Source organism: Bacillota bacterium (genome assembly GCA_040754315.1).
Taxonomy (GTDB): domain Bacteria; phylum Bacillota; class Sulfobacillia; order DUSP01; family JBFMCS01; genus JBFMCS01.
This window is the reverse complement of the sequence record JBFMCS010000045.1, coordinates 1-55,308: the sequence shown is the minus strand read 5'-3', so window position 1 is coordinate 55,308 and position 55,308 is coordinate 1. Positions and strand designations below refer to the sequence as shown.

49 protein-coding genes and 1 pseudogene are annotated in these 55,308 nt (G+C 60.0%); 36 read left to right on the top strand and 14 right to left on the bottom strand.

Annotated features, from left to right (window positions below):
* Window positions 1-132 precede the first annotated feature (132 nt).
* The 3 genes from AB1576_09585 to AB1576_09575 all read right to left on the bottom strand — a co-directional run bounded on the left by AB1576_09585 (window position 133) and on the right by AB1576_09575 (window position 1,288).
* On the bottom strand, window positions 133-312 hold the full coding sequence (locus tag AB1576_09585) for a hypothetical protein (protein ID MEW6082006.1): 180 nt from the start codon (window positions 310-312) through the stop codon (window positions 133-135).
* A gap of 149 nt (window positions 313-461) precedes the next feature.
* On the bottom strand, window positions 462-854 hold the full coding sequence (locus tag AB1576_09580; GenBank protein ID MEW6082005.1) for a DUF5668 domain-containing protein: 393 nt from the start codon (window positions 852-854) through the stop codon (window positions 462-464).
* Window positions 851-1,288: a PspC domain-containing protein gene (locus AB1576_09575; protein ID MEW6082004.1), complete on the bottom strand. Its 438-nt coding sequence runs from the start codon at window positions 1,286-1,288 to the stop codon at window positions 851-853. Before AB1576_09575 ends, AB1576_09580 begins: the two co-directional genes overlap by 4 nt.
* Window positions 1,289-1,651: 363 nt before the next feature.
* Here AB1576_09575 and AB1576_09570 point away from each other — a divergent pair, with 363 nt between their 5' ends.
* Complete coding sequence (locus tag AB1576_09570; GenBank protein ID MEW6082003.1) at window positions 1,652-2,104, top strand: NUDIX hydrolase; 453 nt, start codon at window positions 1,652-1,654, stop codon at window positions 2,102-2,104.
* A gap of 629 nt (window positions 2,105-2,733) precedes the next feature.
* On the opposite strand, the gene AB1576_09565 is transcribed toward AB1576_09570, so the two are convergent.
* From AB1576_09565 to AB1576_09540, 6 genes are all read right to left on the bottom strand, one after another.
* The gene (locus tag AB1576_09565; GenBank protein MEW6082002.1) at window positions 2,734-3,444 is read right to left on the bottom strand and encodes an ABC transporter ATP-binding protein; all 711 of its coding nucleotides are present in this window, start codon (window positions 3,442-3,444) and stop codon (window positions 2,734-2,736) included.
* Complete coding sequence (locus AB1576_09560) at window positions 3,444-4,190, bottom strand: ABC transporter ATP-binding protein (GenBank protein ID MEW6082001.1); 747 nt, start codon at window positions 4,188-4,190, stop codon at window positions 3,444-3,446. Before AB1576_09560 ends, AB1576_09565 begins: the two co-directional genes overlap by 1 nt.
* Window positions 4,191-4,194: 4 nt before the next feature.
* Complete coding sequence (locus AB1576_09555; protein ID MEW6082000.1) at window positions 4,195-5,514, bottom strand: branched-chain amino acid ABC transporter permease; 1,320 nt, start codon at window positions 5,512-5,514, stop codon at window positions 4,195-4,197.
* A 44-nt stretch (window positions 5,515-5,558) separates the two neighbouring features.
* Window positions 5,559-6,482 carry a branched-chain amino acid ABC transporter permease gene (locus AB1576_09550; GenBank protein MEW6081999.1) on the bottom strand — a complete coding sequence of 308 codons (924 nt, stop codon included), beginning with the start codon at window positions 6,480-6,482 and terminating at the stop codon, window positions 5,559-5,561.
* Between the two features lie 125 nt (window positions 6,483-6,607).
* Entirely contained in the window at window positions 6,608-7,783 is a 1,176-nt protein-coding gene (locus tag AB1576_09545; GenBank protein ID MEW6081998.1) for an ABC transporter substrate-binding protein, read from the bottom strand.
* Between the two features lie 354 nt (window positions 7,784-8,137).
* Entirely contained in the window at window positions 8,138-9,805 is a 1,668-nt protein-coding gene (locus AB1576_09540; protein MEW6081997.1) for a glycosyl hydrolase family 18 protein, read from the bottom strand.
* A 418-nt stretch (window positions 9,806-10,223) separates the two neighbouring features.
* On the opposite strand from AB1576_09540, the gene AB1576_09535 reads away from it, so the two are divergent.
* Window positions 10,224-10,889 carry a cobalamin-dependent protein gene (locus AB1576_09535; protein MEW6081996.1) on the top strand — a complete coding sequence of 222 codons (666 nt, stop codon included), beginning with the start codon at window positions 10,224-10,226 and terminating at the stop codon, window positions 10,887-10,889.
* Complete coding sequence (locus tag AB1576_09530) at window positions 10,886-12,358, top strand: trimethylamine methyltransferase family protein (GenBank protein MEW6081995.1); 1,473 nt, start codon at window positions 10,886-10,888, stop codon at window positions 12,356-12,358. Before AB1576_09535 ends, AB1576_09530 begins: the two co-directional genes overlap by 4 nt.
* Window positions 12,359-12,368: 10 nt before the next feature.
* On the opposite strand, the gene AB1576_09525 is transcribed toward AB1576_09530, so the two are convergent.
* On the bottom strand, window positions 12,369-13,964 hold the full coding sequence (locus tag AB1576_09525) for an MBL fold metallo-hydrolase (protein MEW6081994.1): 1,596 nt from the start codon (window positions 13,962-13,964) through the stop codon (window positions 12,369-12,371).
* A gap of 125 nt (window positions 13,965-14,089) precedes the next feature.
* On the opposite strand from AB1576_09525, the gene AB1576_09520 reads away from it, so the two are divergent.
* The 15 genes from AB1576_09520 to AB1576_09450 all read left to right on the top strand — a co-directional run bounded on the left by AB1576_09520 (window position 14,090) and on the right by AB1576_09450 (window position 27,850).
* The gene (locus AB1576_09520; GenBank protein ID MEW6081993.1) at window positions 14,090-16,432 is read left to right on the top strand and encodes an N-6 DNA methylase; all 2,343 of its coding nucleotides are present in this window, start codon (window positions 14,090-14,092) and stop codon (window positions 16,430-16,432) included.
* A 5-nt stretch (window positions 16,433-16,437) separates the two neighbouring features.
* On the top strand, window positions 16,438-18,054 hold the full coding sequence (locus AB1576_09515; GenBank protein ID MEW6081992.1) for an Ig-like domain-containing protein: 1,617 nt from the start codon (window positions 16,438-16,440) through the stop codon (window positions 18,052-18,054).
* Window positions 18,055-18,180: 126 nt separating this feature from the next.
* Complete coding sequence (locus tag AB1576_09510) at window positions 18,181-18,357, top strand: hypothetical protein (GenBank protein ID MEW6081991.1); 177 nt, start codon at window positions 18,181-18,183, stop codon at window positions 18,355-18,357.
* 312 nt (window positions 18,358-18,669) lie between these two features.
* Window positions 18,670-19,212, top strand: a complete 543-nt coding sequence (locus AB1576_09505) for a Na+/H+ antiporter subunit E (protein MEW6081990.1) — start codon at window positions 18,670-18,672, stop codon at window positions 19,210-19,212.
* The gene (locus tag AB1576_09500; GenBank protein ID MEW6081989.1) at window positions 19,205-19,489 is read left to right on the top strand and encodes a monovalent cation/H+ antiporter complex subunit F; all 285 of its coding nucleotides are present in this window, start codon (window positions 19,205-19,207) and stop codon (window positions 19,487-19,489) included. The genes AB1576_09505 and AB1576_09500 overlap by 8 nt, the downstream gene beginning before the upstream one ends.
* Entirely contained in the window at window positions 19,482-19,841 is a 360-nt protein-coding gene (gene mnhG / locus AB1576_09495) for a monovalent cation/H(+) antiporter subunit G (GenBank protein ID MEW6081988.1), read from the top strand. The genes AB1576_09500 and mnhG overlap by 8 nt, the downstream gene beginning before the upstream one ends.
* Window positions 19,838-20,089 (top strand): hydrogenase subunit MbhD domain-containing protein, encoded by a 252-nt coding sequence (locus AB1576_09490; GenBank protein ID MEW6081987.1) that lies wholly within the window; start codon window positions 19,838-19,840, stop codon window positions 20,087-20,089. Before mnhG ends, AB1576_09490 begins: the two co-directional genes overlap by 4 nt.
* A 1-nt stretch (window position 20,090) precedes the next feature.
* Window positions 20,091-20,369 (top strand): hydrogen gas-evolving membrane-bound hydrogenase subunit E, encoded by a 279-nt coding sequence (mbhE, locus tag AB1576_09485; GenBank protein ID MEW6081986.1) that lies wholly within the window; start codon window positions 20,091-20,093, stop codon window positions 20,367-20,369.
* Window positions 20,370-20,381: 12 nt separating this feature from the next.
* The gene (locus AB1576_09480) at window positions 20,382-20,795 is read left to right on the top strand and encodes an MnhB domain-containing protein (protein ID MEW6081985.1); all 414 of its coding nucleotides are present in this window, start codon (window positions 20,382-20,384) and stop codon (window positions 20,793-20,795) included.
* Window positions 20,792-21,193, top strand: a complete 402-nt coding sequence (locus AB1576_09475) for a cation:proton antiporter subunit C (protein ID MEW6081984.1) — start codon at window positions 20,792-20,794, stop codon at window positions 21,191-21,193. The genes AB1576_09480 and AB1576_09475 overlap by 4 nt, the downstream gene beginning before the upstream one ends.
* A complete protein-coding gene (locus AB1576_09470; GenBank protein MEW6081983.1) occupies window positions 21,168-22,670 on the top strand; it encodes a monovalent cation/H+ antiporter subunit D family protein in 1,503 nt (500 codons plus the stop codon). The genes AB1576_09475 and AB1576_09470 overlap by 26 nt, the downstream gene beginning before the upstream one ends.
* Window positions 22,671-22,688: 18 nt before the next feature.
* Complete coding sequence (locus AB1576_09465; GenBank protein MEW6081982.1) at window positions 22,689-24,197, top strand: proton-conducting transporter membrane subunit; 1,509 nt, start codon at window positions 22,689-22,691, stop codon at window positions 24,195-24,197.
* Window positions 24,198-24,219: 22 nt separating this feature from the next.
* Window positions 24,220-26,190 carry a complex I subunit 5 family protein gene (locus tag AB1576_09460; GenBank protein MEW6081981.1) on the top strand — a complete coding sequence of 657 codons (1,971 nt, stop codon included), beginning with the start codon at window positions 24,220-24,222 and terminating at the stop codon, window positions 26,188-26,190.
* 133 nt (window positions 26,191-26,323) lie between these two features.
* Complete coding sequence (locus tag AB1576_09455) at window positions 26,324-26,962, top strand: cyclodeaminase/cyclohydrolase family protein (protein MEW6081980.1); 639 nt, start codon at window positions 26,324-26,326, stop codon at window positions 26,960-26,962.
* 24 nt (window positions 26,963-26,986) lie between these two features.
* Complete coding sequence (locus tag AB1576_09450) at window positions 26,987-27,850, top strand: bifunctional 5,10-methylenetetrahydrofolate dehydrogenase/5,10-methenyltetrahydrofolate cyclohydrolase (protein MEW6081979.1); 864 nt, start codon at window positions 26,987-26,989, stop codon at window positions 27,848-27,850.
* A gap of 89 nt (window positions 27,851-27,939) precedes the next feature.
* Here the strand turns inward: AB1576_09450 and AB1576_09445 are convergent, their stop codons facing one another.
* On the bottom strand, window positions 27,940-28,719 hold the full coding sequence (locus tag AB1576_09445) for a polysaccharide deacetylase family protein (protein MEW6081978.1): 780 nt from the start codon (window positions 28,717-28,719) through the stop codon (window positions 27,940-27,942).
* A 360-nt stretch (window positions 28,720-29,079) separates the two neighbouring features.
* On the opposite strand from AB1576_09445, the gene AB1576_09440 reads away from it, so the two are divergent.
* On the top strand, window positions 29,080-29,613 hold the full coding sequence (locus AB1576_09440; GenBank protein MEW6081977.1) for a nitroreductase family protein: 534 nt from the start codon (window positions 29,080-29,082) through the stop codon (window positions 29,611-29,613).
* A gap of 26 nt (window positions 29,614-29,639) precedes the next feature.
* Here AB1576_09440 and AB1576_09435 read toward each other — a convergent pair whose 3' ends face one another.
* Both AB1576_09435 and AB1576_09430 read right to left on the bottom strand, forming a co-directional pair.
* Window positions 29,640-29,924 (bottom strand): DUF6092 family protein, encoded by a 285-nt coding sequence (locus AB1576_09435; protein ID MEW6081976.1) that lies wholly within the window; start codon window positions 29,922-29,924, stop codon window positions 29,640-29,642.
* Window positions 29,917-30,453, bottom strand: coding sequence for a nitroreductase family protein (locus tag AB1576_09430; GenBank protein ID MEW6081975.1), 537 nt, complete (start codon window positions 30,451-30,453; stop codon window positions 29,917-29,919). Before AB1576_09430 ends, AB1576_09435 begins: the two co-directional genes overlap by 8 nt.
* 461 nt (window positions 30,454-30,914) lie before the next feature.
* Here AB1576_09430 and AB1576_09425 point away from each other — a divergent pair, with 461 nt between their 5' ends.
* From AB1576_09425 to AB1576_09350, 16 genes are all read left to right on the top strand, one after another.
* On the top strand, window positions 30,915-31,232 hold the full coding sequence (locus AB1576_09425) for a cupin domain-containing protein (GenBank protein ID MEW6081974.1): 318 nt from the start codon (window positions 30,915-30,917) through the stop codon (window positions 31,230-31,232).
* Window positions 31,233-31,253: 21 nt separating this feature from the next.
* The gene (locus AB1576_09420) at window positions 31,254-32,909 is read left to right on the top strand and encodes a PucR family transcriptional regulator ligand-binding domain-containing protein (GenBank protein MEW6081973.1); all 1,656 of its coding nucleotides are present in this window, start codon (window positions 31,254-31,256) and stop codon (window positions 32,907-32,909) included.
* 298 nt (window positions 32,910-33,207) lie between these two features.
* Window positions 33,208-34,869, top strand: coding sequence for an ABC transporter substrate-binding protein (locus tag AB1576_09415; protein ID MEW6081972.1), 1,662 nt, complete (start codon window positions 33,208-33,210; stop codon window positions 34,867-34,869).
* 85 nt (window positions 34,870-34,954) lie between these two features.
* Window positions 34,955-35,989, top strand: coding sequence for an ABC transporter permease (locus tag AB1576_09410; protein ID MEW6081971.1), 1,035 nt, complete (start codon window positions 34,955-34,957; stop codon window positions 35,987-35,989).
* Between the two features lie 2 nt (window positions 35,990-35,991).
* Window positions 35,992-36,879, top strand: a complete 888-nt coding sequence (locus AB1576_09405; protein MEW6081970.1) for an ABC transporter permease — start codon at window positions 35,992-35,994, stop codon at window positions 36,877-36,879.
* A 1-nt stretch (window position 36,880) separates the two neighbouring features.
* The gene (locus AB1576_09400; protein ID MEW6081969.1) at window positions 36,881-37,864 is read left to right on the top strand and encodes an ABC transporter ATP-binding protein; all 984 of its coding nucleotides are present in this window, start codon (window positions 36,881-36,883) and stop codon (window positions 37,862-37,864) included.
* On the top strand, window positions 37,857-38,894 hold the full coding sequence (locus tag AB1576_09395) for an ABC transporter ATP-binding protein (protein ID MEW6081968.1): 1,038 nt from the start codon (window positions 37,857-37,859) through the stop codon (window positions 38,892-38,894). The genes AB1576_09400 and AB1576_09395 overlap by 8 nt, the downstream gene beginning before the upstream one ends.
* The gene (locus AB1576_09390; GenBank protein MEW6081967.1) at window positions 38,891-40,945 is read left to right on the top strand and encodes a hydantoinase/oxoprolinase family protein; all 2,055 of its coding nucleotides are present in this window, start codon (window positions 38,891-38,893) and stop codon (window positions 40,943-40,945) included. Before AB1576_09395 ends, AB1576_09390 begins: the two co-directional genes overlap by 4 nt.
* A gap of 2 nt (window positions 40,946-40,947) precedes the next feature.
* The gene (locus AB1576_09385; protein ID MEW6081966.1) at window positions 40,948-42,693 is read left to right on the top strand and encodes a hydantoinase B/oxoprolinase family protein; all 1,746 of its coding nucleotides are present in this window, start codon (window positions 40,948-40,950) and stop codon (window positions 42,691-42,693) included.
* Window positions 42,694-42,719: 26 nt separating this feature from the next.
* Complete coding sequence (locus tag AB1576_09380; GenBank protein ID MEW6081965.1) at window positions 42,720-43,913, top strand: Xaa-Pro peptidase family protein; 1,194 nt, start codon at window positions 42,720-42,722, stop codon at window positions 43,911-43,913.
* Window positions 43,840-44,613, top strand: a complete 774-nt coding sequence (locus AB1576_09375; GenBank protein ID MEW6081964.1) for an aspartate/glutamate racemase family protein — start codon at window positions 43,840-43,842, stop codon at window positions 44,611-44,613. The genes AB1576_09380 and AB1576_09375 overlap by 74 nt, the downstream gene beginning before the upstream one ends.
* Before the next feature lie 45 nt (window positions 44,614-44,658).
* Complete coding sequence (locus tag AB1576_09370) at window positions 44,659-46,251, top strand: hydantoinase/oxoprolinase family protein (GenBank protein ID MEW6081963.1); 1,593 nt, start codon at window positions 44,659-44,661, stop codon at window positions 46,249-46,251.
* 31 nt (window positions 46,252-46,282) lie between these two features.
* A complete protein-coding gene (locus tag AB1576_09365; protein ID MEW6081962.1) occupies window positions 46,283-47,440 on the top strand; it encodes a DUF917 domain-containing protein in 1,158 nt (385 codons plus the stop codon).
* 16 nt (window positions 47,441-47,456) lie between these two features.
* Window positions 47,457-47,723 (top strand): hypothetical protein, encoded by a 267-nt coding sequence (locus AB1576_09360; protein MEW6081961.1) that lies wholly within the window; start codon window positions 47,457-47,459, stop codon window positions 47,721-47,723.
* An 88-nt stretch (window positions 47,724-47,811) separates the two neighbouring features.
* Window positions 47,812-48,909, top strand: coding sequence for a Xaa-Pro peptidase family protein (locus tag AB1576_09355; GenBank protein MEW6081960.1), 1,098 nt, complete (start codon window positions 47,812-47,814; stop codon window positions 48,907-48,909).
* A gap of 19 nt (window positions 48,910-48,928) precedes the next feature.
* Window positions 48,929-50,089: a DUF917 domain-containing protein gene (locus AB1576_09350; protein MEW6081959.1), complete on the top strand. Its 1,161-nt coding sequence runs from the start codon at window positions 48,929-48,931 to the stop codon at window positions 50,087-50,089.
* A gap of 366 nt (window positions 50,090-50,455) precedes the next feature.
* On the opposite strand, the gene AB1576_09345 is transcribed toward AB1576_09350, so the two are convergent.
* On the bottom strand, window positions 50,456-52,357 hold the full coding sequence (locus AB1576_09345) for a cation-translocating P-type ATPase (GenBank protein ID MEW6081958.1): 1,902 nt from the start codon (window positions 52,355-52,357) through the stop codon (window positions 50,456-50,458).
* A gap of 866 nt (window positions 52,358-53,223) precedes the next feature.
* On the opposite strand from AB1576_09345, the pseudogene tnpA reads away from it, so the two are divergent.
* Window positions 53,224-53,617 (top strand): annotated as a pseudogene (gene tnpA, locus AB1576_09340) (IS200/IS605 family transposase).
* Window positions 53,618-55,308: the final 1,691 nt, after the last annotated feature.

The following is a 55,308-nucleotide window of genomic DNA, read 5'->3' as shown; positions in this document are numbered from 1 at the left end:
GGCAGCCTGGTCGCTGGAACCGGTAGAATCCCTGCCTTGAACCAGCGCCAGGCCGTCTGGTATCGTACGCCGTTTTGCTTTGCCCATTCTGACAGCTTCATGGGATTACTATAACATAGAAAAGCATCTGCACTATCGCCAGCAGTTAACAACCCTTACGCCGCTATCCTGTGGGAGGCTGATCCTGACCGAGGATACCTTGGCGTCTATGGAGACGCTAGGCCAGTCCAGGCGGTCCCCAAGCCTCAGCTCCACAGATGAGGCTGCCGAGTCCACCTCAAGGTTTCTAACCTGCAGGTTCCTGAGGTCCATTCCAGCGAGGAGGCGCCTCCCTGGACCGAAATGTCTAGGACCACGTCCTCATTGAGGCGCACCTTCCACTCGCCGCCCCCGGAGTGATCCAGCGTTATACCGGGTTTCCCTCCGGTCGTGATGCTGGTGAGTCTAGGCACCTGGCCCCGCTAGCGCGCTTCGGCCTCGAGGAGGTCTCTTGCCCCGCCGCGCAGGTCCATCCTGCTGGCTCCCATCCTCAAGACGACCCTGGCTTCATCCGCCGGCATAGGAACCTCGCCGGAGAAGGTGGACTCCGGCAGCGTCCACATGCACCCGAAAGGGAAGAACCCCCCGGGAGCCGCCGGCGCAAGGCTAGCCCATACCACCATTACCAGGAGAGCCAGGGGAACGAAGGCCTCCTTCCGCGTGGCGATACGCAGTCCCAGCCCTATGATGAAGACGGGCCAGAGGGACAGGAGGTTTCGCCACAGCGTCCAAGGGAGAACCCCCATTGTATTGGCGAGGAGAAGGATGCCCACGGCTATGAAGAGGAGCCCGTTAAAGAGCCTTGCCAGTCTCAAGCGGACCGCCCCCGATCAAAGAAGCCCAGTACCATGGCAACACCCAGGGCAATGAGGATGACAGGCCACCACTGCCCGAGGGAGAAGCCCCAGGATAGACTCCAGGGCATGGGAAACACGGCGCGAAGAAGAATGTAAAGGCCCAGGGCTACGAGGATGTAGCCCAGGGCTTTCTGGGACTTGTTCTTGGAGGGTATATCCGCCGGTTCAGCGTGGGTATCGCCCTCCACGGAGACATGGGTCCCGGGTGCCGCTGGCTCCTCTGGCACGATGATCCAGGCGATGATGTAGGCAATGATGCCCGGCCCCCCGGCCAGGGCAAAGATCACCCAGGCTAGACGGACGATAACCACGTCCACATTGAAGTACTGGGCTACGCCGCCACAGACTCCGGCCACCATCCTTTCTCTCCTCGAGCGGTAGAGGCGCTTCACTGGTCTCTCTCCCTTCCATCCTTCCATGGCCCAGCACTACTACTTCGAGGGTAATGAGGGCGGTTCCTCCCTGGAAGGGGGAACTATCCCCAGCGCCGATTACACCAAGGAGGCAGGGTGCCTGCGTTCATACTGCAGGGTTCCTGCCGTCACAACGCTTGCCTTCTTAGCCCGGTTCTCCTGGCGAGCCCCTAGGGCCTGGTCCTCCATGGGGTTCACCCTTCATTCGGCGCTGGTGTTCAACACCCTATGTGGCCTGCGCTAGGGGGACTTGGGCAAACCTACATAGGGGAGGGTTCACAGGTGTGTCCCTAGAAGAGTATGCCGGGGTGAGGGTTTAGGAGGATAGAAGGTGTGCAGCTGATGAGGCGTCGCTACCCTGAGGCCCCCCTTGTGGGGCTAGGGGCTATCCTGTTCAGGCAAGATGAGGTTCTCCTGGTCAAGAGGGGCAAGGACCCAGGAAGCGGCATCTGGACCCTGCCAGGAGGGCTTCTCGAGGTTGGAGAAACGGTGAGAGAGGGCACCGCCAGGGAGGTCATGGAGGAGTGCGGCCTCGATGTGGAGGTCTTGGATCTGGTGGAGACGGTGGAAAGGATCCTCATCGACCGGGCCGGGCAAGTGGAATACCACTATGTGATCCTTGACTTCCTGGCCCGTTGGAAGGCCGGTGAGGTGGTGCCTGCCAGCGATGTGACAGATGCGAGATGGGTCCAGGAGTCCGCCTTGGGTAACTACCGGGTATCCCTGGAGACCCAGAGGGTCATCAGCAAGGCCAGGGAGATGTGGAATGGGAGGCACGAGGGGAGCCCATCTTGACCGGCCACTCACATGGCGGGGCCCACCGGACCCTGACAGCACTTTCCTTCAAGCAAGGGGGCCCCGGGATAGTCCCCTGGGCGGTTCGTTCTCCAAAAAGATTGTGGTGCCCCTGGACGGCTCCAGAAGAACGCCTTTCTTAAATGATCCCTGGATGTGCTCTTGGCTATGGTGAGGAGCCACGGGGTTTCGCCGGGTATCCTGGAGATACCTGGCCGTCTTGACGAAGCTTCTTTGAGGATGCCCTCGGCACAGGATCTCGGGTCCCCAAGTCTCAGGAGGGGAGCTGAAGAGGGATGGGCAGTACTTCTCGATGATGATGGATACCACACCGGGTTCTTCACTCCCCAGATTCCCGGGGTTTTCTCACCGCCCCTTCCATGACCAGTCCTTTACAGCATATACGAGGGGGCGGACCATAGGCGCGTGACAGTGAGACCCGCAGGTGCCCGCGTACTGTATCCAAGGAATGGCAGGGGTTTTGCTGAGAGGTTCGTGCATCGCGGAGACAGCCTCTCGCGGGCTCGCCGCAGTTCGCGGATGAGGTCCCCAAGGCGTGATTCGCCTTGCTCAACAGGCCATACCGTGCCCCGGGGGCACGGTATGGCCCTACGAGCCTGGAAACCGGGTTATCCTCCCAGGTATGCCCTTTTTACCTCGGGGTCCTGCAGCAGTTCCTGGGTGGGTCCCTGGAGAACGAGCACGCCATTCTCCAGGACATAGCCCCTCTGGGCGAACTTCAGGGCCATCCGGGCGTTCTGTTCCACGAGGAGAATGGTGGTGCCCTCCCGGTTGATCTCCTTCAGCGCCTGGAAGACACCGGCCATCAGCAGGGGAGCCAGGCCCATGGACGGCTCGTCCAGGAGCATCATCTTTCTCCCGCTCACGAAGGCCCTTCCCACCGCCAGCATCTGCTGCTCCCCGCCGCTGAGGGTGCCTGCCTTCTGGGACGCCCTCTCCTTTAGCCTGGGGAAGATGGAGAACACCCTCTCCAGGTCGGTTTCCACAGCCCTGTGATCCCTCCTGGCGAAGGCCGCCAGCCTGAGGTTCTCCATGACGGTGAGGTTCTCGAAGATGCGCCTGCCCTCTGGCACGTGGGACATGCCCAGGATGCTTACCACCTTGTCTGGGGTATACTCCAGAAGGTTCTTCTGCATGTAGGTCATCCTGGTGCCGGGCTCCACAGGCACCAGCCGGGAGATGGCCCGGAGCGTGGTGCTCTTGCCCGCTCCATTGGCGCCGATTATGCACACTATCTCTCCCTCGTCCACCCGGAAGTCGACACCGTGCAGCGCCCTGATCCTGTCGTACGAAACCCTCAGGTTTTCCACTGCCAGCACTAGGTATCAACCTCCTTGCCCAGGTAGGCGTCGATGACATCAGGGTTCCCACGTATCTCGTCCGGGTTGCCCTCGGCTATGACCTCACCGAAGACCAGGGTCTGGAGGGATTCGCACAGGTCCATCACAACGCGCATGCGGTGCTCTATGAGGAAGATGGACAGCCCCAGTTCCTCGTGGATGTGCCTTATGGTACGCACCATCTCCACCATTTCCTCGGGGTTCATCCCGGCGGTAGGTTCATCAAGGAGGAGCACCTTGGGTTCGGTCGCCAACGCCCTGGCCACCTCGACCCGTCTCTGCGCCCCGTAGGGGAGTGCTGTTATGATCTGGTCGGCGAACCTGGCCACCCCAAGCATCTCCAGGAGGTGCCGGGACTTCTGCTCGATGGCGGCCTCCTCCCTGTACCGGTGGGGCGTGCCGAAGAAGGCGCCCTTCAAGCCATAGGTGAGCCTGGAATAGCAGGCCATCCTCACGTGGTCCAGGACAGACATGTGTCGCCAGAGCCTCATGTTCTGGAAGGTCCTGCAGATGCCCAGGGACGCAATGCGGTGGGGCTCCAGTCCCACGATGCTGGCATCTAAGAAGGAGATCGCACCTTGGGTCGGCCTGTAGATACCGGTGATCAGGTTGAATATGGTGGTCTTGCCAGCGCCGTTAGGTCCGATGAGCCCCTTGATCTGCCCCGGTTCTACGCGAAGGCTGTAGTTGTGGACGGCCCTTAGGCCACCGAAGTAGTGAGTCATGTTTTCAACCTGAAGCAACGGTCCTGCCCCCCCTTTCCCGAATGTCCCTGGGGCTCAGGGTCTTTCGCACGTCAAAGTCCCGGAAGCCCAGCAGCCCTGTGGGGCGAAACATCATGATCAGGATGAGAAGCACAGGGATGATGACCCACTTGTATATCTCCAGGGGGCGAAGGGCCTCGCTGAAGAGCGTGAAGCCAACTGCGCCCACCACGGAGCCTATCACCGAGTTCAAGCCGCCGAAGTAGAGCATGGCCAGGACCTCGGCCAGCTTCTGGACTCCGAAGGTAGCCGGGTTCACGTAGCGCATGATGTGGGCGAAGAGCCCGCCGGCTACCCCTGCCCAGAAGGCGGAGAACAGGAACGCCGTCATCTTTGTGTGACGGGTGTCCACGGTCATGGCGTTGGCGGCGGTCTCGTCATCCCTCACGGCATTCAGGGCCTTTCCCAAGGTGGAACGCACGTAGTTGTTGATTACTGCCATACAGATGACCGTCCAGGCGAATACCACGGGCAGGGATGCCAGGTCGGGCTGGCTCATGAACCCTCTGGGCCCCCCAATGATCTCCAAGTTCTCAATGAAGCTCTTGACTATGAAGGTGAAGGCTAGGGATATCACGGCCAGGTAGTCACCGCGGGTTCTGAAGGACGGTATTGCCACGGCCAGGGCGCCCGCCGCCGCCACCAACCCGCCGGCCAGCAGGGCCAAGGGGAACAAGAATGGGGCAAGGGCCGGGGGGAGGAGTGCCGCGCCGAACACGTCGTCGTCAACGAAGAAGAGCACGGTGAACACGGAGGACGAATAGGCTCCCAGGGCCATGAAGCCCGGGTGAGAGCAGCAGAACTCACCCATGTAGCCATTGACAATGTTCAGGCTGAGGGTGATCATCACGGCTACCAGCATTAGCTTGACGATGAGGAGGCGGTAGTCATTCAGGGCGCACCACAGGTCTAAAACGGTGTAGGCAATGGCCAGGTGCGTGATGATGGACAGCCACGTGGACATGCCCAGCAGCCTGCCGGCGACCCTGTTCAACGCTGGTGCTGTCACGGACGCTACGAGGGCTATGGGAAGAAGGTACACCAGGAGGACATACACAGATGTGCTAGGGATCATCAGGGGCTGCCTCAGGATGTCCGTGACTCCAAACAGGAGGGGGATGGAACCCAGGCCAAGGCGGAGTGCCAGCCCGCGGCCTAAGAGGTGTTCCACAATAACGGCGGCCAGCGCGCCGGAGAGCCAGCCCAGGAGGGATACCCTGCCCAGAAGCCTCCGGGTCTTCCAGGAGAGACCGGCACGATATCCCGTGGCGCTCGCGGATGTCATTTCCACGCTAATCCCTCGTCTACTTAAGTGTTTTGGATAGGCCCCTAGAGCCTCAGGCGGGCGCTGTAAGACTCCCCGAAGAAGCCGTGGGGTTTGAAGGTCAGGATAACCAGGATGATGGAATAGGCAATGAGATCACGCAGGGTGGAAGGAAATACCGCGGCCACGAAGATCTCAATGAAACCCAGCAAGAAGCCGGCTAGGGCCGCACCCATCACTGAGCCCCGGCCGCCTAGGATGGCGGCGACAAAGGCCTTCCAACCCACGAGCATCCCCATGTAGGGCTCCAGCACCGGGTAGGCAATGCCGAAGAGGATCCCGGCCACAGCTGCCAGCGCGGAGCCCAGCCCGAAGGCCAGCAGCGCTATGGTGTTAATGGGGACCCCCATCAGGGGTATGGCCGCGAAGTCATAGGCCATTGCCCTCATAGCCATGCCCCACTTCGTCCTTTTCACGAACTGGTGAAGTACCAGCATCATCAGCAGGGATACCAGTACTATCATGATCCGTGTGTTGGTGACGCTGGCAAGGCCTATCTGGAACGTCTCGGTCTCGATGAGCAAGGGGAATGTGCGCCGCCTCGCGCCGAGCAAGGCCAGGTTCAAGGTTTGCAGGATGATGCCCACCATCAGACCGGTAAGCGCAGCGGATGCCCTGGGTGCCCCGCGCAGGGGCCTGTAGGCGACCCTCTCCACGAGCATGCCCACCGTTGCGGTGAGAAACATCGCCAGGATGATGGTGAGGGGCAGGATTAGCCAGTGAGGCAGGACCACGTAGCCCAGGGAAGACAGGGCAAGAAGTCCTGTGGAAACGAAGAACCCTATGTAGGCCCCAGTCATGAAGATGTCGCCGTGGGCGAAGTTGAACAGCATCAGCACGCTGTACACCATGGAATAGCCCAGGGCGATGACGGCGTAGAAGCTGCCCCACTGGAGGGCGTTAACGATGTTCTGCATCACGAAGCCCATATGCTTTCACTCCCCGTTATTCCCGGAGGCCAAGCCTGGCTCGCGCCAAGACTTGGCCTCCGGTGCGGCCGTTCTTGCGTTTTCCAGGGTTACGAAGTTCTGGTATGGGATGGCACCACCCGGCCTCAGGGGCTCGCGTAGCCGTAGAACTCGAACTCGCCCTGGTCACTGATACGCACTATGACCGCGGCCTTGATTGGGTCGCCATCCTCGGTGAAGGTTAGCTTGCCGGTGATCCCTTCGAAGTCCTTTATCTGGGCCAAGGCATCACGGACGTTCTTTCTGTCCTTAGCCAGATCACCGGTGATCTCGCCGGTATCCTGGATGGCCTTCTGGACCAGGAGCATCGAGTCCCAGGTCAGCGCGGCCACGTCATCGGGGATATAGCCGTGCTTGGCCTCGTAGCGATCGATGAACTCCTTGGTGGCGCCAGTGGCCCCAGCTGCGGCGTAGTGTGTGGGGAAGAACAACCCGTAGCAGAGGTCACCTGCCAGGTTTACGAGTTCAGCGGAACCCCAGCTGTCGCTGCCGACTATGGGGTTATCCCAGCCCAACTCCCGCGCTTGCTTCAGTATGAGGGGCACCTCGTCGTAGTACTGTGGGGTGAAGAAGAACTCCGCGCCGGAGCCGATGATCTTTGTTATCTGGGCGCTGAAGTCCCTGTCCTTGGTGGTGAAACTCTCATATGCCACAACCGAGCCGGGCCCATGTAACTTCTCCCAGGCCTGCTTGAAGTATTCAGCAAGGCCCTTAGGGTAGTCGCTGGCCACGTCGTAGAGTACCGCAGCCTTGGTGAACCCATACTCCTCTGTGACGAAGTTGGCAATCACGGGGCCCTGGAAGGAGTCCAGGAAGCATGCCCTGAACACCCACGGCCTATCCAATGTGGTGCGGGGGTTCGTGGACCAGGGGCTGATCATGGGAGTCTCAAGGTTGTTGGCCACCTCACCCGCGGGTATAGCCTGTTTTGATGCCTGGGGGCCCACTATCACCAGGACCCTGTCCTGGCTTATCATCTTGGTCTGCACGGCCACGGCCGACTCAGCCTTTGACTCGTTATCCTCAATCACCAGTTCCACCTTGTACTTCTTGCCCCCCACCTCAAGGCCGCCCGCCGCCTCAATGTCCTCTAACCACATTTGAGCTGCGAATTTGGTGCCTTCTCCCACTTTGGGGATATCGCCGGTCATTTCAGCGTTAATGCCGATCTTTATAACGGGTTGTGTGGTAGAGGCTGGGGAGCCGCAGCCAGCGCAAATGAGGGCAACCAAACACAGGATCACCATAAATGTCCTGGACACCTTGGTCCGACCTCCTCACTGAATGATTGGGAGAGTTTTCCTGCCCCAAGAGGACTGGCTTGCGCCTTACCACCCCCTGTCCCATGCCTCTGGCGGCTTAATAGATTCCCAGGCACCACATTTCCTGCTATTCGTCGCCAGGGGCTGCAAGTCCTGCCTAATATTCCCTGGTTTTCCAGGGTCTTGGATGTAGGGCGCAGGTGAGTGACTACGGGGCGTCCGGGTAAGGGAGATGGGGCAATAGCCTGGGGGGGGGGGGCATTGAGGGCCAGGCCGGGCTGGCTGTGTAGCTGGGTCCTAGACCGGGTCACCCTTGGTGGCACCCATGCAAGCTGCAGCTGGGAGGGTCTTGGATCACCTGGGGCCCCTCAGCACATCGGCTATCACGGTCCAGGCCCATCCGGGCTCTAGGCCCCTGCGCCACGAGGCGACTCCAGCCAGCCTGTACTGGTTCACCAGTTCCACCCGCTGTCTCAAGGTGGCGGCGTCCTCCAGCCATGCCACGTAGCCTGACCCGCCCTCCTCATACTGGCCGAAGTGAAGCCCGGTTTCCTCATCCAGCACCACGCCGGCGCCCTTCTCGAGCATGATGGAGTGGGCCCTGCCGATGCCGTAGGCTGTAGAGGTGTGCTTCCCTCCCTCGTTCCTCCAGATACGGGTGTAGAAGGGGATGCCTAGGATAAGGCGTTCGGGAGGCACCTCTTCCAGTGTTCTGGTGATGGCCCACTCCGTCCAAGGGATGGAGGCGACAGGACCGGGGGAGGGGGAGCCAGCGGCATACTGGTCATAGGCCATGAGTACTACGTAGTCAGCCACTTGGCCAATGGCGGTCCTGTCGTAGCACAGGGACCAGTTGGGGTTGTTCGAACGAACCGTTACATCCACCGAAACCACCAAGCCCTGTTCATGGGCGGGGGGCACCAGCTCCCGGAGGAACTGCACGAACTGGGCCCTGTCCTCCATGTACATGTTCTCAAAGTCCACGTTGATGCCGTCAAGGCCGTAAAGGGCCGAGTAGGCCAGGAGTTGTCTTGTGAAGAAGTCCCTGGCTTCACTGTCTCCCAGGAACTCCGAGGTCATCCTGGGGTCAAAACCATTGGACACCAGGGCCCAGACCCTGTATCCCCTGGAGTGGGCCCACTGGACGTACGCCAGGTCAGCCTTGGAGGAGATGTGCCCGGAGGGGCTCGAAAGGGCAAACCACGTAGGGGACATCACGTTGGCCCCGGGCATATCCGGGATATCCTGGGGATCTGGGTTCCGGGTGGTCACGTGTTCCCACGTCAGGTTGATGGGCTGACCCAGGGGGCGCCAGGGTTCGGGCCTGGGGGGAGATGGTGGGGAGGGCATGATGATGGACCCCAGGGTCACACTGTCCTTGTCCAGGTAACCCAGGATCCCTTCATCCGACAGGACAAGGTAGTGACCACTATCCTCTCCGTGGATCCTGACAGTGCTTCCCACGGGAAGCCTGGATGTGAAGGGGGCTTTCATTGTGGGTGCCTCCCGGAGGAATCCCTCCAGGGAGCACACTCCGGTTTGCACAGGCTGGCCGGGAAGGTCCACCACTACTGCCCCGGACGGGTGGGTAGAGGCTGTGATCCCGTAGTACCTCTCGGCAAGGCCAAGGGGCAGGTAGAGTTGTCCATCGCGGTCAAGCACCGGGATCTCCAGATCCATGGGCTCCAGGTTCACCAGGGCGGTGAGGCGGTCTGTGGCCATCTTCACCACACTGGCGCCTGTGGTGATGACCACAAGGCCCTCCTCCTCGTCCCACCTTATCGTAGGGTCAAGGTGGGCCTTCACAACCTCGACTGGCAGGAACACCTCAGCCTCTTCCAGCCAGGGCGAAGACGCAAGGGTTTCTCCCCCAATGATAAGCCTGGGTGTGTCTGGGGGGGGCACCTGCTGCATGCTGGGGAGGAAGACGATGGACGCGCCCCAGGCGGCCACTCCAAGGCACACCAGGACAAAAAGCACAGCTGGCAGCCCGGAGCGGGCTGGACGCAACCTGGGTTCCATGGGACACCTCCGGTCTAACTGCACCTTTATCTCCAAGATTCGATAGGTCTTCCCATTACTCCTGCTAAAAGGCTAAAGGGGAAGAGACTGGGATGGGGGTTGGCATTCCTGCCTGGCGCCCGGGCGGGCGCCAGCGGCAAAGGGAGGGGTCTTTGCCCGGACTCCCGGGATAGATTCCCTTGGCCCGTGAACCAGGGCTTGCCCGGTGTCCCTGGTGGGCGAAGGCCTGCGGGCACGGAGCCTTGTGCAAGGGTATCCCCTTGAGGGTTCGTAGCGCTCCTCAATCCTGCGAACAAGGCTCCCTGCCACAAAATGGATGGGAGCGGTGTGGGAAGGAGAAGGGCCAGGACCTAGAGAATTGGCTGGGTAGAACGTAGCGGTGCTCTGCGCCAGGCTGGCCGTATGGAGGGGGTTTTGCATGAGGGACGTCTTGAGGAGCCTCAAGGAGGGTGTGGTTCAGGGAGACCAGGAACGGGTTTTGAAGGCAGCCCGCACTGCTGTGGAACGCAGGCTGGACCTCCCTTTAATGGCTTCACAGGGCTTGGGCGCCGGGATGGAGGATGTCGGGAAGAGATGGAACCGGGGGGAGATGTTCCTGCCCGAGGTGATGTTATCTGCCCAGATCTTCAAGGAGGCCATGGCTATTCTGGAGCCGGCCATCCGTGCCGGGGGCAAGACCGTGGGGGCCCTCGGGGATTTCGTCATCGGCACTGTCAGCGGAGACCTTCATGACCTTGGCAAGAACCTGGTTGCCGTCATGCTTGAGACTACGGGCTTTCGCGTTCACGACCTGGGCAGGGATGTATCCGCTGAGGACTTCGTGAATGCCTTGAAGAACCTCGGAGGGGGCATCCTTGGCATGAGCGCCCTCTTGACCACTACCATGATAGAGCAAAAAAACGTCATTCACGCCATTATAGAGACAGGCCTCAGGGCCAAGACCCGCATAATGGTGGGTGGTGCTCCAGTGAGCATAGCGTGGGCGGAAGAGATCGGGGCCGATGCCTATGCTGCCAACGCCCACCAGGCGGTGAGCATCGCCAAGGGACTTGCCAGGGATATGCGAGGGGGTGTTCCCAGATGAGTGTGGGCAGGATGAGCCTTCCCATTCCACTCCGGATGCTGCCGGGGGAGGACATACACGAGTTCAAGGCCAAGGCCATGGAGATACTGGCGGAAACCGGCGTGTTCTACGAGACGCCCGAGGCCCTGGAGGCCCTGGAGGCCTACGGGTGTACCGTTGACCACCAGCAGAGGGTGGCCCTCTTCCCAGCGGAGGCAATCGAGAAGGCGCTGGCCACGGCCCCCAAGGCCATAACCCTCTACGACAGGGAGGGTAACCCCCATGCCTTCCTTGAGGGAAACAACGTCTACTTCGACCCCGGCTCCTCGGCTGTGCACTTCCTCAATAGCGATGGGCTTGCCGTGGATTCCTCCGGTGAAGACCTGGCGAATATTGCCAGGCTCACGGACGCGCTGGAGAACATCGCCCTGCAGTCCACTGCGGTAGTAGCGGGAGAGGTGGCCAAGGAGGTAGGAGACAGCTACAGGCTCTACACGGTTTTGAAGAACTCAACCAAGCCCATAATCAGTGGCGCCTTCACGGTGAACGGCATTGAGGATATCAAGGAGCTCCTGGTGGCGGTGAGGGGCAGCCTCGAGGAACTCAGGGCAAAGCCCCTGGCGGTAATGGATGTGTGCCCGTTCTCCCCCCTGAGGTGGACCAACGTAGCCTGCAAGAACATCATGGATTTGGCGCGTTATGGGATACCTGTGGAGTTCCTGCCCATGCCCATGGCGGGCGCCTCCACCCCGGTGACACTTGCGGGGACTGTCATCTGCCACGTGGCCGAGAACCTCAGCGGGTTAACCCTGGCCCAGGCGGTGACCCCGGGTGCTCCGGTGGTGTGGGGCGGCGGGCCGATGGTGTTTGATATGCGGTACGGCACCACACCCATGTGTGCGATGGAAGCCATGTTGATGGCCACCACCGCTGCCCAGGTAGGCAAGGTCCTAGGGCTCCCGACGCACACACACGGTTGCCTCAGCGATTCCAAGGTGGTGGATGTGCAGGCTGGGCTGGAATCTGCGATGGGGGCTCTCCTGGCGGGCATGACAGGGGTCAACGTCATATCCGGCCCTGGGATGCTGGATTTCGTAGGCACCCAGAGTCTGGAGAAGCTGGTTATCGACAACGAAATCTGTGGGATGGTGCTAAGGTATCTCAAGGGTATCGAGACGGGTGAGGATGCCATGGCGGTGGATGTGATAAAGGGCATCGGTCCTGGCGGTGACTTCCTCAACACCGCGCACACCCGGAGGTGGTTCAGGAAAGAGGTGGCGATTCCAGGCCTGCCCATAGACCGCCAGGATCGCAGGGCATGGTACGAAGCGGGGAGCATGAAGGCACTGGTGAGGGCGAACCGGCATGTCCAGCAAATCCTGAGCTCCCACAAGCCAAGACCCCTGGACAGGGGTGTGGAGCGAGCACTGGACAACACCATGAAGCAGGTAGCCCGGCGTCACGGAGTGACCTACCTTCCCTTGAGGTAGGGCTTCAGGCTCAACTGGAGGCCATCTCCTCGGAGATGGCTGTCTGTAGTTCCCTTAAAAGGGGCAGTATGCGCTGGCGAACACTGTGCTTACTCCCGGCTTGGCACATAAGTGCCCTGAGGCTGTCCCCCAGGTTGAGATAAGCGCGCTCCGCATCAAGGACACACTGCTCGTCCATCTCCTGGAGGGTCAAGGGTAGCCGCCTAGAGACCCTTCCCCCGTCCAGCTCGACGCCCTCGCCGTAGCCAGGCACCGCAGCCTCGATCCCCAGCCTTGCCTCGATGAGAGATGCCAGGGTGGAACTAGCTTCGGGTTCACCGTGGACAACGAAGACCCTGGCCGGTTTTGCCTGGAGGCAGTGGAGCCATGAGAGGAGCCCTCCCTGATCCGCATGGGAGGAGAAGCCCTCAATGGCACGGATTGTAGCCTTCACCTTTATCGTCTCGCCGTGGATCGTGACTTCCTGCGCCCCGTCCAGGAGCTGTCGCCCTAGGGTGCCCACGGCCTGGAAGCCCGCCAGGATCACGGTGCTTTCAGGGCGCCAGAGGTTGTGTTTGAGGTGGTGCTTGATACGCCCGGCATCGCACATGCCACTGGCGGAAATGATGATGGCGCCCCCCTTCAACTCGTTGAGGGCCTTGGATTCCTCGGCAGTGCGGGCATGGACTAGATTGGGGAGGTCTAGGGGACACTTGCCCAGGCGGTCGGCCATCTCCCTGGTCTCCTCATCAAAGTACTCGTAGTGTTGGCAAAACACTTCGGTTGCCGCCTGAGCCATGGGACTATCCAGGTAGATGGTGGCTTTGGGAAACTCTCCCTCCAGCTGCATCCTGTGAATGATGTAGAGAATGTCCTGGGTTCTCTCCACGGCGAAGGCCGGGATTACCACGTTGCCACCCTTGGTGAGTGTCTCCTGGACGGCGTCCCTCAGGACACCGGCGGGATCCAGGCCGGGGGGGCGCTGGCGGTTCCCGTAGGTGGACTCCATGACCACGTAATCGGCGGAGGCCACGCCGTCAGGGTCATTAACGATGGGACAATTCACTGGCCCTACATCACCCGAGAACACCAGCTTGGCGCTGTGCTCGCCCTCCAGCCACACCTCAATGGTGGCTGAGCCCAGTATATGGCCGGCATCGATGAACCGGACCCTTACCAGTGGGTCAGGGCGTATGACCTCTCCGTAGCTGACCATCTCAAAGCGAGCCACGCTTTTTTCCGCATCCTCTACGGTGTAGATGGGTTCCAGGAGCCCTTGGCCCGCTCTCCTTCTCTTCCGGTTCTTGCGCCCAACCTCCATCTCCTGGATGTGGCCGCTGTCAGGCAGCATTATCGCGGAGAGGTCCCGGGTGGCCTTGGTGCTGATGATTGGGCCGGTAAAGCCAGCCCGAACCAGCTTGGGTAACAGGCCCGAGTGGTCTATGTGGGCATGGGTAAGAAGCACGAAACCTATTGACGCAGGGTCGAAGGGAAAGGGTTTATAGTTCTGCTCCCGTGTCTCCCTGGAGCCTTGAAAGAGCCCGCAATCCACGAGGAAGCGGACCCCATTGTGCCTAACCTCAAAGCACGATCCGGTGACTGTACCTGCGCCGCCGTGGAACTTCACCAGGTTCAATGCGCCATACCTCCTTCTGGATGGCCTTTCTTCCTGGAGGGTAGAGATTCCTACATGGGCCGTTGTGAAGAGAGGGTGAGGGGTGATAGAATTGTGACAAGAATAGGAGGGATATCTTGCCCTGGCCTGAGCCCCGCCCGGTAGGGACTCTTTCCGATGTAGTGGGGGCTTTTGCCCCGTTCTTCAGCCGGTGGGGACTCAGGGCGGAACCGTGCGCCTCGGGTATGGTGGTAACGGGACAGGCGGGCCGTCGCGGGAAGGCGTTCCTAGGTGTAGACCGAGACTGTCCCCAAGTGACCGGAGGCGACGTAAGCCTAGTGTTTTGCGACATGGATGTCAGGTGGAACGGAACCTGGCTGGCTTCAAGCGACGGGTGGAACCTGGCCCTCACCGTGCTTCGCTCACTATCAAGGCTCCCTCTCTCCTCCCAGGCAGTCATGGAGTTGTTTGGACCTGCATCCCCCCAGTACACCTCAGCAATGAAATGCCTGGGCCACTTGGCTCCTGGCGAGGCATCCGATGGCTACCTGTCACGAGTCGTCGCAGCCCTAGCTGAGAGTGCCCGCCGGGATGTTGAGGGAGAAGCCCAATCGCCCCCTCCGGGAGATGAGTTGAGCCGGTCCCTCAGGGAGCGGGCGAGGTCTCTGGAGGGTCTTACCTTCTGGCTTGCCCCCCAGGATACCGAGGACATCTTCGCTCCCCTGTTCGATGCAGTAAGGGCGCCGGAGGCCAGGAAGGGCCGGGGTGAGCACTACACTCCAAGGTGGGTGGTGGATCTTGCCCTGGACTCACTGGGGGTCGAGGGGAGGTGCCTGGATGTGGCCTGCGGGACGGGGGCCTTCCTAGTGGGGTTGATCTCCAGGACCCGAGGTGCACTGCCCCCTTGGGGTGTGGAGAGGGACCCGGTGGCTGCCCAAGCTGCCAGGCTCAACTGTGCCTTGGCCCTATCCCGTCCTGGGGTATGGAGGGAAGCCCACATTGTTCCTGGGGATTTCCTGCAGGGGGCCGGGGTCATCCCTAGGGATTTCCGGTTTGTGGTGGGGAACCCCCCGTGGATCAACTGGGAACGGCTCCCTGATTCATCCAGGGCGGCCATGGGACAACTCTTTCGCGACCATGGGCTGTACACCCTCAAGGGCTTCCGCACGATACTGGGGGGAGCCAAGAAGGACCTGGCAATGCTGTTCTGGCAGAAGGCAGCGGGGGAGTTCCTTGAGACCGGGGGCAAGATCTCCTTTGTGGTAACCCAGAGCCTCCTCCAATCAAAGGGGGCCGGGGAGGGTTTCCGTTCCTTCAGGCTACCGTCTGGAGAGCCCCTGGGGATACTGCGGGTTGACGACCTGGTGCACACTGCAGCCTTTGGGTCCTGTACCATCAGGCCTGCTGTGGTGCAGGCCCAGAAGGGAGAGGTGACGAGATATCCCGTTCCCTACGTTGTATGGCGTCTCAAGGGAGGCAGGATCCCCCGGGATGCTCCCCTTCGGGATGCCAGGGCAATGCTAGATAGCGAGGAGATGGAGGCGCTTCCGGTGGATGCCTCCCATAACCTTTCCCCGTGGATGGTCAGGAGCCCCCGGATGCGCGAGGCCTGCGCCGCCATCCTGGGGCGGTCTGCCTATTCGGCCAGGGAAGGGTGCAACACCCTGGGAGCCAACGGCATTTACTGGTTGAGGCTGATTCGCCGTGAGGGTGACCGGTGCCTCGTGGAGAACATGCCAGGGGCCGGGAGGAAGCCCCTGGCACGCCACCGTTGCTGGATTGAGCCGGATCTTATCTACCCCTTGGTGAGGGGGCGGGATGTGGGCCGCTGGCGGGCTCGGGCCTCCGGTCACATCCTCCTGGCCCAGGATCCCAGGACTCGCATGGGGATGGATGAGGGGTATCTCAGGAGCAGCCTTCCCTTGACCTACAGGTTTCTGGAGATCTTCAGGGCGGCACTGGAGGCCAGGAGGGGTTACCGGCGGTTCTTCCCGGGCAAAGGACCCTTCTACTCCATGTATAACGTGGGGGAATACACTGTGGCGCCATACAAGGTCGTGTGGCCCTATGTTACGGGGGGCTTCGGTGCGGCTGTCCTGGGGCCCCATGATGACCCCCTTGTGGGTTACAGGTCTTGCGTGCCTGACTGCAAGGTGGTGATGGTCATGGCCAGCGAGGAAGAGGCCCACTACCTCTCGGCGGTCCTTAACTCATCGCCTGCCAGGTTCCTTGTGTCGTCCTATACTGTTAGCACGCAGGTATCCGTTCACTTGCTGGAGCACCTAGCGGTGCCGGCATTCGACAGGTCATGCAAGGTTCACCGGGAGTTGGCCGGGTTCTCCATGGAATGCCATTCGGGTCCCTCCGGGGGTTCCTCCCAGGAGCGCCTGGACGAGCTGGCTGGTGCCCTCTGGTGTCTGGATTTCGAGAGCCTGGCCGCTTGCAGGCAAGCGAGTGGCCCTGGCCGGCGAGAAGGGTGATTCACATGAGGCTGGTCGCGTTGACACTCATAGCCGCCATAGTCTCCATAGGGGGGTGCTCCCAGATCCCGCGCATCAGTGTGGAGTCGGTGGTCCCGGAGGAGGACTCCACCGGTGTGTCCACTAGGAGCTTCATTGTGCTGGTCCTGGAGGAGGATCTCCCCCTGGACAATGGACCCGGGCTCATTGCGACTGACCCGTTAATGCCAGGAAGACTCTGGGTTGATGGTAACAAGGTCATGTTTGAGCCATCCCAGTCATGGGAGCCTGACACGACCTACACGGTTATCTACGGCCACCCCAGGGTCCAGGAGATCTCATGGTCTTTCACAACGGGCAGCCTAGGGGATGACCCGTCCACCGCAGGGCCCCCCGGGGCTAGCGCCATCGGGCCATTCGGCCAGGTCATAGGCCTAAGGTGGCTTCGAGAGGGGAGGCTGGCGGCCATCATACGAGACCAGGGAACCGAGGCCGTCATATCCGTGGGAGCGGATGGTACCCAGGAGGTGGTGTTCGAAACGGATGTACACACCTTCTACATGGTGGAGCCCCTGGCGGATGGCCTGGGGCTGGTGTATTCGAGCCTTGAAAACGGCAAGGTGTGGCATGTGAGGCCCGGCGGGGAGCCAGAGCCTGTATCGACCGGCCTCATCTTCAAGGTCTCCCCCGACCGGCAGCGGGGGGTTGTCTATGATGACCAGGCGGGGCACGTTCACATCATTGACTTCCAGTCGGGACTCTCCACGGGTCTGCCCCGGGTTCCGGCCTACGAGTTCCCCTACACCGGGCTGGATTCCAGCTGGTGCCCTGGCGGGAGGTACCTCCTGTACCAGACCAGCGAGTCACAGGGAGATAGCGCGGTGGAGGTGGTTGACACTACCTCGTGGTCCTTGATGTCCAGGTTTTTTCAACCTGGCGCCCGCATGATATACCCTGAGTGGTCTCCGTCGGGGAAGCACTATGCCTTCCTGGTTGTGGACGAGCCCACGGCCTTGCCGGAGAACGGCGGGCAGATGGACCTTCCCTTCGGCCAGCGGCTGGCAGTGGCCTCGCTGGAAGGAGAGGTCTCCTACTACAGGCCCGATTCCGGCCTCATAGTAGGCTCCCCAGTCTGGAGCCCTGATGGCCGGAAGGTTGCCTTCGCCATTACCGCTGGCCAGATGCCAGGCGGCTACTTCCCCCAGTCTGAGGTGCATGTCCTCAGCCTGGGAGGGGTTCCCCAAGTGGTGAGAGGCGTCCCTACGGAGGGTTACGCCAGGCCTGTGTGTTTCTCTCAAGACGGCAGTTACCTGCTCCTTTCCGTTTACGTGGCCCAGGGAGCCCAGGCCAGGGATATCTCGTTCCTGACGGCGATGGATGGCAAGCCCGCAGCCAGGCTGGGCGAGATCGGTGAGGCTGCATGGGTGGATGATGAACGCCTGGTGGTGTGGTTTCTCGAAAGGCAGCAGGGGATTGACCTCTGGCTGGTTGACGCCTGGGGTGGCTTTCTGGAGCCCCTCTCGGCCGAGGGATGGCACAGCCAGGGCTTCACCCTCTCCCCTGAACGGTTCGGCCTGGCCCACATTGCCTACAGGCCGGGCCCCGAGTCTGATGAGTTCATCGTCCTGGGGGAGATACCCTAGAAAAACGCCTCCACACGTGGCCGGGTGAAAGGTAAGGGACCGGGAGAACGAATAGGGGGTGGCAGCTGCGGCTGGGGGGTATTCACACAGAAGGCCAAGGCCTGGTGGGAGGAGGGTGCCTTCAGGGTGCGTGCGGAGTCGGGGCTGGAGGTAACCCTGGCGGGGGACGGCCCTAGACCCAGATGCCTGATCCCAGGAGGCTTGGCAGCCTCCTGGGGTGTGACGCTCCTTGAGACCCTAGGAAGGATGGGGCTTACCGTTGCCAGCCTGGAGGTGAAGGCAGAAGGGTCTGAAGGCGCCTAGGCTAGACCCCCCAGGGTGTTCACGGAATTCCCTGTCGCTGGATTAACCAGCGGCGATGGTCTCCCTCCAGAGCGTGTGGCAAAGGCCGTGGAGATCGCCCAAGGGCAGTGCGCGGTGCTGCAAACCCTAACCCGTCCAGCCCCGGTGAGGGCCCGCTACGTACTGGGATAGCAAAAGATTGAATGTTACATCTTGTCCGGTGCAGCAATGGATTTCCTTGTGCTCATTTTCACACAGTGTTATAATTGGTATGGCTTATGGCGTTAGCGCAGGTAAAGAAGCAAATGGGCCTTTGCGAAGGGTGTGTCGGTGGTGCCTACCGGGACCAACCTGAGAAGACCGGAGACGGGGATCAAACGGTTCGGGAATCTAGGTGTTTGGATGGTGTTCCTGGCGCTTCTTTTATTTTGGATGCTGTTATCCGGTTCCTTCGATCTCCAGCACCTCCTTGCCGGCGTAATTCTCTCCCTCCTGACCTCCTATCTCTGGAGCGATCTCCTTATTGAGAGCGGCGCCATGATGCCCAACATCCGCACCATGGGGAAGTTTGCCCGGTACATGATAGACCTTATTATAGAGGTAGTGATAGCTAACATCAAGGTGGCCCTCATCGTGCTCCACCCCAGCCTGCCCATCTCGCCGGGTTTTATCGTGCTCAGGACAAGGCTGAAGACTCGTTTCGGCAGGGTCATCTACGCGAACTCCATTACCTTGACCCCTGGCACACTCACGGTGGAGATGGAAGGGGACAGGTTCATAATCCATGCCCTTACCGCCGAGGCGGCTGAGGGTGTCGCCCACTGGTCCCTGGAAGAGGAGATGCTTAGGATCGAGGGGGGACGGCAGGATGGTTGACGCCACAGTTGCGCTGGTCATATCGGGTGTTGGCGCCCTCTGTTTTATCTCGCTCTACAGGGCCGTGGTGGGCCCCACCGCCGCTGACAGGGTGGTGGCCGTGGGAGCCGTTACCTCGAAGACCACCGTGATAATACTTCTCCTGGCCTTCTTCATGCGCAACAGTCTCTTCTTGGATGTGGCGCTGACCTTTGTCTTGTGTAGTTTCATCGCCACCATCTGCGTGGTCAGGTTCCTTTACGAGAGCAAGACGGCATGGAGGGACAAGAATGCTTAGCATGATCTTGGATATCTTCACTGTGGTTTTGCTCCTGGCGGGGTTCTTCTTCCTGGCCGTTGGGACTGTAGGGCTTATCCGGCTGCCGGATGTTTACACCAGGATGCACGCCACCAGCAAGTGCGATACCCTCGGGGTGGGCCTGGTAGTGTTTGCCCTAGTCTTCAGGTTTTCTACCCTGGGGGATGTCTCAAAGCTGTTGCTGGCGGGCCTTTTTCTGTGGATAATCAGCCCCACGACGGCCCACGTCGTGGCGCGCGCGGCCAGGGCCCACGGTGTACGCCCTGTGCGGGGCTCATTCTGGATTGATAGGTCAGAGAGTTATATCAACAAGGAGTTTGATGAAGGTTGACCCTGACCAGCCTGGATTGGATGACCATGATCTTCCTGACATTCCTGGTCCTTTGCGCGGTGGCCGTGTCCTTCACCCGGGACCTGCTCTATGCCATCATCATTTTTGGAGCGTACAGCGTCATCATGGCCATCGTGTGGCAGATCATGAGCGCGCCGGACATCGCCATTACGGAGGCCGCCGCAGGCATCGGCATGACCACCCTCATGGTGGCGGTAATCATGCGAACCCAACGGAAGGAAGATTGACATGAAGAGGGTTGGCACGCTGCTTGTCGTCGTGCTGGTGGGATACATGTTCATCCTGGCGGTAAGCGAGCTGCCGCCCTACGGTGCACCGGACAACCCCAGCAACAATGAGGTGGCATCGTGGTACAACTACAGGGCCCTGGAGGAGACCGGCGCTGTCAACATCGTGGCTGGCGTCATCCTGGACTACCGGGCGTACGACACGATGATTGAGACAACTGTGCTATTTACAGCAATCATAGCGGTGATGATCACACTCAAGGCCAGCGCCAAGCCATAGGGGGGGCGAAGGATGCAGGATTTCCTCCTGAAATCCGTTTCAGGCTATCTAATACCCTTCGTGCAGATGTACGGGCTTTACGTGCTATTTCACGGGCACCTGACCCCTGGCGGGGGGTTTTCCGGAGGGATGGTCATAGGGTTGTGCTTCATCCTGGTGGCCCTGGCTTTCGGCATGGAACGGGCGGTGAAGGAGGACTATGTGACAACGTTCCTGTACGCCGGCATGTGCTTCGTAGGGGTGCTGAAGGGGCTGGGCATGCTGTTTAATATCTACTTGCCCCTGGGGACACCGGGAGAACTGTTCTCCAGCGGCTGGATATTCGTCATCACGGTTGGAGTAGGTATCGTGGTAGCCTGTACCATCCTGGCACTCTACTACGCCCTCATGGAGGAACCGGGCGGTCACGGGAGGCACCGGGCATGAACGCCGACTTCTGGGAGAGGCTGCTCATCAACTACCCGTATGTCACGGCCGCCTTGCTTTTCGCCATAGGCACATACACGGTACTTAGCCACAACAACATGATGAAGAAGATCATCGGCATCAACATCGTGACCAGCGCCATATTCCTGCTGTTCATCGCCGCCGGTCACATCAAGGGATACAAGGTGCCCATAACGGACATGGCGGACAAGGCTGCCAAGTACGCGAATCCCGTGCCTACCGCCCTGATCCTCACGGGGATCGTGGTGAGCGTTAGCGTGACGGCCTTCGCCCTCAGCCTCCTGGTGAAGCTCTACCGCTACTACGGCACCATCGATGCCTGCAAGATCGTACTTTTAAGGAGCGCACAAAATGGACATGATCGAGACGCTACATGAGAACCTGCCGCTCCTGGTAACCATGTCCACCCTCCTGGGGGCCTACCTCATGCCAGTGGTCTCCCGGGTACGGTTCAATCTCAGCGGTCCCCTGGCCGTGGTGAGCGTTGCTGTCTCCTTCTGCCTCTCCCTTTACTTCATAGGGGTGACCAGGGACGGCACCAGGGTGTACTACAACGTGGGCCACTGGCCCCCGCCGTGGGGCATCCGCATAGTCATCGATCCTATGACTGCCTTCATTGTAACACTGGTCAGCGGTGTGGGCCTGGTGGTGCTCTTTTACGCGCTACGCGAGATCAAGGAGAGTATGAGCAGGTCCTCCCAGGGGTGGTACATAACTACGTACCTGCTCCTGATGTCGGGCATGCTGGGCATGACAGTCACCGATGACCTCTTCAACCTTTACGTCTTCATTGAGGTCACCGGGTTTTCCGCCGTGGCCCTGGTGGCGGCCAGGGATGACCAGGCCTCCACGGAGGCAGCCTTCAAGTACCTGATGCTGGCCACGCTGGGTTCTGGCTTCATCATGGCGGGCATCGGCATGGTCTACGTGGTCACCGGGCACCTGAACATGAGGTACGTGACGACAGCCCTGATTACCGCCAGGGATTCCTACCCGATGCTTCTATGGGTGGCCCTGAGCTTCTTCGTGGCGGGGTTCGGTGTCAAGAGCGCCCTGTTCCCCCTGCACGTCTGGTTGCCTGACGCCTACTCGTCCGCGCCGTCCCCCTCCAGCGCCCTCCTATCTGGCCTGGTGTCCAAGGTATACATATTCGGACTTATCAAGGTGCTGTACTTCTGCTTCTACCACGTGATCCTTGCCCGGTACTTCATACCCACAACCCTGACGAGCCTGGCCTGCGCTGGCATCATCGGAGGCTCGCTGTTCGCCATGATCCAGCCGGACATAAAGCGCCGGCTGGCCTACTCCTCTGTGGCCCAGATAGGCTACATATACCTCGCCCTGGGCCTTAACACCAGGCTCGGGATGATAGCGGCGCTCTTTCACATTATGAGCCATGCCATCATGAAGAGTTGCCTGTTCATGGCTGCGGGGGGCGTCATCTACCGCACAGGCCGGAGGAACATACGGGACTTCGCGGGGCTGGGCAAGGCCATGCCATGGACCATGGCCTGTTTTACCATTTGCTCCTTCTCCATGATGGGAATACCCCTGTTGAGCGGTTTCGTCTCCAAGTGGTACCTCCTTTCGGGCAGCCTTGACGCGGGTTCTCCCTTTATGGTCGTGGTCATACTGGTAGGCAGCCTTCTGGCCGCGGCCTACCTGCTCCCCGTGGTGTGGAGAGCCTGGTTCACCACGGATGAAAGTGGCGCCTTCAAGGGACCCATCAAGGAGACACCCTGGCCTATGCTGGTACCCATACTGTTGCTCACCGGTGCCACGATACTGCTGGGGATCAAGCCCGCCCTGGCTTTGGATATCATCGAGAAGGCTGTGGAAACCCTGTTCTTCTAGAAAGAGGGATGAAGCACCATGCAGTCGTGGTTGCCATGGGTTACAGTAATCCTGCCTGCCGTTTCGGCCGCTGTCCTTGGGAGCCTCAAGGAGGAGCAGAAGGCGCTCCGGAACGCCATATCCCTGGGCACGGCCCTGGTTACCGCAGGGATCGTGCTGTTCCTGATGCCTGCGGTCATCCAGGATGGAGTAGTGCGGACGGCCCCACTCCTGGTTACTCCTGCCTTCTCCATTGAACTTAGGGTCGACCATCTGGGTATGATGTTTGCCCTCATTGCCTCGGGCCTGTGGGTGTTCGCCATGCTCTACTCCATAGGCTACATGGCTCATGAAAACGGGCAGCGCACATACTTCACTTTCTTCACCCTCTCCCTGGGAGTGACCATGGGCATAGCCTTCGCGGCAAACCTGTTCATCCTGTACTTCTTCTACGAGTTCCTGACCCTTACAACCTATCCCCTGGTCATACACTACAGGACCAAAGAGGCCATGGTGGCGGGCGCCAAGTACATCGTCTACAGCCTGTGCGGAGCCACCCTGATCCTTGCCGGGATTGTCCTCACGTACACCTGGACAGGGAGCGTGGCCTTCAGCGAGCTCTCCATCCTGGGAGGGGCGCCGCGCCTGGCGGTGCTCAGCACAACAGCCCTGGCCCTGGCATTTGCCCTCTACATCGCGGGGTTCGGCGTGAAGGCCGCGATAATGCCCCTCCACTCCTGGCTGCCCTCGGCAATGGTAGCCCCCACGCCGGTGAGCGCTCTTCTTCACGCGGTGGCAGTGGTCAAGGCGGGGGTCTTTGGGGTCCTTCGCACCATGTACTCGGTCTTCGGGGATGAGGTCATGCATGAGATGGCGGTGAGCCCCTACTTCGTTGCGGTGCTCTTGGCCACGATACTTGCGGGGTCTGTCTTTGCGCTAAACCAGGACGTCCTTAAGAGACGCCTGGCCTACTCCACTGTGAGCCAGCTGGGCTACATAATGCTGGGGGCTGCCCTGCTGACGCCAATGGGCTTCAAGGGCGGGATGCTCCACATGTTCAACCATTCCCTCATGAAGATAACCCTGTTCTTCTGCGCCGGCCTGATAGCTGAAGGCACCGGGAAGACCCGGGTGAGCGAGCTGGCGGGGATAGGGCGGTCAATGCCCCTGACCATGACCGCCTTTGCGCTGGCTAGCATAGGCATGATCGGGGCGCTCCCCATGAACGGTTTCTGGAGCAAGTGGTTTCTGATCAACGGCAGCGTGGAGTCGGGCATGAGCGCGGCCGTCGTGGTCTTAGCGGTGAGCGCCCTCTTGAACGCCGCCTACTTCCTGCCCATTTCCATATCGGCGTTCTTCCATAAGCCCGCGGGGGTACAGCTCCAGGCTCACGGGCCTGGCCACGGGCACCACCAGGGGCTAGGCGAGGGCCACCCTGCCATGCTCTGGCCCACCCTTGCCCTCGCCTGCCTCTGCCTGGTGTTGGGGTTCTGGCCTGATCTGCCCGTGGCCTTGGTATCCCTGGTAGTCCAGGCTTTCCTAGGATGACGGAGACGGAGGCAAGACGGTGATGCCAAACCATGGAACTGTCCAATCCATATTGCCCATCCTGGCTGTGCTGTTTCCCCTGCTCTCGGCGGTGGCCGCAGGGATCCTGGGAGAGCGGCGAAGCAAGGCCCGGGACCTGGTAGCAGCCATGGGGTGCCTGGGTGCGTTCCTGTCAGTGGTCCTCATGTACCCTGCCTTATCCCGCGGCAATACCGTTGTCTATCACCTCCTCCAGGGAGTGTGGCCCTCTGGCATATCCTTTCGCGTGGATTTCCTGGGCCTCCTGGTGGGCGCCGTGGCGAGCCTCGTATGGCTGGCCTCCACCATCTACGCCTGGGCCTACATGGGCCACGAAGGCCAGAGGACCCGGTACTACTTCTTCAATAACCTGACCCTGGCTGCCATGATGGGTGTGTCGACTGCCGGGGATCTCCTGAGCCTGCTCCTGTTCTTTGAGGCTTTAACCTTCGCCTCCTACGTTCTTGTGGTCCACAGGGAAGACCAAGAGGCGCGCTCCGCCGGCAACCTCTACCTGTTCATGGGGGTATTCGGCGGTCTTTGCCTCATCACTGGCATGGCGCTGCAGTACTACTTCGGGCACACCCTGGCGCTGGATAGCGGGACCATGCACTCGCTGGGGACGCTGAAACCGTTGGTGGCTAGCCTGCTGGTGCTGGGCTTTGGGATCAAGGCTGGCATGGTGCCAGTTCACATATGGCTGCCCCAGGCTCACCCCGTGGCCCCGTCACCAGCCAGTGCCCTGCTGTCTGGGGTAATGATAAAGGCCGGGGCCTACGGCATAGTGCGCGTTGGTCTCATGGCCCTGGAGGATGGCCATGGGCAAGGGGCCTTCTACGAGGGCCTCGGGCTGGCGGTGATCACCACTGGGCTTTTCACCATGATCTTCGGGGTGTTCATGGCCCTGCAGTCCGGCAACTCAAAGCGGATGCTGGCCTACCATAGCATAAGCCAGATGGGTTACATACTCATGGGTGCCGGTGTCGCCGCCTACCTTGGCCTTGGGCATGGCGCCATGGGCTTTGGCGGTGCGGTCTACCATATCATCAACCATGCGCTCTTCAAGGCGGGACTCTTCCTGGCTGTAGGTGTTGTCTACCTCTCCACGGAGGAGCTGGACATGTACAAGCTGGGCGGGCTATGGAGGAACTTCCCCTTCACGGCGGCTGCCATGCTCATAGCCGCCATGGGGATCACGGGCTTTCCAGGGCTGAACGGGTATGCCTCCAAGACCATGCTTCATCACTCCATCGTTGAGGCGGCCCAGCACATGGCCCACACCACAGGCAGCATGTACCTGTGGTGGGGGGAGAAGGTCTTCTCTCTCACGGGTGTAGGCACGGCCTGCTCCTTCATAAAGCTATTCGGCCTCACCTTCCTGGGTAAACGGCCAGAGAGGTTCGCGACGGTAAGGGGCGAACCCTTACCCGTCAAGGTGGGCATGGGAATACTGTGCGTAGTGATGCTGGCTATAGGGCTGGCCCCGAACCTCCTGGTGAACGTGGGATTAGGCCCGGCGGCGACAGGGGTCGGGTACGATCACCACTTTGTCGATGAGTACCTGGGGCACCTGGACTTCTGGTACCCAAAGGACGTCATAGCCATCCTCATCACGCTAGCCTTAGGACTTGGGCTTTTTACCGTGGGCATGAGGACAGGTATCTTTCACCTCCACTTCCCGAAGGCTCTCAGCATTGAGTACTGCGGCCGCGCCTTGGCAGGCAGTGCCGTGAGGGGATGGGCCCGGCTGGCCGTGTCCTGGCAGCTCCTGACCGACAGGGCCACCAGGAGGTTGCAGGACGGCATCACGACCTCCTCCAACCTGGCGAAGAACATCGACTATGATCCTCAATCCCGGACATCTGCGGAGTTCAACCTGACCAACCTGGACTTCGATACGCTGATCCTCGTGACTGTCCTGGGTGTCTTTCTTGCCTTGTACATTCCCCTCCAGGTTCTCTCGGGGAGGATGTGAGGGCCAGGCTGGGCCATGTGTCCTGGCCTGCCAGGATGGGTGAAAGGCCCGTTTCTTAGAGTGTTATCTAACCGGAAGGCGATGGTGGCCGGTCTTGACTAGGTGAAAAGACAAGGTGAGGGAGGTTGATTCTATGTCAATGGTAGACAAGAGCTGCGGAGAATTCCTGGCGGCCCTGGCTTCGAAGGCGCCTGTCCCCGGCGGTGGCGGTGCCGCAGCCATGGGAGGCGCAATAGGGATGGCCCTCTCCAACATGGTGGGCAACCTCACGGTGGGCAAGAAGAAGTATGCTGATTTTGAGGAGGAAGTAAAGGAACTACTGGCTAGGGGCGACAAGATCATTGAGGAGCTGAAAGGGCTGGTAGACAAGGACGCCGAGGTCTTTGAGCCGCTTTCTGAGGCCTACGGCTTGCCGAAGGACACCCCTGAGGAGGCCAGGATCAAGGAGGAAACCCTTGAGGCCTGCTCAAAGGTGGCTTGCTCAGTGCCGCTGGAGATCATGCGCAAGTCCTGCGAGGGCATCAGGATCCACGAGCGGATGGGGCAGATAGGCTCCAGGATCGCCATATCCGATGTGGGCTGCGGTGTGACATTCCTCAAGTCAGCATTGATCAGCGGTTATCTCAACGTGGTCATCAACCTCAACACCATCAAGGATGAAGCCTATGTATCGGAGGTTTCAAGGGAAATCGACCAGATGCTGGATGAGGGTAGCCGCGTGGCCGATGCCACGTTGGAACTGGTGATCTCGAAGATCAAGAAGCAGGCCTAGGCCAGCTTTCAAGGAGGTTATGCCATGGCTGAGGTGCTAAAGGGCAAGGCGGTAGCAGATGCGGTGAAAGAGGACGTGGCAAAGAGGGTCAATGCCCTCAAGGCAAAGGGCATTACCCCGAAACTGGGTATCATCCGGGTGGGCGCGCGGCCGGATGACCTGTTCTACGAGGGGGGGGCCAAGAAGGCCTGCGATTCCATGGGGATAGCATACCAGGTATTTGAATACCCGCAGGACGTCTCCCAGGATGAATTTGAAGGAGCGGTGCTGGCGGTGGGCGCCGACAGGGACATCAACGGCATTCTCATGTTCGCCCCGCTGCCTAAGCACCTGGATGAGAAGAAGATCCGCAACCTGATCCCGGTGGAGAAGGACGTGGACTGCATGAGCCTGGGCAGCGCCGGCAAGGTGTTTGCCGATGAACTCACAGGGTTCCCGCCCTGTACTCCCGCTGCCTGCATGGACATCCTGAAACACTACGGGATAGCCCTCAAGGGCAAGAAGACGGTGGTCCTTGGCCGGTCGCTGGTAGTGGGGAAGCCTGTAGCCGTCCTGCTCCTGAGGGAGCACGCCACGGTCACCATTTGCCATTCGAGGACGCTAGACCTGCCCTCCGTAGCTGCCGAGGCGGACGTGCTCGTGGCCGCCATGGGCAGGGCGAAGATGGTGGACAGTTCCTACGTAAAGCCAGGCCAGGTAGTCATTGACGTGGGGATCAACGAGGACCCGGACGACCCCGGGAAGTACTGCGGTGACGTGGACTATGCCTCGGTGGAGCCCATCGTGGATAAGATCACTCCTGTTCCGGGCGGTGTGGGCTCCGTTACCACAGCAGTGCTCTGCAAGCACACCGTCATGGCCTGCGAGATGCAGAACGGCCTGGCCTAGAGGCAGGACCCATTGGTTGCCGGTGGGAAAGCGGTGATTATCTTGGTCCCCCAGGGGACCTGGGGGACTCTCACCCAACTGGAGAAGACTCAGCCTGTAGGTTTTGGCCTGCCCCGGGGGTCATCCCTGGCCGGCTCTCCGGCCTTCATGAGTTCCCCTAGGGTTACCAGGGTGTAGCCATCGGCCCGGAGGGCGTCCAGGACCCTGGGAAGGGCCTCGTGAGTCTGCTTTGAAGAGTCGCTGGCGTGAAATAGGAGGATAGCTCCAGGGAATGCCATGCCAGTGACCCTCTTCACCATGTAGTCAACACCGGGGTTTTTCCAGTCCAGCGAATCCACAGACCATATCACCGTCTCATAGTTGAGCTCCCTGGCTGTTAGGACAACCACGTCATCGTAGTCACCATTAGGGGGCCTGAGGAAGCAGGGCTCGGTGCCAGAGAGGCGTTTTAGTATGGCGTGGGTCTGGGAGATGTTCTTGGCTACCTGATCCTTTGAGTACTGGCTCAGGTTCACGTGGTCGTGGCCATGGTTGGCTATCTCGTGGCCGTCATCAACGATCCGCCTTACAACCTGGGGGTGCCTCTCGCTCCACGGCCCTGACAGGAAGAAGGTGGCCCGCTGCTGCCTCTCCCTGAGAATGGGCAGCACAAGGCCTGGTGTCTTCTCCCCCCATGAAATGTCGAAGGTCAGGGCCATCTTCTTTTCTTGAGTGTGAACGTAGAAGATAGGCAGGTCTGTTGCCTTGGCGGGAGCCTGAGAGCACTCGAATACCGGTTGGTGCTTCTGACGCTGGATGTAAAGGCCCGCTATGAGGGAGAGCATCAGGAAGAAAACCAGGAACACAAGGACTCTTGTCCTCACGATCATTGGCATCACCTCGATAAGAATGTAGTTGTGATGGGGTGAGCCTATGACAGGATAGACGTGGCTAGCCCCTAGGCCGTGTCCCGGTTTCTCCCTGGCCTTAGAGCCCCCTGGCCCCTGCCGAGCGGGGGAAGTCGCTTTGTTGTAGAAGAGCGTAGTGCTGGCCCACGGTAGTATGAGAGGACCTCATCACGGGGTGCTAGAATGGATAGAGGGAAGAGGGCCTCGAGGGCCCGGCCGTTCTTGGGGAGGCTTGAATGGGGCTTCCTTGAGGTGGTGAAGAATCCGACTAGCACACACTGGTAGGTGACCCCGGGCATCTTGGGGGACCGGGGGCGCACGCGCTTTGAGGGGGTGACTTGATTGGATGTTCTTGAGGCCATCAAGGGACGCAGGAGCGTAAGGCGGTTTTGCCAGGATGACGTTCCCGGCGGGCTCATCCTGGAACTGCTGACCGCAGCCAGCATGGCTCCGTCTGCCCATAACCGGCAGCCATGGGAGTTCCTGGTTACTACTGACCCGGCAAAGAGGAGGCTCCTGGCAGGGCGGACCTATGCGAGGCACCTGGAACAGGCGCCTGTGGCCATCGTCGCGAGTCTGAGGGGTGTCTCCCGCAGGTCCAGGATGGCCCAGCGCATGGTCTGGCTCGGGCTCCAGGATGTGTCCGCTGCCATAGAGAACCTGATGCTGGCGGCACATGCCCTGGGCTTGGGCACATGCTGGATTGGGGATTTCGATGAGGTTGTGGTGCGGGAGGCCTTCAAGATCCCTGCCGACCGCATGCCTGTGGCCGTGATAGCCCTGGGGTGGCCGGATGGGACCCCCAAGGCCCCAAAGAGGAAACCCGTTGAGGACATCCTGGTGTGGGAATCATATCCCACACCCGCCGGGGGCTGAGCGGTCTCCCCCGGCGGGTCCAGGGGTCACACCAGGCTCCTTGCCAGGAGCATCACCAGATCGTCCAGGAACTCCACGAAGGCATCCTCATCGTTCATCACCAGGTACTTCTTCTCCTCTATGAGGGCCCTGGCTTCCGTGAGGGTGCCGTCGTCAACGCCCTGTCGCTCCAGGATGTCAATGAGACGGCTGCTGGCGTCCACCAGCCTGAAGGGCCCATACATTGGGGGCTCCCCCACGAGGTTCCGCGCGCTGGTGGCCATGTAACACAGGAGCTTGTGAGCCTCCCCCCTCAGGTCCGCACTACTCATGGCTTGATCCCTCCTGCCTCCATCTTTCGTTGTGGCTCAGGTCCTCCAAGGGCGGCCTTATGCCCTGGCCCAGGTTGCCCTGGGGGTAGCCCAAGGCCACCAGGAGTTCCGGAACCACATGCTCCGGGCACCCCAGGAGTGAGCCTACCGCCTTGGCGTGAAAGGAGCGAACCACGCATGCGCCGATTCCCAGGGCGTGGGCAGCCAGGAGAAGGTTCTGGGCGGACATGGATACATCCATGATGGAGTAGATGTAGCCGTTGGAACTGGCCCTCTTCTCCGCCTTTGCCCTGTCGGAACACAGCACTATCACCGCTACCGGCCCTCCGAACATGCCGGGGGAGAGGGCCTTGATGGCCTCCACGATCTTAGGCTCGGTGACGGTTACGAAGTGCCTGGGGTTGATGTTGCCGGCGCTGGGGGCCCAGTGCGCGGCCTTCACCAGTCTCTCCAGGTCTCCCACAGGTATTGGCCTGCCCTGGTAGCTCCTGACACTCCTTCGCTCCATAATGGCCTCGAACAGGTCCAACTGGAATCCCTCCGTTCTCTTTCTCTTTATGGAAAAGCGGCTGCGCCTGGGGTGTCCCCCAGCGGGCTAGGGAACCCCATTCTACAGGCGCCCGGGGATCCCCTACAGGCTTAGACAGTGACAGTGATTTTGTACCGGCGGCCTGCCGAGGCCAGCAAAAACGGCCCAAGTGCTTGGTGGAAGCCTCTTACGGGGGATGTGATGCTGGCATCTCCCCGAAACCCAAGGGCATACCCGGGCACAGGGGTACCCATCCTTACCTGCGAGAATCCTGAGACAAGCCAAAATCCTGGCGCCCCTGTTGTCCCTCTAGGACAGCCACGGGCTGCCACCTGGAGCCCATAGCCTAGTCACGGCAGGGTGCTTTGCCCTGCCTCGCACTCCACAGGGAGGAATCGTACCGGTACTGATGGAAGACAGATATGCAATCCAGTTCACACTTGTCAGGAGGCGACAGTCGCTTGGAACTGCACAGGACTGGCAGTATTTCCTTTCGGGGGCTCTCGGTCCAGGAGGTCATGAGGCTAGCCGGCGAGGCTTGTAAGTGCGGTGTGGCGTACTTCCCCCCAGGTTCCGCCATACCTGAGAACGGCTACACCAGCCACGATGCGGATGAGGTTTCCTTCATTATCGAAGGCAGCCTCAGGGTGGAATCCGGGGGGGAGACCTTCCAGGCGGGTCCGGGGGACATGTGCCACATTCCCAGGGGTGAGGACCACAGGTCCGCGAACCTGGGCCATGAGCCCTGCAGGCTTGCCTGGTTCCTCCTAGACCTGTAGTCTTTCCAGGGAGGCCCCGAAATGCACCACATCACTGTTAGACAGGCGCTGGAGCTCCCGGAGCTGCAGCACCTGGAGGTCTTGGCAGGCGAGAGCGGTCTTGACCGCGTCCTGAGGAACGTTACTGTCATCGAGGTGCCGGACCCGGTCTACTGGGTGAAAGAGGGAGACCTGCTCCTTACCACCTTCTACGGCCTAAGGGGTGACAGTTCTGGCCAGGTCTCCCTTGCGCGCCGGGTTGCTGAGATGATGGCTGCGGGGATATGTTTTCACCCTGGGACGGAGACTCGCCTGGCTCCTGAGCTCCGGTCCGCCGCGGATGAAATGGGGCTCCCCCTATTGAGGATGCCCAAGGACATGCCCTACGCCACGGTGATTTCGGCTGTGTTGCAGGCCATCCTTAACCGCCAGGCCTACCTCCTGGGCCGCTCCACCGAGATCAATTCGATGCTTACCAAGGCAATTCTCAACGGGGCCGAGACTGCCGAGATCGTCTCCGCCCTGGCACGCCTGGTCAAAAGCCCGGTGGCCCTCCTGGATTCCTCATTGAACCTTGTCGCTGGGGACCCCTACTCAGAGGTGGGGCGCGAATTCCTTGCCCAGGGGGTTCCCAAGCTGCTGGACCTGGACATCTTTCGCCCGGGCGGCATGCCCGGGGAATCCCTGCTCTTCGTGGAACTGCCGGTCAAGGGCAGGCTGGTACGAGTCGGAGTCCAGGCTGTGATGATCAGGTCATCGGTCTACGGTTATGTCACGGTATGGGAGGTCCTGAAGCACTTCGACGATGTTGACGGCTACGCGATAGCCCATGCCTCGACCGCGTTGGCTCTGGACTTTATACGCAGGCTGACAATTGACGAGCAGAGACAAAGGCTGGCTAATGAGCTCTGCGATAGGATTCTTGCAGGTGATCCGGGGCAGGACGAGTCCCTGGAGAAGCGAGGAGAGGTCTTGGGCTTGAATGTCCGGGCCTTCAACGTGGTTATAGCCGTGGAGGTGAGCACTAGCGACCAGGCCCGTCATGAGGACCCAGCTACGGGGTGGATGGGGGATGCGCCAGGCCTCCTGGCGGAGATCAGGAGGGTAGCCGGGGAGCACTACCCAGGGTGCCTGGTGGCTGGGGAGGATAAAAGGGTCACGCTGGTGGTGGCTGCTGGGTCCGGCCCAGACCGGAAGGCTGAGGTACTGGGCTTTGCCCGCCGCGTGAAGGAGGCGTGCCAGAGGCACATGGGGAAGGCTTGCATACGTGTGGGAGTGGGGGGCTTCGCCCGGTGCCCCGGCGAGCTGCACAACAGCCACCGGGAGGCCAAAGCCAGCCTGGAAATGGCTCTCAGCCTTGGAGAGGGCGCGGGGGTAGCAAGCTTTGAGGACCTGGGAGTCTACCGGCTCCTGTGGAACATCCCTCGTACCATCCAGTTGACCCGTTACCTGGAGGCGGTCCTGCCCCTGGCAGGCCAGGGTGACGAGGTGCTCCTGGAGACGCTCGAGGCCTATCTGGAGTGCAACAAGAGCGTGCTCAAGGCATCAAAACGCCTTTACGTCCACCCTAACACCGTGAAGTATCGCATACAGAAGGCCAGGGATACCTGGGGACTTCACATCACCGAGGACAAGGCCTGCGCCGATACCCTGCTGGCCATAAAGATCAGGCGCCTTCTAAAGACCAACCCCTCCTAACAGGCCATCAAACGCCATAATATGTCTGTCTATTGCCAATTGTCGAGTACCGCCAAGGATCGGCACTTTTATTGTCCCCAGGAGATAAAGGATTAGCTCTCTCTCGACCGAACTTTACCAGGATAAAGGACTCCTTAGCAGGGAAGGGTCCGGAGGGTCCCAGACGCCGTGGAACACAGGATTGACTCCTAGCAATAAGAAGGGAGTGGTGCCTTCGAGTGTGGCTTCTCCAGGGGATGAGGGGGTTAGACACCTTGTATGATTGGAACCTACCCTAAAAGAAACGGGGGTGCTTATCTTGTCCCACAGTCGCAGGATTGCCTGGCTCCTTACCTTCCTGTTGATCGTCGCGGCCCCTTTGGGTTGCGGTGCCCCGAGCACGGAGGCCCCGCCCAGTGAGGATGGCGAGCCCGTCGACGAGGAGACCTACCTGAGAGTCAGCTTCTCGTGGCCATGCCACATTGACCCCGCGGTGGGATCGGATTACGCCAGTTCCACCGCCATCACCAACCTGTATGATACGCTTGTCTATCCCACCGCCGACGGGGATCTGGTGCCTCACCTGGCGGAGGACTGGGAGATTTCCGATGACAACCTGACCTACACCTTCTACATCAGGAAAGGTGTGAAGTTCCACGACGGTTCTGAGCTCACGGCCCAGGATGTGAAGTTCAGCTTCGACAGGCTCCAGGCCATCGGCGAGGGCTATGCCTACATCTTCAAGGGCAGGGTTGATTCAGTGGAGGTCAAGGACACGCATACAGTTGAGTTCAAACTGGCCAAGCCCTTTGGACCCCTGCTAACCACCCTTACCAGGCTCTACATCGTCAACGAGGACCTGGTTATGGCAAACAAGAAGGATGGACCCTACGGGGAGTTTGGGGACTACGGCAAGGAATTCCTGAACACAAATGACGCTGGCACCGGCGCCTACACCGTCAAGGAGTTCGACGTAGGAACGTTCCTCCTCATGGCGAAGTTCGACGACTACTTCGAGTTCCTGGATCCTTTGGCACCCGACTACTTCGAGATGATCGGCACCACCGAGGCGGTAACCGTCAAGACCCGGATGATGCAGAGGGACCTGGAGATCTCCGACCAGTGGCAGACCCTGGAGGCCTTCAATGCCCTGGCCCAGATCGATGGTGTAGAGGTCGCCAAGTGGCCTGACGCCAGCATGCTCTACCTCATGCTCAACACCAAGAAGCCTCCCATGGACGACATCCATGTGAGGAAGGCCTTGGCGTGGGCCTTCAACTACGATGCTGTGGTCAACAGCATCTTCCCAGGCACAGAGTACGCCAGGGGTCCCGTGTCCAGCGTGCTTCCTGGGTGGAACCCCGATGTGTCGAGGTACTCCTTTGACCTGGACAAGGCCAAGGCCGCGCTGGAGCAGTCCAAGTACTACGGGGAACTGGACAAGTACCCGATAGAGTACGCGTGGACGGCTGAGGTGCCTGACCTTGAGAAGATCGCCCTGATGGTGCAGGCCGATTGCCAGAAGATCGGTCTCAAGGTGGATATCGTCAAGACCCCGTGGATGTCCATGATCGACAGGGCTGCGAGCCAGGAGACAACACCTCACATAGCCAGCATCTGGGTGGCGCCCCACTACGCCGAGGCTGGGTCCGTGCTGGAGGCCAAGTATCACTCCGCAAACACTGGCAGCTGGGAGCAGACCGAGTGGCTGTTGGACCCGGAGATAGACGAGATGATAGAGACCGCAATGAGGACCGTTGACATCGACGAGAGGATGGGGATATACAGGGATATCCAGGAAAAGATCGTAGAACTCTCACCCAGTGTATTCGTCTACGATAACATGGAGCGCCACGCGTACCAGTCAGCGTACGTTGAGTGGCCCCAGATAAAGGCCCCCATACCGGTGATGGGGTACAACTTCGACGCGCGTTTCATTCGCGTGGACCCGGTCAAGCGGGCCCAGTTGATGGGCAGCTAGATGTCTCACGGAGGGCGGGTTGCACGGCCTCCCGCCCTCCTTCCCCTCAAGGTTTAGGCGAAACTGCGCGGAATGAGGTCTTGGGATGAAACTTCAAACCTTCATAGCAAGGCGCCTTATGCTCTCCATCGGAGTACTCTTGGGCCTGTCGATCCTGATATTCATCATCGCCCGGGTGGTCCCGGGGGACCCCGTGCGGCTGGCCCTGGGCGCCAGGGCCCCCCAGGAGGTGGTACAGAAGGTCTCCCGGGAGATGCACCTGGATAAACCCCTTTACATGCAGTATGGGATCTGGCTCGAGAGCGTTCTCAAGGGAGACTTCGGGATGTCCCTCTACACCAGGAGGAGTGTAGGCCACGACATCAGGGCCTTTCTGCCGGCCACCTTCGAGCTGGCCATCTACGCGGGGGCCATCATGACGGTGTTCGGAATACTCCTTGGCACGCTGTCTGTCCAGAAGCGAAATAGCTGGGTTGACAACATAGTCAGGATCATATCCTACCTGGGAGTGGTGACGCCAGCCTTCGTGTTTGCCGTGATCTTCGTGCTTTTGTTCGGGTACCTCCTGGACGTGTTCCCCATTTCCGGGCGCCTGGCTGCAGGGATCAAGCCCCCTCCGGTAATCACGGGGATGATCACCATCGACAGCCTGATCACAGGCAACTTCCGGGCTTTCTTCAGCGCGTTGACTCACCTGTTGCTCCCAGCGCTCAGCCTCTCCATGGCGGGCCTTTCCCAGCAGGCAAGGATCGCCCGCTCCAGCATGAGCGACAACCTGCAGAAGGACTACATCCTGGCGCACAGGGCCTATGGGATCCCGGAACGCCGCATCATGTTCAAGTACCTTCTGAAACCGTCGCTCATACCCACTGTCTCCATACTGGGCCTGGACTTCGCGGCCCTCTTGAGCAACGCATTCTTAGTGGAGATGGTATTCAACTGGCCGGGACTCTCCCGCTACGGCGTGGCGGCCATTCTGAGGAAAGACCTTAATGCCGTAGCCGCGGTGGTCATGATCCTTGGTATCACCTTTGTCACTGTTAACATCATCGTGGACATTGCCGTGGCCTACCTGGATCCTCGTATCAGGTTGAGGAGGGATCGCACTTGTGCCCTGTAGAGATGTCCAAGGCTTGGGGTGATGACTGGTGGTACGCCCAGAAAGACAGCTTCCACAGGGCATGGTACAAGTTCTCCCGTAACTACCTGTCCATCCTAGGTCTCTCCATAGTGGTGGCGGTCATCCTCCTTGCGATCTTCGCTCCCTGGCTGACCCCTTACCCGGAGCACAGGGGTGCCTACGTGGACTTCGCCAATACCATGCAGTCGCCCAGCGCCGCCCACTGGCTGGGCACTGACGCGGTGGGTCGCGACATACTGACCCGCATCATCTTCGGGTTCAGGTTCTCCCTGATCATGGGCTTCGTGGTCATCGGCCTGGCTGCTCCCCCGGGGATCGTGGCGGGGCTGGTGGCCGGGTACTTCAGGGATACCTGGGTGGATACAGTGATCATGAGGATCACCGATGTCTTTCTCTCGGTGCCCCCGCTGATCCTGGCCATGGCCATCACTGCGGTGCTGCCGCCGAATGTGTTCTACTCAATGGTGGCGGTCACCCTTATGTGGTGGCCGTGGTACGCGCGGCTCATATACGGGATCGCATCGTCTTTGCAGAATGAGTTCTTCGTGCAGGCGGCTCAGGTCACGGGAGCCAGCAGGATGCACATCCTGTTCCGGGAGATCCTCCCGAACTGTGTCTCCGCCATCTTCACCAAGATGACCCTGGATCTGGGGTTCGTGATCATCATCGCGTCCAGCCTCAGCTTCGTCGGATTGGGGGCCCAGCCGCCCACCCCTGACCTTGGTACCATGGTGGCTGACGGTGCCAAGTACATGCCGGACCAGTGGTGGATGACGGTGTTCCCCGCTCTGGCCATCGTCATCATCGTTCTGGGCTTCAACCTCCTGGGTGACGGGCTCAGAGACATGCTGGCCGTGGAGGAGGTCTAGCATGACGGAGAAGATCCTGGAAGTCAAGGACCTCTCGGTGAGCTACCGGTCATATGAAGGCCAGCTCAAGGTGTTGGACGGTATGAGCCTGGAGGTGCGCCGTGGGGAAAGGGTGGGCCTGGTCGGGGAGACCGGTTGCGGCAAGACCACCACCATGCGCTCGATCCTGGGGATACTGCCGAGCCCCGCAGGGCGTGTTAATTCTGGAGGGATCATCTTCAAGGGACAAGACCTCCTGAAGGCTGGAGAGAAGGAGTTGCACCGGATCAGGGGGGTTGAGGCCACGGCTATCTTCCAGAACCCCTCTGCCGCTCTTAACCCCGTTTTTACCATCGGGCAGCAGATGGAGGATGTCATCCGGCACCATGCGGTAAGGAAGGTGGGGCGACGCCTGCCCGCCCGGGAGGTCAGGGAACGCGCCATCCGGGCCTTGAGGGAGGCAGCCCTGCCTGACCCCGATAGGCTGTTGCATAACTACCCGGTCCAGCTTAGTGGTGGCATGAAGCAAAGGGTGTGCATAGCCCTTGCCTTGGTGTCCGACGCGGACCTCCTCATAGCCGATGAACCTGGGACCGCCCTGGACGTGACCATTCAGGACCAGATACTCCGCCTCCTCATCGAGTCTGTGATGAAGAGGAACACCGCCACCCTCTACATAGAGCACTCTCTTGGGGTAATCAGGGAGTGGATGGACAGGGTGTACGTGATGTACGCAGGCCGGGCTGTAGAGGTGGCCAGGACTAAGGATCTCTTCCGGAACCCCCTTCACCCGTACACTCTCGGGCTGCTGCAGGCGGTACCCAAGCTCACCGGGGGCGGCATAGCCCAAGGCATACCGGGGAGGGTCCCCGAGTATGTGAATCCACCCACAGGATGCCGCTTCCATCCCAGGTGCGATGGAAGGATGGATGTGTGCGCCAAGGAGAAGCCACCCTTCTTCGAGGTGGGGGAGGAACACAAAGTAGCCTGCTATAGGAGTGCTTAAATTGGGAGAGCAGATACTCAGGATCGAGGAACTCAAGAAGTACTTCTTCACCGCTCAGGGTACGGTTAAGGCCGTGGATGGGGTGAGCATCGGCCTGGACGAGGGTGAGACCCTTGGCTTGGTAGGGGAGTCCGGGTCTGGCAAGAGCACTGTGGCCTACACTGTGGTGGGGATATACAGCGCCACCGGGGGCCGGATACTCTTCCGCGGCCGCGATATATCGGGAGGGGGCCGTCGCCCCAAGTCCCTGAAGAAGGGGATCCAGATAGTCTTCCAGGACCCCGGCACTTCCCTGAACCCAAGGCAGACCATCCGGCAGATCCTGGGGATGCCCCTTGGGGTCCACGGCATAGTGCCTCCAAGCGAGGTGACCCAAAAGGTCAGGGAACTCCTGGAGCGGGTCCAGCTCCCGGCGAGTTTCATTCACAAGCACCCGCTGGAGCTGGGGGAAGGGGAGAAGCAGTCTGTGGCAGTGGCCAGGGCCCTGGCGGTGAACCCCTCCCTCATTGTCCTGGACGAACCCACGTCAGCCCTGGATGTTTCCCAGCAGGCCAAGGTCATCAACCTGCTCCTTGAGCTGCAGAAGACCTACAACTTCTCGTACCTGTTCATCACCCATGACCTCAGCGTCATGCGGAATGTGGCCACCCGCATCGCCATAATGTACCTGGGCAGGATCGTAGAGGTTTCTTTAGCCTCGGAGTTCTTTCACAGGCCCTTGCACCCCTACACGAAGATGCTTATATCCTCCGTTCCCGTGGTATCTGAAGAAGAAGAGAGGCTCAGGCCCACCAAGATCATGTCCCGGGGTGAGATCCCAAGTCCCGTCAATGTTCCCCCGGGGTGCGGCTTCCACCCGCGGTGCCCTGACCGGATGGAACTATGCGCCCAGTCAAGGCCGGACCTGGTCATGGTGGAAATGGGGCACCAGGTTGCGTGCCACAAGTACGAGCCCTGCCAGGTAGATGGCGGGACGGGGGAGCCTAGAGAGGCCGAGGGGACACCTGTTGCCAAGGGGGAGAGTGAATGAGCTACAGAATTGCAGTAGACATCGGTGGAACCTTCACCGACCTGGTATACCTGGACGAGAGGACCGGGAATGTCCGGGAAGAGAAGGCCCACACCACTCCGGCTGACTTCGGCCTGGGGGTGCTCAATGTCCTGGAAAAGGCTGGGCTGCCCCTGGATGAAGCCAGCTACTTCACTCACGGCACGACAATAGTCATCAATGCCCTCACGGAGAGGAAGGGGGCCAAGGCCGCCCTGATAACCACCAAGGGCTTCAGGGACGTGCTGGAGATCGGGCGGGCGAACCGCCCTGACATCTACAACCTCTACTACAGGAAGCCGGTACCCTTTGTCCGGCGCGCCCTCCGCTTTGAGGTCGACGAGCGGGTGAACGCCAGGGGCAAGATGCTGAGGCCCCTGCCCGAGGCGGAGGTCGCAAGTATCGCCAAGAGGTGCCGGGATGCCGGGGTGGAGGCCATCGCTGTGTGCTTCCTTCACTCCTATGCTAATCCCGGGAATGAGAAGAGGTGCGAGGAGATCCTGAGGGAACACCTGCCGGGCATCGCCGTCACCACCTCCTCCAGCCTCATCAAGGAGTGGCGCGAGTACGAGCGCACCAGCACCGCGGTGCTGAATGCCTACGTCCAGCCGGCAGCCAAGCGCTACCTGGATACCCTGGACACCCGCCTGCGGGAGAAGAGCCTGGGGGTGGCGCCCCACGCCATGCAGTCCAACGGCGGCACAGCCTCCTTCCCCAGGGCCAAAGAGACCCCCATCAACCTCGTGGAGTCAGGCCCTGTGGGGGGCGTCATAGGCGCGACAGCCCTCGGGGAGATCCTGGGTGAGGAGAACATAATATCCCTGGACAGCGGCGGCACCACGGCTAAGGCCTCCCTCATCCACAAGGGTGAGGTGAGGGTGACCACCGACTACAAGATCGAGTGGACACCAGCCTTTGCGGGCTATCCCATCAAGGTGCCCGTGGTGGACGTCGTGGAAATAGGGGCGGGCGGGGGCAGCATTGCCTGGATCGATGAGGTTGGAGCCCTTAAGGTGGGTCCCAGGAGCGCCGGAGCCGACCCTGGGCCAGCCTGCTACGGCCGGGGAGGCACGGATCCCACTGTTACCGACGCCAATGTGGTGGCCGGGAGGATCGACCCCCAGCGGTTCCTGGGTGGAGAGTTTCCCCTGGACGCCCAGAAGGCGAGGGATGCTATTGCCACCATAGCCCGGCACTTCGACATAACCCTGGAGGATGCTGCCCTGGGCGTCATACGCCTGGCAAATGCCAACATGATGACGGCCATCAAGCTGGTGTCCCTGCGCCGGGGTTATGACCCCAGGGAGTTCGCCATGGTGGCCATGGGGGGTAGCGGGCCTGTTCACGCTGCGGCCCTTGCCAGGGAACTGCAGATCAAGAAGACAATCATACCTCGGATACCCGCCACCTTCTCCGCCTGGGGGATGCTTCTCACCGACCTCAGGCAGGACTTGATAGAGACCAGGATCCTCCCTATGGAGCACGCTGCCATTGATGATATCAATAGCATCTTCAAGGCCATGGAGCAGGAGGCTGCCGAGGTCCTGAGGGGCCAGGGTGTGTCCGAGGATCGCATAGTGTTCCGCAGGTATGGTGACGTCAGGTACCTGGGACAGGAACATGCCGTGAAGACGCCGGTACCCGGCACGCTCAGGGGCCCCGCTGACCTGGACGCCGCCAGGGCATCCTTTGATGACCTTCATGAGCTGCACTACACCTTCAAGCTGGACGGCGCCCCTGCCGAGTTCGTCAACTTCCACCTCACGGCCCTGGGCACCGTTCCCAAGCCCCAGCTGGCCCGCATGGCTCCGGCAGGGAGACTGGACCAGGCCACCCGGGGTAAGAGGCTCGTGGACTTTGACGATTGCGGCCGTCTTGAGACTATGGTGTACGACCGGAACCTCTTGGGTCCAGGACACTCTCTGGAAGGGCCCGCCGTGGTGGAAGAGGGGGCTTCCGTTACTGTTGTGTTCCCCGGTCAAGCGCTGGAGGTTGACGACTACGGCGACCTAGTCCTCACCACGGGGGTGTGAAAATGGCCAAGGTTGACCCATTTACAAGTGAGATAGTGGCCCAGTCACTGATATCGGCCTCGGAAGAGATGTTCGTCGCCTGGGGCAGGACCAGCCAGAGCACCATCATCTACGAGGTCATGGACTGTGCCTGCGGCCTTACGGATGCCAAGGGACAACTCATAGGGCAGGCCAGCGGTGTCACGGGGTTCCTGGCCACCCTGACATACTCGGTCATATCGGCGCTGGCCAAGTTCGGGGTTGAGGGGCTCAAGCCAGGGGACATCATACTCACCAATGACCCCTACACAGGGAGCGGGACTCACCTTTGCGATGTTTCCGCGGTGATGCCCATCTTCGCAGGTGGCGAACTGGTGGCCTTTGCCGCGAACAAGGGGCACTGGAACGAGATCGGGGGTATGGCCCTGGGGAGCTGGACCACGGACTCCACGGAGATCTACCAGGAAGGGCTGCAGTTCCCCATCATAAAGGCATACGAGGAGGGCCGCCTGAACGAGGCTGTCCGGGACATGATAGCGGCGAACTGCCGCACCCCCAGCATGACCGTTGGGGACCTGTACGCGCAGTGCGCGTCCCTTCGCACGGGGGAGCGCCGTGTGGTGGAGCTGTGCAAGAAGTATGGGAAAGACACAGTGCTGGCCAGCGTGAACCTGATCCTTGACCAGGGCGAGCAGCTGGCCCGGCAGGAACTGGCCCGGCTGCCTAAGGGTACCTTTGTCGTGGAGGACTTCTTCGACACCATGGCCAGGGGGATCGATCACATACCCGCCAGGTGTGAGGTGACCATCACCGATGAGGACTTCACGATTGATCTCACGGGCTCCGGTGGCCAGGTGGCTGCACCTGTCAACTGTGCCCGGGTGGGGGCCCTGGCGGCGGCCAGGGTGGCCTACCACGCCATCATGAACCCCAAGGCCCACCCCAACGAGGGTTTCTACCGCCCCCTCAAGTTCGTGGCTCCGGAGGGCACGGTGTTCACGGCTACACGGCCTGCCCCGGTGTCCTGTCACTGGGAGCCCATCGGGTTCGTTTCGGACCTGGTGTTCAAGGCCTTAGCCCCGGTTCTCCCCGAGAGGATTACCGCAGGGCACTTCCTGAGCATCCTCGGTACGATTCTAGGAGGCATCGGCGACTCCACTGGTGAGCCCTTTGTGCTGTGTGAGCCCCAGGCAGGGGGTTGGGGGGCAGGAATAGACCGTGACGGCCAGAACGGCCTGGTGTCCATCGTCGACGGTGAGACCTTTGTCATCCCTGTGGAGGTGGCTGAGACCAAGTATCCCATCATGGTGGAGCAGTATGCGTTACTCCCCAAGTCAGGGGCAGGTAAGTTCCGGGGCGGGTACGGGTTGGTCAGGGACTACCGCCTCTTGAACAGCCGTGGCGAGCTCACCACAATAGTGAGCCGGGTAGACTTCCCACCCTGGGGGGTTGACGGCGGAGGCGCGGGAACCGGAAACGGCGTGGAGATCTACAGGCATGGAGAAGAGGAACCCTACACAGGGTCCACCTTCGCTCGCTATCCCATCAATAAGGGGGACCTGGTGAGACTCATCACTGGCGGGGGCGGCGGCTACGGTAATCCCCTCGAACGCGACCAGGAGATGGTCAAGGCCGATGTGGAGGACGGCTATATCAGCGTGGAAGAGGCCAGGGATGTCTATGGAGTGGTCCTCGGCGCGGACGGGTCCGTGGACCGGGCGGCCACACAGGATGCCAGGCAGAAGGCGGCCATGACCAGCAAGGCCTGATGCCTTTCCCGAGAGGGGACAGTAGCGTGAGGGATTTCCGGGTCAAGAGGGTCCAGGCCTGGATGGCCAGGGAGGACCTGGACGCGGTGTTTGTCAAAGGCCCTGAGAACATGAGGTACCTCACGGCCTTCCCTCGGAGATCCTACGAAAGGCTCTCCGGTGTCATCCTACCCCGAGGTTACCCTCCCTTCCTCTTTGTGCCTGAGCTGGACCTCGCCAGGGCACAGGCGGTGGTCCCAGTGGAGAGGATCATCACTTGCAGGGACGGGGAGGACCCCTTCGAGGGGCTGGCCCGGGGCCTAGGCATGCTGGGGGTAAGGGGGAAAGCCCGGCTGGGGGTGGAGGTGGACTGCCTGAGCCTCATGGAGGCGCAAAACCTTGAGAGTGTGATGCCTGGCGTCAGATTCGTGGATACCAGCGTGTTCTTCAGTGAGATGAGAACAGTGAAGGAACCCGAGGAGGTTTCCGCAATCGAACGGGCGGTGCAAATTGCCCAGGCGGCTTTGGACTCGTCCCTCGAGTTCCTCAAGGAGCACCAGCGGACGGAATTGGAGGTGGCCCTCCACGCCCACAGGGTCATGATGGAGGCCGGGGCTGAAGGCGCCGCCTTTGATGTGAGGGTGCTCTCAGGACCCCGGACGGCGCTCGTGTACGGGGAGTCTAGCCGGAGGGTCATCGGGGAGGGCGACATCGTCATGATGGACCTGGGTGCCGTGTATGAGGGGTACTGCTCCGACATGACCAGGACCTTCGTCATGGGCATGCCCTCCCACTACTACCTGGACATCTACGAGACCGTGCTCCAGGCCGAGGAGGAGGCCCTCAAGCACATAGGACCAGGGGTGCCCTGTTCTGAGGTGGACAGCGTGGCCAGGGCTGTTGTGTCTGCCCGGGGGTACAGCGCCAACTTCATCCACCGCACAGGGCACGGCATCGGGCTCCGGCTGCACGAGAAGCCCTCCCTTGCCCCCCAGGAGTCCATGCGCTTGGCTGAAGGCATGGTGCTGGCCATCGAGCCCGGGGTATACATCCCGGGCATGGGAGGGGTCAGGATCGAGGATGTGGCCCTGGTGACCCAGGACGGGTGCAGGCTGCTCTCTACCTACCAGCGTGACCCATATAACTGGCAATTAGGAGGTGTACTCGATGGCAAGGCGGATACTCTGGATCAATCCGGTGGGGACATCGCTGTTCGATGCCCCGATCAAGGAGATCTTTGACCAGGAGAAGATGGCGGATACCACGGTGGATGTGGTGTCTCTGCAAAAGGGCCCCCAGCACCTGGAGTACCACTACTACGAAGCCCTTGTAATGGTGGATACGCTCCATGCGGTGAAGAGGGCTGAGAAGGACGGCTATGATGCCGCTGTCATTGGCTGCTTCTACGACCCTGGGCTGAGAGAGGCCCGGGAGATCACTGATAGGATGGTTGTGACGGCCCCCGCCGAGGCTTGCATGCACATCGCTACTACCCTGGGGGATAAGTTCTCAGTGATAGTCGGGCGCACAAAGTGGGTGCCAGCCATGAAGGAGAACGTGTACAAGTACGGTTTCAAGGACCGGCTGGCCTCCTTCAAACCCGTTGGCCTTGGGGTCCACGACTTCCACAGGGACGAGAACGAGACCAGGCGCCGCCTCATGGCCGCCGCCGAGGAGGCCGTGGAAAAGGACAAGGCGGAGGTCATCATACTCGGGTGCACAATCCAGTTCGGCTTCTATAAGGAGCTCCAGGCACACGTAGGGGTGCCTGTGATCGATGCCATCCTGGCTCCGCTCAAGTATGCCGAGTTCCTGGTGGAGCTGGGCCAGCGCTTTTCCTGGCTGCATTCAAAGAAGTATGGGTACGAGACCCCTCCCAAGGAAGAGTTGGCTGCCTGGGGGCTGGGCGGGCAGTACGGCTTCGGAGACCTCTGGGACTAACCTCTGTGCCCTCTTAGCAGCGTTTGAGAAGGAGGTTGAAGCGAGTTGAAGGATCTCCGAGTGGGCTTTGACGTAGGTGGCACCTTTACCGATGGGGTGGTGGTGCGCGGCAGTGATGTGGTGGCGAAGACCAAGACGCTGACCACCGAGGACGTCACCACCGGCATAATCAACGCCCTGGAGAAGCTCCTGAGCGACCCCGGGGTGGATGCCAGGAGTATAGGCATGGTGTCCCTGGGCACCACGCATACCACCAATGCCATCATTGAGCGGCGCGGCCTCAACAATGTGGGTGTATTCAGGCTAGCACTCCCGGCTACCACTGCAATCCCGCCCCTTACCGGGTGGCCCGAGGATCTGAAGAACGCCATCGGCGGTATCCAGAATGTCCACCTGATCCACGGCGGTTCTGAGTATGACGGCCGGGACATAGTACCCCTGGACGAGAAGGCGGTGGCTGGAGCCTGCCGCGCCATGAAGGGCCGGATTGACTCGGTGGCCATAACCGGGGTTTTTTCCCCAATGAAGCCCGACCACGAGGAGCGGGTGGCCGCCATAGTCCAGGAGGAGCTGGGGGACGAGGTTCACGTGAGCATGTCCCACAGGATCGCCTCCATTTCCATCCTGGAGAGGGAGAACTCCACCATCCTCAACGCCTCGGTCATCACCTGCATGCGCCGGGCGGTGGGCGCGGTGAGGGCGGCCATGAAGGAGAAGTCCGTGGATGCCCCGCTTTTCATAGTGCAGAACGACGGAAGTGTCATGACGGCGGACTACGCCGTGGACTATCCCATCTTCACAGTGGCTTCAGGTCCAGCGGCCAGCGTCCGGGGGGCGGTATTCCTCTCGGGCATCGAGGACGGCGCTGTGGTGGATGTGGGTGGCACCTCCACTGATGTGGCCTACATCGTGAAGGGGTTTCCCCGGGAGAGCTCAATCACCGTGAACATTGGTGGTGTCAAGACAAACATTCGTTGTCCTGACCTTCTTTCCATTGCCCTGGGTGGCGGGACTATCGTGAAGACCAAGGGCGGCAAGGTTACGGGCCTCGGCCCTGAGAGTGTAGGCTACAACCTGGTGAGGATGGGCAAGTCCTACGGGGGCCCCCTCCTCACTGTTCACGATGTCGCCGTGGGTACCGGGAGGCTCGCCTCGAAGCTGGATATCTTCGACACCGACTACGTCACGCATCCTGACAAGGTGAAGGCGGTTCCCAGGGAGGTCATGGAGGAGGCACGCCTCCAGGTGAAGGAGACGGTGGAGACTGCCATAGACCAGATGAAAACGGCTGCGGGCAAGGTCCCTGCCATATTCATTGGCGGCGGCGCCCTGGTCGTGCCCGTGGACCTGGACGGTGTGACCGAGGTTCTGACGCCCCTGCACTTCGAGGTTGGCGGGGCAATCGGCACCACCATTGCGGAGATAGGCGCCTATGCCGAGGGTGTAGTGGACCTTGAGACGGAGAACCGGGACGAGGCCATTGACTTCGTCACGGAGAAGGCCAAGGACAACGCCGAGAGCGCTGGCGCCCTCCGGGAGAGCGTCACGGTGGTGGATATCGAGGAGGTTCCCTTTGCCTACATGCCGGGCAAGCGCGAGAAGATAAGGATCCGCGTGAAGGGCAAGGCCCGGATCTAGGCTCAGGGGCTGCCTACAAGGAGGTTAACGCATGGACGCTCTGGATATGGTCAAGCAGTGGGGCGCTAAGAACTACAAGATTATCGACAAGAAGGCCATTGCCGAGATCACCCTGGGGGCCTCCATCCTGGCCACGGGCGGGGGAGGGGATCCGGAGATAGGGCTTCTCTGGGCCTACAAGGTGCTGGACGAAGGCAAGAAGATGGTCATGGTTGACCCCATGGATGTGCCCGATGACATCTTGGTGGCGAGCCCGGCCTGCCTGGGGGCAGCCCTGGTGTTGACGGAGAAGCCTCCCAGGAGCGACGTGATCAACGTGGCTATCGATCGCCTGGAACGCTACATGGGGCAGAAGCTGGAGGGGACCGTGCCCGTGGAGTGTGGAGGGGTCAACTCCCCGGTGGCCTATGCCGCCGCAGCCGAGCTTGGTGTTCCCGTGCTGGATGTTGACGGCATGAACCGGGCCTTCCCAGAGCTGCAAATGACCTCGTGGGTCACCTTCGGGGTGCATGCTTCCCCGGCGGTGTCCGCAGATGACCGTCACAATGTCACGGTGATAGACACGGGACCTGATGATCACCTGGCGGAGACCATTTGCCGCAGGGTGGCCATGGCTTACGGCGGGATCTCTTGGATCGCCTCATATCCCATGACAGGGAAGCAGGCTAAGGAAAGTTCCATACTGAACTCCCAGAGCATCGCCTGGGAGGTGGGCAAGGCAGTGAGCAGGGCCCGGGAGAAGCACCTGCCGCCCATCGATGAGATCCTCAAGGCCCTCAAGGAAGCCAGGGACGTGGAAGGCTATTCGGTCTTCCGGGGCAAGATCGTGGACATAAACCGGGAGTTCGGCGGGGAGAGCACCAAGGGCTTCACCATGGGACGGATCACCATGGATGGCATAGATGACCACAAGGGGAGCATCGCGGAACTGGACTTCCAGAACGAGTGGCTGAACCTGCGGGTGGACGGGCGCATCATGTGCCTCCCGCCGGATCTCATCGCCATACTGGATACCGAGACCGGTGAGCCCATCAGGACCGACATCATGAAGTATGGGTACCGGGGGACCATCCTGCTCCTGCCAGCCCACGAGAGGATGCGCACGGAGTTCGGCATAACGAAGCTCTTCGGTCCCAGGTGTTTCGGATATGACATGGACTACGTTCCCGTGGAAGAACTGGTGAAGTGACAAAGGGGGGCCTTGAATGTCAGTGAAGGATCTGGTTAGCCGGGAACCCGGGCTCAAGGGCCTTCTCAAATTAGTGCTCGAAAACCCCTACATCGAGCGGAAGGACCTGGCTGCCCTGGCGGGTATTGAGGCGGAGGCCGTGGATACCATCCTGGGGCCGGCTCTCTCGGAGATGTATGTGCTGGAACTGGCGAGCCAGGCGGACTCCAGCGTTGAGTCGAGGGTGCCCAAGACGGTCTACCTGGTGAACCCAGAGATGGAGGAGGAGGTAGGGGTGCTCTAGAGCCAGCGCCTGCGGCCGCGATCCCAGGGACTGTCTAACCTCTGGCGAGAAGGGGGGAAGGCACCCGCTCGGGCGGGGTGCCGGCACGTTGAGACTCCAGGAAAGGCTGAACCGCATTGCGAGCCTCGCCGCGGGCAAGGGGTTCGAGGCGGTGGTGCTCTTTGGCCGGGCAAACATCCGTTACATCACGGACATGCGCTGGAACGTCGCGGCCTTTTCGGTACTCCTGGTGAGGCCATCGGGGGAAGTGGTCTACGCCGTGCCCGTGCTGGACCATAGCGTGGCCCTAGAGGAGTGCTGGCTAGGCCAAGTGGGGGAAATAAGGCGCTTCCCTGAGGATACCCCCAACTACCTTGATGTTTTCCGGGGTGTCATTTCGCCTTTCGCCAGCGAGGTGGGTGTTGACCTCGAGTCTGCGGGAGCGTCCCAGGTGGAGATGCTCGGCGCCATACTGGGCAGCGCGCGGCTGGTCCCCGTTGACCGGGACCTCCTGGCTATGAGGGCCATCAAGGACCCCCAAGAGGTAGAGCGCCTGAGGGAGGCTGCCCGGATAGCTGACGCCGGCATGGAGGCAGGGGTGAGGGAGGCCAGGCGGGGAGCCCGGGAACGCGACATATCCCTGAGGGCCAAGTTTGCCATGGAGGTGGAGGGTGCGGAGGGGACCTCCTTTGAGCCCTTCGCTATGTCGGGGCCCAACAGCTGGAAGCCCCGGCGATACTCCACCCACCGTATCCTCGAGGATGGGGACCTTGTCATCTTTGATGTGGGTGGGATTTACCAGGGCTACTGCTCCGACATTACCAGGACCCTCTACGTGGGCGAGCTGGAGGGCGAGAAGAAGGACCTGTTTGACCTGGCTCTCAGCGCCCAGCAGGCTGCTGTGGCCAGCATCAAGCCGGGAGTGGTGGCAGGGGACGTTGATCGTGTGGCGAGGACCATCATTGCGGATGCCGGGTACGGGCGGTTCTTCCCCCACCTCACTGGTCACGGGGTGGGGCTGGATATCCACGAGATGCCTATCCTGGACCAGGGTTCCCAGACGGTGCTCCAGCCGGGGATGGTGGTCACCGTGGAGCCCGGCGTCTACATGCCGGGCCTGGGAGGTGCCAGGGTGGAGGACATGGTGCTGGTGACCGGATCCGGCTTTGAGGTTCTTACCCGTGCCCCTAGAATAATCAGTGTCTAGACACTCGGGGGTGTGCTCCATGAAGAAGACCGCCCTGGATATTCTAGCAAAGTGGGGCGTCAAGGAATACAAGGGGATCGACAGGAGGGCGTTGGAGGAGATAACCCTGGGGGCCTCGATCCTGGCAACAGGGGGCGGAGGGGATCCCGAAATCGGCCTCCTATGGGCCTACAACGTGGTTGACCAGGGCCACCCAATAGTCATGGTGAAGCCGCAAGATGTGCCGGACGAGGCCCTCATCACCATTGCCGGGTGCCTGGGAGCAGCGCTGGTTCTCACTGAGAAGCCCCCCTGCGGCCAGGAGCTGTTCTGGTGCTATGAACGCCTGGCTAGGTACATGGGCCGTCCTGTGGAGGGAGTGATACCCCCTGAGGCAGGGGGCGTGAACACCCCTGTGCCCATGGCCGTGGCTGGCGCCGTGGGGGTGCCCGTGTTGGACGGAGACGGGATGGGAAGGGCCTTCCCGGAACTGCAGATGACGTCCTTCTACATCAACGGGGTTTCGCCCTGTCCAACAGCATCAGCCAACGAGAAGGGATACGTCAACATCATAGACACCAAGGACGCCCTTACCGCGGAGCACCTGGCGCGTACCGTCGCTATGGCATACGGCGGAATATCATGGATAGCGGGTTACCCCATGACTGGCCGCCAGGTGAAGGACACAGCCATCCTGGGGTCAGTCTCGGTAGCCTGGGAGATAGGCAGGACTGTCATGGCATGTCGCAAGGAACACTCTGATCCCATAGCGGAGATATGCCGGCTCACCCGGGGATACCCCGCGTTTCGAGGCAAGGTCGTGGACATCCAGCGGGAGTTCGGGGCGGAGACCAGTAAGGGGTTTTCCCTAGGCCGCATAGTCCTGGAGGGACTTGATGAGTGCAGGGGCAACCAGGCAACTGTGGACTTCCAGAATGAGTGGCTTGTGCTCCGTGTGGAGGGCAGGGTCTTGTGCCTTCCTCCTGACCTCATTGTGATAGTGGACAGCGAGACAGGAGAACCCATCAGGACGGACGTGGTGAAGTACGGGTACCGGGGGACGGTGGTGCTCATCCCCGCTGACGAGAGGATGAGGACACCTAAGGGTATCGATACCTTCGGCCCAAGGTACTTCGGTTACGACATGGACTACACAAGGGTTGAGGACCTGCGGTCTCAGGGAGGCCTGCCCCCGGCCTGAGCGGAGCGTCGGTCACATAGCAGAGCCCGCCCCTATTGGGGGAGGGCTCATTTCTATGCAGTGCTTTACTTCATTGCCGCTAATAGCACCCGGGGCAGGCCTCCCTGAAAAAAGCCAACACAGGGTGTCCCGTATGTCCTGCCGCTGGGAGCCTTCAGGGACTCTGCCAATCCGGGCCTAGTGGGTCTCATCTCCACGGGGTATCTCATCCGGTAACCTTCACGCTCTGGCGTCCCCTGGTAACGCCCCGCCTTCAGATGCTCAGCGGCCTGGGCATCCAAGACCTGATTGACCACTTGCTCCACCAAGTAGAGGCCGCAGATTACTCTCGGAAAAGGTGACTTGACGACTCCCGCTAACGCAACCTCAATTGTACTTGATTAGCCGCCCCGAGTTTATTACCACCAACACTGAACCGGCATTATGAACTAGCGCTCCCAGAACGGGACCCATGATACCGGCAGAGGCCAGGATAATCGCAATCAGATTAAGAAACAGTGAAAACAGGATATTGAGGTTAATAACGCGCAGGACATGCCGGCTCAGTCTCAATAACTGGGTTAGGTTGCCAATACTGTCTGACATTAGGGCGATGCCAGCGGTTTGGACAGCCACATCGGTGCCGGCAACTCCCATGGCAATGCCCACATCGGCTAGGGCCAGGGCCGGGGCATCATTGATCCCGTCGCCCACCATGGCCACTCGGTAACCTTGCCCTTGCAGCTCTTTAACCGTTTCACCCTTCTGTTGGGGAAGCTGATCGGCAATGTAATCGGTGATGCCGGTCTTGGCTGCTATAGCCGCTGCGGTTCTCTTGTTATCCCCGGTAAGCATCAAGATCTTCTTGATCCCGTTTTCCCGTAACCCTTTAATCGCTGCCGCAGATTCCTCCCTGACAGGGTCAGTAGCCACAATAACTCCAGCCGCAGCACCGTCAACCGCCACCAGCATGGCAGTCTGGCCCTTTTCTTCTGCCTCTTCAACATACTGTTCGACTTCATTGGAAATCCAAACGGACTCCTGGTCCATCAGTTTGCGATTGCCCACCAGGATCTGCATTCCCTGGTAGGAGGCCTTAACCCCGAAGCCCGGTTGTGTCTGGAATACTTCAGGGTCCATGACTGCCAAGTTCTCTGCCTGGGCCTTAAGGATCGTAGCCTGGGAAAGAGGATGTTCAGAGAATTTCTCTGCAACTGCTGCTAGGAGCAGCAGGTCTTGCCTAGGGAAACCACTATTATAGCTCTTGACTGTGGTGACCTCAGGTTTGCCCCTGGTCAAAGTACCGGTCTTATCAAAAACAAAGGCATCCAGCTTGCCACTTAATTCCAGTGCCGTACCGCTTTTGACCAGGATACCCTTTCTGGCGGCATTGCCAATCGCAGCCATCATGGCTGTCGGCGTGGCCAGGACAAGGGCGCAGGGACAGAAGACTATGAGGATCGTTACCGCTCTGATAACATCCTTAGTGAATACGAACACCATTATGGCTGTAAACAAAGCCACTGGCACCAACCAGCTAGCCCAGCGATCTGCTGTGCGGACTACTGGAGCTTTACTGTTTTCTGCTTCTTCCACTAGTTTCACTACCCTGGCCAGTGTGGTATTTGCCCCAACTTTAGTCGCCCGGATCTCCAGCGCTCCCAGTTGGTTTAGGGAACCTATGAATACCTCGTCTCCTGGCGATTTATCTACCGGCATGGACTCCCCGGTTATCGCCGCTTGGTTTACCGCTGATTCTCCGGAAACCACTTCTCCATCGACAGGTATATGTTCACCTGGCTTCACCAGCACCAGGTCTCCTACCTGTATTTCTTCCACGGGAACCCGGACTTCCTGACCGTCCTGGCGCACCCTGGCAGTAGGGGGAACAACGCTTAGTAGCTGCTTAATCCCTGCTCTAGCCTTGGCCACAGTCCTGTTTTCCAGGAGCTCGCCGATCATCATGATAAATGCAACTTCACCAGCCGCAAAGTATTCGCCGATGGCTACCGCGGCGATCAATGCTATGCTGACCAGCAACCCTGCCTTAATATCCCCTCGGGCAAACAGGCCAGTGATTGCCCCCTTCAATATAGGGGTACCGCTGATAATAATACTTACCCAGGCAGGGTCGAAGCCGAGTTGTCCCCTAAACCAGCCAAACCAGCTAAAGACGAGAAACACTCCAGAAACAGCAGTCAAGATATAAGTTTTGTATTCTTCCGTGGAAACAGAAGAATGACGGGGCGCCTCCCCGTAGATAGCGTTTTGTGCCAAAACCTCTTTCATTGTCCACATCACTCCTCTGCACCGGTCAAGTCTCAAGGTGCCTCAAAAAACATGCGTTTTCGGCAAGTACCAAGAACGGCAATAGAATGAGAAACGGTGCTAGTGCTAGAGAAGGTGCCTGATGAAGCTAGCCATCATGACTCTCCGTGTCTCAAGGCTCAGGCATATCAACACCCTGTTGCGTCATCTACCCCATTCCTTGTCTAATTGCCTCTGCCACCCTGGAAAGTCACTCGGCTGTGGGATAACCTGTGGGCTCCTCACTAACATATTTAAATACCTATTTAAGTATATGCATAGCAGGAGTACGCGTCAATATGCCCATGAAGGAGAAACCCCGGAGTTTCGGGGTTTCTGGAAGTGTCACTCTCTTTGTGAAGGTGGACTTGGTGCTACAGCTAACAACCCCTCCTATCTCCGAGGCCTCCGGCCGGTTAAAATCCGGTTTTCGAATCATTCGCCCTGGAGCGCTTGCTAAGCCAGCATCACTACTTGGGCCACCGCAGGATGCTTGGCGAGTGTTTGAAGTATCTTGATCTTTCCGGTCGCCGGCTGGCCGCAGCCCTGGGACGTCTCTCCACCGCCTCGAAAATAGAGTGCCCGGGACCGGTTCATCGGCTGATCTAGAGGGCAGTGTGCCAAGTATCTGCCCCGGGTGGCCAACAACAAACGGTTTTTGAGCCTGCCGGGGTTAGGGTCAAAACCCCGGGTTCTTATCGTCTTGCCCGTGTCATCCGGCAATTGCGAACGGACTGGCACCTGGTTTACGATCAGCCGCTGGGAAAGCCCACCCTTTCAAGGGTGGGATGAAGGGCGGCATATAAGCCTATCAGACACCTAATAATCATGGTATGATTAAACCATGAATGGAAACCGATGGAAACGATCAGCAACAACCGTGTACAACACCGGCTATCATCTGGTGCCCCAAGTACCGGCGAAAAGTACTCGTAGGAGAAGTTGCGGAACGGCTCCGGGAACTGTTATTCCAAAAAGCCCGCGAAATTCGGGTAGAGATCGCCCAGATGGAGATTATGCCGGATCATCTGCAATCTATTCGTCAAAGCGACACCCACCAACAGCCCGCACTTCATCGTCCAGCAACTAAAAGGCCATACTTCTCGCATGATCCGGTCAGAGTTTCCTCGGGTGAAAAGCCGGATGCCAACCCTATGGACAAGATCATACTACTGCGAATCGGCCGGCCACCTCTCCGAAGAAACGGTTCGTAAGTATATCGAGGAGCAGAAAAACAAGTGAAAACCTACTGCTTCAAGCTGTACCAGCCAAAATAAGAGGCTCCACAAGGCCCTCAACATCGCGGGGAGCATCTACAAACCACTTGATCGCCCTGCACCATACTACCGGCTGTACGGAAAGAGCCTGAACGTCAATAATGCTGATGAAGCACATCACGAAACTGAAGAAAGAGAAGCGTTTCGCTTATTGGAATCTGTTAGGCTCCCAGGCGATTCAGGATATTGCTCAACGGATCGACAGGGCCTCATTCTTTGAAAACCGTAAACGTGGTATCAGATCAGTTCCCCCTTCCTTCAAGAAGGTCAGAAGGTACAAGTCCTTCAGCCTGAAACAGGCCGGATACCGGTTGCTGGACGGTAACCGGATCGTGATCGTGGGCCACGAATACAGGTATTTCAGATCTCGCGAGGAGGTAGGGAACCGGGTACTCAAAGGTACTTCTCCCATCTTTTCTTAAGTAGGCCTTAAGAGCATCGTGATCCTTTGCTTCGGGCAGGTCAAGCCAGATTGTAGCGTGAATTCTCCCTGGTAGATGGGAATGAGAAACCGGCGAGACGTCAGGGCTTACTCTGGTAGGACGGTTCAAAGCACTCATTTTCTCAAGGTATTCCGAGCAGGCCCGAGACAGGCGCCAAGTTCATAGCCGATGTTCCGGCTAAGCCCCAAAAGCCCCAGCACGTTGTAGTGATGCCATATTATACCTGGGAAACCAGAGGGATTTAGGCAGCCCTAGTAGAATGTCTTTTCTCAAGGCGGAGAAAGGGGGAGGCATAGTGTTGGTACCGGCCTAATTTGACGGCGAGTGTCCACGAATAGATGACGGCTTTTCCAATTTTGTGCTGGCTGCTGTTACACCCTCCAATTGACTCTGACTACCCTGTTGACTCAGGTAGGTAGCGGGCCTAAAGACCCTCCTGGGGCAGGTGCTATGACTCTTTCGCCTCTTCCCTCGACATCGGTCTAGCGTCGGGGCATATGGCACTGAACAACGGGCTATTGGCGGTAATCCACCGGAACATGTGGCGATACTAAGACCACAACTCACTGACCAGGATTTTTAGAGGGGCCAATGACCACATTGCCCATCCTAAAGCACACTGGGAGCTGGAAGAAACTGCTCTAGGACGGGTCTTGCGCCTCTCAAACCCACGTGTTAGCCGGGGATCCTACAGCCGTCAGCGTCTACCGGATTCCTGACCATATTCACCGTCATGTTGAATCGGCACTAACAGCTAGGGATGTTGGCAATTGACGCTCTCCACGCAATAGAAGAGATGCCCAGTAAGATGTTCAGCCCGGAATGGCTGCGGGAGACAGCGTCCAAGGTAGGCCTAATCAAACGCAACCGCAAGATCGATCCGGTTAGGTTCTTCTGGGTGCTGGTGCTGGGTTTTGGAACTGGAGTGGAAAGGACCTTAGCTTTTTTGCGGCGGGCGTATCAAACGGCATACGCGAAGTTCCATCGCGCCTTTGGCCTAACACACTCTCTTAATCTCTCGGAACCGGAACAAGAAGGTGGGGATTCTTCTTGGCCGAAAAAAAAAGGGGGTGCGGACAAAAACCTGGACTCGAAATGAGACAGGGGGATGTCCGTGTACACACTGGAAGACCGGATGAGGGCGGTCAATCTCTACCTCAAGCATGGCGGCCACTCGGCCGCGGTTTGCCGGGAATTGGGTTATCCCGCGAAG

Coding starts and splice junctions, on each gene's coding strand:
- AB1576_09585 (MEW6082006.1), bottom strand. CDS start 312: ATGGACCTCAGGAACCTGCAGGTTAGAAACCTTGAGGTGGACTCGGCA.
- AB1576_09570 (MEW6082003.1), top strand. CDS start 1,652: ATGAGGCGTCGCTACCCTGAGGCCCCCCTTGTGGGGCTAGGGGCTATC.
- AB1576_09560 (MEW6082001.1), bottom strand. CDS start 4,190: ATGACTCACTACTTCGGTGGCCTAAGGGCCGTCCACAACTACAGCCTT.
- AB1576_09555 (MEW6082000.1), bottom strand. CDS start 5,514: ATGACATCCGCGAGCGCCACGGGATATCGTGCCGGTCTCTCCTGGAAG.
- AB1576_09550 (MEW6081999.1), bottom strand. CDS start 6,482: ATGGGCTTCGTGATGCAGAACATCGTTAACGCCCTCCAGTGGGGCAGC.
- AB1576_09540 (MEW6081997.1), bottom strand. CDS start 9,805: ATGGAACCCAGGTTGCGTCCAGCCCGCTCCGGGCTGCCAGCTGTGCTT.
- AB1576_09535 (MEW6081996.1), top strand. CDS start 10,224: ATGAGGGACGTCTTGAGGAGCCTCAAGGAGGGTGTGGTTCAGGGAGAC.
- AB1576_09530 (MEW6081995.1), top strand. CDS start 10,886: ATGAGTGTGGGCAGGATGAGCCTTCCCATTCCACTCCGGATGCTGCCG.
- AB1576_09515 (MEW6081992.1), top strand. CDS start 16,438: ATGAGGCTGGTCGCGTTGACACTCATAGCCGCCATAGTCTCCATAGGG.
- AB1576_09500 (MEW6081989.1), top strand. CDS start 19,205: ATGGTTGACGCCACAGTTGCGCTGGTCATATCGGGTGTTGGCGCCCTC.
- mnhG (MEW6081988.1), top strand. CDS start 19,482: ATGCTTAGCATGATCTTGGATATCTTCACTGTGGTTTTGCTCCTGGCG.
- mbhE (MEW6081986.1), top strand. CDS start 20,091: ATGAAGAGGGTTGGCACGCTGCTTGTCGTCGTGCTGGTGGGATACATG.
- AB1576_09480 (MEW6081985.1), top strand. CDS start 20,382: ATGCAGGATTTCCTCCTGAAATCCGTTTCAGGCTATCTAATACCCTTC.
- AB1576_09475 (MEW6081984.1), top strand. CDS start 20,792: ATGAACGCCGACTTCTGGGAGAGGCTGCTCATCAACTACCCGTATGTC.
- AB1576_09470 (MEW6081983.1), top strand. CDS start 21,168: ATGGACATGATCGAGACGCTACATGAGAACCTGCCGCTCCTGGTAACC.
- AB1576_09465 (MEW6081982.1), top strand. CDS start 22,689: ATGCAGTCGTGGTTGCCATGGGTTACAGTAATCCTGCCTGCCGTTTCG.
- AB1576_09460 (MEW6081981.1), top strand. CDS start 24,220: ATGCCAAACCATGGAACTGTCCAATCCATATTGCCCATCCTGGCTGTG.
- AB1576_09455 (MEW6081980.1), top strand. CDS start 26,324: ATGTCAATGGTAGACAAGAGCTGCGGAGAATTCCTGGCGGCCCTGGCT.
- AB1576_09450 (MEW6081979.1), top strand. CDS start 26,987: ATGGCTGAGGTGCTAAAGGGCAAGGCGGTAGCAGATGCGGTGAAAGAG.
- AB1576_09445 (MEW6081978.1), bottom strand. CDS start 28,719: ATGATCGTGAGGACAAGAGTCCTTGTGTTCCTGGTTTTCTTCCTGATG.
- AB1576_09435 (MEW6081976.1), bottom strand. CDS start 29,924: ATGAGTAGTGCGGACCTGAGGGGGGAGGCTCACAAGCTCCTGTGTTAC.
- AB1576_09420 (MEW6081973.1), top strand. CDS start 31,254: ATGCACCACATCACTGTTAGACAGGCGCTGGAGCTCCCGGAGCTGCAG.
- AB1576_09410 (MEW6081971.1), top strand. CDS start 34,955: ATGAAACTTCAAACCTTCATAGCAAGGCGCCTTATGCTCTCCATCGGA.
- AB1576_09405 (MEW6081970.1), top strand. CDS start 35,992: ATGTCCAAGGCTTGGGGTGATGACTGGTGGTACGCCCAGAAAGACAGC.
- AB1576_09400 (MEW6081969.1), top strand. CDS start 36,881: ATGACGGAGAAGATCCTGGAAGTCAAGGACCTCTCGGTGAGCTACCGG.
- AB1576_09390 (MEW6081967.1), top strand. CDS start 38,891: ATGAGCTACAGAATTGCAGTAGACATCGGTGGAACCTTCACCGACCTG.
- AB1576_09385 (MEW6081966.1), top strand. CDS start 40,948: ATGGCCAAGGTTGACCCATTTACAAGTGAGATAGTGGCCCAGTCACTG.
- AB1576_09375 (MEW6081964.1), top strand. CDS start 43,840: ATGGCAAGGCGGATACTCTGGATCAATCCGGTGGGGACATCGCTGTTC.
- AB1576_09365 (MEW6081962.1), top strand. CDS start 46,283: ATGGACGCTCTGGATATGGTCAAGCAGTGGGGCGCTAAGAACTACAAG.
- AB1576_09360 (MEW6081961.1), top strand. CDS start 47,457: ATGTCAGTGAAGGATCTGGTTAGCCGGGAACCCGGGCTCAAGGGCCTT.
- AB1576_09350 (MEW6081959.1), top strand. CDS start 48,929: ATGAAGAAGACCGCCCTGGATATTCTAGCAAAGTGGGGCGTCAAGGAA.
- AB1576_09345 (MEW6081958.1), bottom strand. CDS start 52,357: ATGAAAGAGGTTTTGGCACAAAACGCTATCTACGGGGAGGCGCCCCGT.